General features: G+C 71.3%; 44 protein-coding genes and 7 pseudogenes (1 of these 51 cut by a window edge). 14 read left to right on the forward strand and 37 right to left on the reverse strand.

Annotated features, from left to right (window positions below):
- Nucleotides 1-94: 94 nt before the first annotated feature.
- The 7 genes from ORI94_RS35330 to ORI94_RS16335 all read right to left on the reverse strand — a co-directional run bounded on the left by ORI94_RS35330 (nucleotide 95) and on the right by ORI94_RS16335 (nucleotide 6933).
- Nucleotides 95-1033, reverse strand: a complete 939-nt coding sequence (locus ORI94_RS35330; protein WP_323056064.1) for an ester cyclase — start codon at nucleotides 1031-1033, stop codon at nucleotides 95-97.
- On the reverse strand, nucleotides 930-1853 hold the full coding sequence (locus tag ORI94_RS16310; RefSeq protein ID WP_266075923.1) for a hypothetical protein: 924 nt from the start codon (nucleotides 1851-1853) through the stop codon (nucleotides 930-932). The genes ORI94_RS35330 and ORI94_RS16310 overlap by 104 nt, the downstream gene beginning before the upstream one ends.
- Nucleotides 1854-2125: 272 nt before the next feature.
- Nucleotides 2126-2911, reverse strand: a complete 786-nt coding sequence (locus tag ORI94_RS16315; RefSeq protein WP_266075925.1) for an HpcH/HpaI aldolase family protein — start codon at nucleotides 2909-2911, stop codon at nucleotides 2126-2128.
- Complete coding sequence (locus tag ORI94_RS16320) at nucleotides 2908-3681, reverse strand: SDR family NAD(P)-dependent oxidoreductase (RefSeq protein WP_266075928.1); 774 nt, start codon at nucleotides 3679-3681, stop codon at nucleotides 2908-2910. Before ORI94_RS16320 ends, ORI94_RS16315 begins: the two co-directional genes overlap by 4 nt.
- On the reverse strand, nucleotides 3678-4988 hold the full coding sequence (gene hisD / locus ORI94_RS16325) for a histidinol dehydrogenase (RefSeq protein ID WP_266075930.1): 1311 nt from the start codon (nucleotides 4986-4988) through the stop codon (nucleotides 3678-3680). Before hisD (ORI94_RS16325) ends, ORI94_RS16320 begins: the two co-directional genes overlap by 4 nt.
- Before the next feature lie 53 nt (nucleotides 4989-5041).
- Complete coding sequence (locus ORI94_RS16330; protein ID WP_266075933.1) at nucleotides 5042-5788, reverse strand: alpha/beta fold hydrolase; 747 nt, start codon at nucleotides 5786-5788, stop codon at nucleotides 5042-5044.
- 5 nt (nucleotides 5789-5793) lie between these two features.
- The gene (locus ORI94_RS16335) at nucleotides 5794-6933 is read right to left on the reverse strand and encodes a cupin domain-containing protein (protein ID WP_266075935.1); all 1140 of its coding nucleotides are present in this window, start codon (nucleotides 6931-6933) and stop codon (nucleotides 5794-5796) included.
- A gap of 211 nt (nucleotides 6934-7144) precedes the next feature.
- On the opposite strand from ORI94_RS16335, the gene ORI94_RS16340 reads away from it, so the two are divergent.
- Nucleotides 7145-8143 (forward strand): LacI family DNA-binding transcriptional regulator, encoded by a 999-nt coding sequence (locus tag ORI94_RS16340; protein ID WP_266075937.1) that lies wholly within the window; start codon nucleotides 7145-7147, stop codon nucleotides 8141-8143.
- Nucleotides 8144-8377: 234 nt separating this feature from the next.
- Here the strand turns inward: ORI94_RS16340 and hisD (ORI94_RS16345) are convergent, their stop codons facing one another.
- Nucleotides 8378-9739, reverse strand: coding sequence for a histidinol dehydrogenase (hisD, locus tag ORI94_RS16345; protein WP_266075939.1), 1362 nt, complete (start codon nucleotides 9737-9739; stop codon nucleotides 8378-8380).
- 118 nt (nucleotides 9740-9857) lie between these two features.
- Complete coding sequence (locus ORI94_RS16350) at nucleotides 9858-10769, reverse strand: LysR family transcriptional regulator (RefSeq protein ID WP_266075941.1); 912 nt, start codon at nucleotides 10767-10769, stop codon at nucleotides 9858-9860.
- A 223-nt stretch (nucleotides 10770-10992) separates the two neighbouring features.
- Here ORI94_RS16350 and ORI94_RS16355 point away from each other — a divergent pair, with 223 nt between their 5' ends.
- Nucleotides 10993-11868, forward strand: coding sequence for a carbon-nitrogen hydrolase family protein (locus ORI94_RS16355; protein WP_266075943.1), 876 nt, complete (start codon nucleotides 10993-10995; stop codon nucleotides 11866-11868).
- Between the two features lie 121 nt (nucleotides 11869-11989).
- On the opposite strand, the gene ORI94_RS16360 is transcribed toward ORI94_RS16355, so the two are convergent.
- The 4 genes from ORI94_RS16360 to ORI94_RS16375 all read right to left on the reverse strand — a co-directional run bounded on the left by ORI94_RS16360 (nucleotide 11990) and on the right by ORI94_RS16375 (nucleotide 16955).
- Entirely contained in the window at nucleotides 11990-13681 is a 1692-nt protein-coding gene (locus tag ORI94_RS16360; RefSeq protein WP_266075945.1) for an alpha-amylase family glycosyl hydrolase, read from the reverse strand.
- Between the two features lie 108 nt (nucleotides 13682-13789).
- On the reverse strand, nucleotides 13790-14638 hold the full coding sequence (locus ORI94_RS16365) for a carbohydrate ABC transporter permease (RefSeq protein WP_266075947.1): 849 nt from the start codon (nucleotides 14636-14638) through the stop codon (nucleotides 13790-13792).
- Entirely contained in the window at nucleotides 14635-15630 is a 996-nt protein-coding gene (locus ORI94_RS16370; RefSeq protein ID WP_266075949.1) for a carbohydrate ABC transporter permease, read from the reverse strand. Before ORI94_RS16370 ends, ORI94_RS16365 begins: the two co-directional genes overlap by 4 nt.
- Nucleotides 15627-16955 (reverse strand): extracellular solute-binding protein, encoded by a 1329-nt coding sequence (locus ORI94_RS16375; protein WP_266075951.1) that lies wholly within the window; start codon nucleotides 16953-16955, stop codon nucleotides 15627-15629. The genes ORI94_RS16370 and ORI94_RS16375 overlap by 4 nt, the downstream gene beginning before the upstream one ends.
- Before the next feature lie 167 nt (nucleotides 16956-17122).
- Between ORI94_RS16375 and ORI94_RS16380 the strand changes: the two genes are divergently transcribed.
- Entirely contained in the window at nucleotides 17123-18208 is a 1086-nt protein-coding gene (locus ORI94_RS16380) for a LacI family DNA-binding transcriptional regulator (protein ID WP_323056058.1), read from the forward strand.
- A 263-nt stretch (nucleotides 18209-18471) separates the two neighbouring features.
- Here the strand turns inward: ORI94_RS16380 and ORI94_RS16385 are convergent.
- From ORI94_RS16385 to ORI94_RS16400, 3 genes and pseudogenes are all read right to left on the reverse strand, one after another.
- Nucleotides 18472-18801, reverse strand: a pseudogene (locus ORI94_RS16385) (ABC transporter permease subunit); the annotation flags it as partial.
- A gap of 558 nt (nucleotides 18802-19359) precedes the next feature.
- Complete coding sequence (locus ORI94_RS16395; RefSeq protein ID WP_266075953.1) at nucleotides 19360-19671, reverse strand: hypothetical protein; 312 nt, start codon at nucleotides 19669-19671, stop codon at nucleotides 19360-19362.
- Between the two features lie 343 nt (nucleotides 19672-20014).
- Nucleotides 20015-20596 carry a sigma-70 family RNA polymerase sigma factor gene (locus tag ORI94_RS16400; RefSeq protein ID WP_266075955.1) on the reverse strand — a complete coding sequence of 194 codons (582 nt, stop codon included), beginning with the start codon at nucleotides 20594-20596 and terminating at the stop codon, nucleotides 20015-20017.
- A gap of 686 nt (nucleotides 20597-21282) precedes the next feature.
- On the opposite strand from ORI94_RS16400, the gene ORI94_RS16405 reads away from it, so the two are divergent.
- Entirely contained in the window at nucleotides 21283-21600 is a 318-nt protein-coding gene (locus tag ORI94_RS16405) for a hypothetical protein (RefSeq protein ID WP_266075958.1), read from the forward strand.
- 593 nt (nucleotides 21601-22193) lie between these two features.
- Complete coding sequence (locus tag ORI94_RS16410; protein ID WP_266075960.1) at nucleotides 22194-22523, forward strand: beta/gamma crystallin domain-containing protein; 330 nt, start codon at nucleotides 22194-22196, stop codon at nucleotides 22521-22523.
- A 540-nt stretch (nucleotides 22524-23063) separates the two neighbouring features.
- Here ORI94_RS16410 and ORI94_RS16415 read toward each other — a convergent pair.
- Both ORI94_RS16415 and ORI94_RS16420 read right to left on the reverse strand, forming a co-directional pair.
- The gene (locus ORI94_RS16415) at nucleotides 23064-26291 is read right to left on the reverse strand and encodes an AfsR/SARP family transcriptional regulator (RefSeq protein ID WP_266075962.1); all 3228 of its coding nucleotides are present in this window, start codon (nucleotides 26289-26291) and stop codon (nucleotides 23064-23066) included.
- Between the two features lie 996 nt (nucleotides 26292-27287).
- Nucleotides 27288-27737, reverse strand: coding sequence for a DUF5707 domain-containing protein (locus ORI94_RS16420; protein WP_266075964.1), 450 nt, complete (start codon nucleotides 27735-27737; stop codon nucleotides 27288-27290).
- Between the two features lie 498 nt (nucleotides 27738-28235).
- Between ORI94_RS16420 and ORI94_RS16425 the strand changes: the two genes are divergently transcribed.
- The 4 genes from ORI94_RS16425 (at nucleotide 28236) to ORI94_RS16440 (ending at nucleotide 30996) form a co-directional block, all read left to right on the forward strand.
- A complete protein-coding gene (locus ORI94_RS16425) occupies nucleotides 28236-28556 on the forward strand; it encodes an SCO4225 family membrane protein (protein ID WP_266075966.1) in 321 nt (106 codons plus the stop codon).
- Between the two features lie 265 nt (nucleotides 28557-28821).
- Nucleotides 28822-29970, forward strand: coding sequence for a serine hydrolase domain-containing protein (locus tag ORI94_RS16430; RefSeq protein WP_266075968.1), 1149 nt, complete (start codon nucleotides 28822-28824; stop codon nucleotides 29968-29970).
- A 427-nt stretch (nucleotides 29971-30397) separates the two neighbouring features.
- Nucleotides 30398-30595, forward strand: coding sequence for a hypothetical protein (locus ORI94_RS16435; protein WP_266075970.1), 198 nt, complete (start codon nucleotides 30398-30400; stop codon nucleotides 30593-30595).
- 158 nt (nucleotides 30596-30753) lie between these two features.
- On the forward strand, nucleotides 30754-30996 hold the full coding sequence (locus ORI94_RS16440) for a DUF5302 domain-containing protein (protein WP_266075972.1): 243 nt from the start codon (nucleotides 30754-30756) through the stop codon (nucleotides 30994-30996).
- 309 nt (nucleotides 30997-31305) lie between these two features.
- On the opposite strand, the pseudogene ORI94_RS16445 reads toward ORI94_RS16440, so the two are convergent.
- The 6 genes and pseudogenes from ORI94_RS16445 to ORI94_RS16470 form a co-directional block, all read right to left on the reverse strand.
- Nucleotides 31306-31512, reverse strand: a pseudogene (locus tag ORI94_RS16445) (IS6 family transposase); the annotation flags it as partial.
- Between the two features lie 258 nt (nucleotides 31513-31770).
- Nucleotides 31771-32496 carry a dienelactone hydrolase family protein gene (locus tag ORI94_RS16450; RefSeq protein ID WP_266075974.1) on the reverse strand — a complete coding sequence of 242 codons (726 nt, stop codon included), beginning with the start codon at nucleotides 32494-32496 and terminating at the stop codon, nucleotides 31771-31773.
- 272 nt (nucleotides 32497-32768) lie between these two features.
- Nucleotides 32769-33305 (reverse strand): annotated as a pseudogene (locus ORI94_RS16455) (DDE-type integrase/transposase/recombinase); the annotation flags it as partial.
- A gap of 21 nt (nucleotides 33306-33326) precedes the next feature.
- Complete coding sequence (locus ORI94_RS16460; RefSeq protein ID WP_266075976.1) at nucleotides 33327-34820, reverse strand: carboxylesterase/lipase family protein; 1494 nt, start codon at nucleotides 34818-34820, stop codon at nucleotides 33327-33329.
- Between the two features lie 22 nt (nucleotides 34821-34842).
- Complete coding sequence (locus tag ORI94_RS16465; RefSeq protein WP_266075978.1) at nucleotides 34843-35757, reverse strand: MBL fold metallo-hydrolase; 915 nt, start codon at nucleotides 35755-35757, stop codon at nucleotides 34843-34845.
- A gap of 100 nt (nucleotides 35758-35857) precedes the next feature.
- The gene (locus ORI94_RS16470) at nucleotides 35858-36361 is read right to left on the reverse strand and encodes an SRPBCC family protein (RefSeq protein ID WP_266075980.1); all 504 of its coding nucleotides are present in this window, start codon (nucleotides 36359-36361) and stop codon (nucleotides 35858-35860) included.
- Between the two features lie 140 nt (nucleotides 36362-36501).
- On the opposite strand from ORI94_RS16470, the gene ORI94_RS16475 reads away from it, so the two are divergent.
- Nucleotides 36502-37413 carry a helix-turn-helix domain-containing protein gene (locus tag ORI94_RS16475; RefSeq protein WP_266075982.1) on the forward strand — a complete coding sequence of 304 codons (912 nt, stop codon included), beginning with the start codon at nucleotides 36502-36504 and terminating at the stop codon, nucleotides 37411-37413.
- A 21-nt stretch (nucleotides 37414-37434) separates the two neighbouring features.
- Nucleotides 37435-37626 (forward strand): hypothetical protein, encoded by a 192-nt coding sequence (locus ORI94_RS16480; RefSeq protein ID WP_266075984.1) that lies wholly within the window; start codon nucleotides 37435-37437, stop codon nucleotides 37624-37626.
- Between the two features lie 417 nt (nucleotides 37627-38043).
- Here the strand turns inward: ORI94_RS16480 and ORI94_RS16485 are convergent, their stop codons facing one another.
- The 9 genes and pseudogenes from ORI94_RS16485 to ORI94_RS16525 all read right to left on the reverse strand — a co-directional run bounded on the left by ORI94_RS16485 (nucleotide 38044) and on the right by ORI94_RS16525 (nucleotide 46686).
- Entirely contained in the window at nucleotides 38044-38442 is a 399-nt protein-coding gene (locus ORI94_RS16485) for a helix-turn-helix domain-containing protein (RefSeq protein ID WP_323056059.1), read from the reverse strand.
- 251 nt (nucleotides 38443-38693) lie between these two features.
- The gene (locus ORI94_RS16490) at nucleotides 38694-39965 is read right to left on the reverse strand and encodes a hypothetical protein (protein WP_323056060.1); all 1272 of its coding nucleotides are present in this window, start codon (nucleotides 39963-39965) and stop codon (nucleotides 38694-38696) included.
- 111 nt (nucleotides 39966-40076) lie between these two features.
- A pseudogene (locus tag ORI94_RS16495) lies at nucleotides 40077-40982 on the reverse strand (IS256 family transposase); the annotation flags it as partial.
- A 114-nt stretch (nucleotides 40983-41096) separates the two neighbouring features.
- A complete protein-coding gene (locus ORI94_RS16500; protein WP_266075986.1) occupies nucleotides 41097-41678 on the reverse strand; it encodes a class I SAM-dependent methyltransferase in 582 nt (193 codons plus the stop codon).
- A 47-nt stretch (nucleotides 41679-41725) separates the two neighbouring features.
- Nucleotides 41726-42049: pseudogene (locus tag ORI94_RS16505) on the reverse strand (ABC transporter); the annotation flags it as partial.
- Nucleotides 42050-42052: 3 nt separating this feature from the next.
- Nucleotides 42053-42250 (reverse strand): annotated as a pseudogene (locus tag ORI94_RS16510) (hypothetical protein); the annotation flags it as partial.
- Between the two features lie 47 nt (nucleotides 42251-42297).
- A complete protein-coding gene (locus ORI94_RS16515) occupies nucleotides 42298-43236 on the reverse strand; it encodes a VOC family protein (RefSeq protein ID WP_266075988.1) in 939 nt (312 codons plus the stop codon).
- Between the two features lie 379 nt (nucleotides 43237-43615).
- A complete protein-coding gene (locus ORI94_RS16520) occupies nucleotides 43616-43840 on the reverse strand; it encodes a hypothetical protein (RefSeq protein ID WP_266075990.1) in 225 nt (74 codons plus the stop codon).
- Nucleotides 43841-44043: 203 nt separating this feature from the next.
- The gene (locus tag ORI94_RS16525) at nucleotides 44044-46686 is read right to left on the reverse strand and encodes a helix-turn-helix transcriptional regulator (protein WP_323056061.1); all 2643 of its coding nucleotides are present in this window, start codon (nucleotides 46684-46686) and stop codon (nucleotides 44044-44046) included.
- Nucleotides 46687-46992: 306 nt separating this feature from the next.
- Here ORI94_RS16525 and ORI94_RS16530 point away from each other — a divergent pair, with 306 nt between their 5' ends.
- A complete protein-coding gene (locus tag ORI94_RS16530) occupies nucleotides 46993-47451 on the forward strand; it encodes a hypothetical protein (protein WP_266075992.1) in 459 nt (152 codons plus the stop codon).
- A gap of 96 nt (nucleotides 47452-47547) precedes the next feature.
- On the opposite strand, the gene ORI94_RS16535 is transcribed toward ORI94_RS16530, so the two are convergent.
- Both ORI94_RS16535 and ORI94_RS16540 read right to left on the reverse strand, forming a co-directional pair.
- The gene (locus ORI94_RS16535; protein WP_323056062.1) at nucleotides 47548-47871 is read right to left on the reverse strand and encodes a hypothetical protein; all 324 of its coding nucleotides are present in this window, start codon (nucleotides 47869-47871) and stop codon (nucleotides 47548-47550) included.
- A gap of 248 nt (nucleotides 47872-48119) precedes the next feature.
- Nucleotides 48120-48314: a transposase gene (locus ORI94_RS16540; RefSeq protein ID WP_266075993.1), complete on the reverse strand. Its 195-nt coding sequence runs from the start codon at nucleotides 48312-48314 to the stop codon at nucleotides 48120-48122.
- A gap of 31 nt (nucleotides 48315-48345) precedes the next feature.
- Between ORI94_RS16540 and ORI94_RS35540 the strand changes: the two are divergent.
- A pseudogene (locus ORI94_RS35540) lies at nucleotides 48346-48558 on the forward strand (transposase); the annotation flags it as partial.
- An 87-nt stretch (nucleotides 48559-48645) separates the two neighbouring features.
- On the opposite strand, the gene ORI94_RS16545 reads toward ORI94_RS35540, so the two are convergent.
- Nucleotides 48646-48954 carry a transposase gene (locus ORI94_RS16545; RefSeq protein WP_266075995.1) on the reverse strand — a complete coding sequence of 103 codons (309 nt, stop codon included), beginning with the start codon at nucleotides 48952-48954 and terminating at the stop codon, nucleotides 48646-48648.
- Between the two features lie 239 nt (nucleotides 48955-49193).
- The gene (locus tag ORI94_RS16550) at nucleotides 49194-50723 is read right to left on the reverse strand and encodes an MFS transporter (protein WP_416237831.1); all 1530 of its coding nucleotides are present in this window, start codon (nucleotides 50721-50723) and stop codon (nucleotides 49194-49196) included.
- A 447-nt stretch (nucleotides 50724-51170) separates the two neighbouring features.
- On the opposite strand from ORI94_RS16550, the gene ORI94_RS16555 reads away from it, so the two are divergent.
- On the forward strand, nucleotides 51171-57671 hold part of the coding region annotated (locus ORI94_RS16555; protein ID WP_266075999.1) for a non-ribosomal peptide synthetase (this coding region is incomplete at its 3' end). Its footprint extends 11633 nt past the window's final position; 6501 of 18134 annotated nt are visible.

Raw genomic sequence — 57671 nt, forward strand, 5'->3', positions numbered from 1 at the left:
GGCGGCGCCCCCCCCCCCCCCGGCGCGGGCCCCCCCCGCCCCCCCCGCCCCCCCCCCCCCCCCCCCCACGACCGGGTGCCGGGCGTCGGGAAGCTCAGTAGATGTTGGCCGCGACCTCGGGGCCGTCCCCGCGCCCCGCGTTGATCTGCGCGTGCAGCGAGATCTCGTCGTAGACGCGGACCTCCTTCACGATGCGGCCCTCCTGGATCAGGAACTGCGAGACGCCGAGCACCGTGACCGGCCGCCCGGTGAGGGGGCCGAAGGCCGGGATGCCGCGGTAGGTGCCGTGCATGGTCCACAGGACGGCCACGCGCAGGCCCGCGTACCGCGGGGAGTGGTTCGCCTGGATGTCGCGGACGGCGAACCGTGCGTCGGGGAAGGGTCCGACCATGGTGAGGAGGTCACTCTGGTAGCGCTCGGGGCGGATGACGGTGTGGTCGCCGATCGTGTGCAGGAACAGGTCGCGATCCATGAAGTCCTTGACCTTGTTCAGTTGGCGCTGCGTCCACACCTCCTCGATGAACTCGAGCACCATCTCGCACTCGGGGCGGAACTCGTCCGGACGTGTACCGCTGGCCCCGGCCAGCAGCACGTCGTTCGGCGGCTCCTCGAGCATGGAGCCGCTGTACCCCTGGAAGGTCAGCTCGCGGGCCGCCTCGGCCGGGTCCAGGCCGCTCTGCAGGCAGTCGGCCAGATCATCGCGCACCACCCACTCCTCGACCATCCGGCCGCGTCGGTACAGACAGTTGGCCACGGTGCGCTTGCGGATGCGGACGAGGCGACCGTCCACGAGGTGCTCGTCGGCGGAGAAGACCAGGTGGGAGCTGAGGAAGGCGTCCTCGCCGCGCGCCTCCCACACCACGTCCTCCGCCTGGCCGATGTGGCCCGGCGTGCTGCCCATGCGGATGGTGCTGCCTTCGATGACACCGTCACGGCCGACGACGGTGCCGAGGCTGGTGTGCACGATCGAGTCGTGCTCGTAGTTGTCGACGATGTAGGCGATGTCGCGGTCGACCCAGATGCGGTCGGTCACCTCGCGGATGAAGTCGTCCGGGTCCTTGTAGGGGAGGTAGGCGACGGGGTCGAGAGGCATGGTACTTCCGTTCCGGTAGTGTGGTGAATACGTATGTAACTGGATGGCCGGGAGGGTAGCGGGGAAGGCCGTCTGGCGGGTCGCCGGGATCGGGTTTCCCGCCGCGTCGGCGGGCGAACTCGTCCGCGCCCAGGTGGCTCCGGTACGTCTCCGTCATGAAGGCGCTCACGACGACCAGGGCCGGGAGGGCGTCCACCGCCAGGTAGGCCCGGACGGTGTGGATGGTGTCGAAAGTGTCGACCAGCAGTGTCGCGGCGAACGGCGCGAGGCCCATGAGGATGGAGAACGAGCTGTTGTACGCGAGGGCGATGGCGCTGAACCGGGCGCGGGTGGAGAGGAGTTCGGCCGCACGGACGGTGACGATGCCCGCGAGGGAGAACTCCGGCACGATGTGGATGAGCCGGCTGGCCGCGGCCGCCCCGAAGGCGGCGTGCTCGTCGGCCCGGAAGGCGACCGGGACCAGTACGATGCACGCGATGGAGCCGGTGTCCGGCATCGGCCTGCGCCCGTGCCCACGATGGGTCCACGGCAGTGTCCTCCTGCGGCCGACCCGGCCGCCCCGGCGGCCCACGAGGGTGCCGCCGGGCGGGCGGGACAGGCAGGCGACGGCGGTGATCGCGTACGTGCCCAGCACCGCCACGGCCTTGTCGCGCTCGGGGAGGAACGCCGGGGCCGTGATCGGTGCCATGCAGCCGTACAGGCCGTAGTCGAACTGCTCGGCGAGATCGCCGATGCTGCCGGCGCCGACGGCTCGGCGCATCGCCTTCCGCTGGTGCGGGTCGGCCCGGGGAGGGCCGGGGGTACTGCGGTGGACATGGCTCCTCCGGTCGCGCGGGATGGGAGCGAGAGTGCATACGTATGAATTGATCGTGCGTGCTAAGGGTCTGTTTGCGGGGGTGGCAAGGGACTGCGCGGGAAGATGTGACAGCCGCGGAAGGCGGCAGCCGAGCACTCGGCTGCCGCGTCGCGCAGGAGGGCTCGGCGCCCCCGCCATCGGGCGGGGCGCAGGGGGAGGCGGCCCGCCCCGGCCGGTCAGACGGGGTCTTCGGTCACGCTCGCCCTCCCGGGCGCGGCCAGGGAGCGCAGGGTGTACACGAGCACGTGGGCCATGTTGTAGACGATCAGCTGAGCTCCCTGGCGCTCGGCGGCCCTGGCGGCGTCGAGGCTCGGCACGATCGTCATCACCGCGCGTTTGTTGGCCCGCGCCGCGTCGTGTGCCCGGGCGATCAGCCCGTCGAGGACGCCGGGCTCCGGGAAACCGCAGTCCGCGGCCAGGTCGGAGGGCCCCACCAGGACCGCGTCCACTCCGTCGGTACCGGCGATGGCGTCGGCGTCGTCGCAGGCGCGCCGCGTCTCGATCATCGTCACGACCAGGGTTCCACGGGAGGCGGCCACATGGTCGGTCGCCGTGACCGTGCCGAACAGGCCCGCTCTGCTGTAGGTGGCGAAACCCCGTTCCCCCCACGGCGGGTAGTGGCTGGCGGCCACCGCCCGCCGGGCGTCCTCGCGGCTGTCAACGTGCGGGTGGATCAGCCCGGCGGCGCCCAGATCGAGGCAGCGCAGCGCGAGCGCCGGCTCGGCCGAACCCACGCGCACCAGAACGTCGATCCCGTGCGCCGCCGCGGCCGTGAGGTGGTGCTGGAGCAGCACCGTGTCGGCCGGCCCGTGCTCGCAGTCGATGACGACATAGTCCAGTCCCGCGACCCCCGCCATCTCCACCAGCGTCTCCGAGGGGAGCCGCAGCAGGGCACCCCGCAGCTGCTCGCCGTCCGCCAGACGCTGTTTGAGGCTGCGGTGCGGTGTGCTCCGCCCCGTCACCGTGCCACCATCCCCGCGGAGAGGTCGATGTCGGCCCCGCACAGTCCACGCATGCGCAGCATCGCGCTGACGGCCTCGCCCACCTCGTCCTCGGTGACCATCCGTCCCAGGGCGGAGCGTGCGACGAACGTCTGCTCGGCCTGTGCGTAGGTGCTGCCGGTGCGCTCTGCCTCCAGACGGAAGTTGCGCTCCATGCGTGGCCCCGCAACGGGTCCGGGGGACAGGGAGTTGACCGTGACACCCAGTGGTCCGGCCTCGCCGGCCAGGGTGGCCGTGAGGCCGATGACCGCCATTTTCGACGCGCAGTACGGGGTGCGTCGCAGCAGCGGGCGCTTGCCCGACACCGAGGCGATGTTGACGATGTCGCCCGCGCCGCGCCCGGTCATGGCGGGCAGGAAGGCCCGGCACATCAGGAACACCCCGCGCACGTTCACGTCGAAGACCTCGTCCCAGTCCCGTGGGGTGATCTCGGTCAACGGGGCCACCGGGCCGGCGATCCCGGCGTTGTTGACCAGGATCGATATCTCCTCACCGGCCAGGCTCCGGGCGAGCCCGTCCACGTCGTCGGGACGAGAGACGTCGCAGACGCGGTGCGATACCTGTGGGCCGAGCCGCGACGCGGTCTGTTTCAGCGTGGTCCCGTCGCGGCCCGTGATCACGATCCGGGCCCCGTCGGCGAGCAGGGAGCGTGTGATGGCCCGGCCGAGCCCACTGCCTCCCCCGGTGACGAGCGCGGTGCGGCCGGCCAGCGGTGCGGTGCGGCCGCTCATGCCACGCCCTCCTCGTTCCACGGCAAGGTGCCCTTGCCGTACTTGGCGGCGCGGACGTCACCGGAGCGGGCGTGGCCCTCGAAGAGCTCGACACGCGCGGCCCTGCCGCACACCCCGCCGAGCAGCGCGGAGGACGCGGTGTCGGTGACCTCCTGGTACGTCACCGTCTTGAGGTACTTGCCGACCCACAGTCCACCGGTGTGGCGGGCGGCGCCACGGGTGGGCAGGACGTGGTTGGTGCCGATGACCTTGTCGCCGTAGGAGACGCAGGTGCCTTCGCCGAGGAAGAGCGCACCGTAGTCCCGCATCTTCGCGAGCGCCTGGCGCGGGTTCTCGGTCAGCACCTCCACGTGCTCGCTGGCGTAGGAGTCGGCGAGCACGAAGGCCTCGTCGAGGGTGTCGGTCACCACGATCTCGCCGTGGTCGCGCCAGGCCGGTGCGGCGAAGTCCCGGGTGGGCATGCCTGGCAGCAGGCGCTCGACGTGCCGCTCGACCTCGCGGCCCAGCTCTTCGGACGTGGTGACCAGTACGGCGGGGGAGTCCGGTCCGTGCTCCGCCTGCGACAGCAGGTCGACGGCCACCACGAACGGGTCCGCGTGCTCGTCGGCGATCACCAGGATCTCGGTCGGCCCGGCGAACAGGTCGATGCCGACCTCGCCGAACAACTGCCGCTTGGCCTCAGCCACGTACGCGTTGCCCGGGCCCGCGAGCATGGGGACGCGCCCGATGGTCTCGGTCCCCACGGCCAGTGCCGCGACGGCCTGGACGCCGCCCAGCAGGTAGATCTCGTCGGCGCCCGCGAGGTGCATCGCCGCGACCGTCGCGGTGGGGATCTCGCCCCGGATGGGCGGGGTGCAGGCGGCGACGCGGGGGACGCCCGCCACCTTGGCGGTCACGATCGTCATGTGGGCGGACGCGGTCAGCGGGTAGCGGCCGCCGGGCACGTACGCGCCGACGCCGGACACGGGAATGTGCCGGTGGCCGAGGTGGACGCCGGGCAGCGTCTCGATCTCGACGTCACCCAGCGCGTCACGCTGGGCCTGGGCGAAGGTGCGGACCTGCTGCTGCACGAAGCGGATGTCGTCCAGGACCGTCCCGGGCACCTGGGAGACGATCCGCTGGATCTCGTCGGGAGTCAGGCGGAACGATCCGGGGCTCCAGTTGTCGAACTTCTCGGAGTACTGGCGGACCGCCTCGTCGCCGCGTCGGCGGATGTCGTCGAGAATGACGTGGACGCGCTCGGCGACATCGGCCCGGGCCGCGGTCACGTGCGCGGCGGGCACGGGGGACTTGAGGTGTCGGGGCATGACGGCTCTCTTCCACTGCGGGTGAAGGGGCAGGGGGCACGTGCGGGAGGCGTTCAGGGGGTGGCGTCCGCGGCGCTCGCGGGTGCCGTGCGGGCGGCGGCTGTGACCAGTTCGCGCAGCGCGGCCGTCACCGCCTCGGGCCGTTGCCACGGCAGCAGGTGTCCCGCGTCGGGCAGCAGCGTCAGGAGGGCTCCGGGGACCGAGTCAGCGATCGCCCGGTGGAAGGCGGGCGGGCACAGTGTGTCGCGCGCTCCGGCCAGGACGACGGTGGGGCAGCGGGCTGTCCGCAGTACGTCGGCCGCGTCCGTGCGGGTCGCCTGCGCGGCAAGCTGGGCGCGGGCGGCGGTGGCGCCCACGGCGTGTGCCATGGCGCGGTAACGCCGTGCGACCTCGGGCGTCGGGCTCCGGCCGGGGAACATGTCGGGCAGCGTGCGCTCGACGACGTCCGTGAACCGGCCCGCCGCGATCAGCTCGTCCATCTCCCGCCAGGCCGCGTACTGCTCGGGGCGCGGCGCACCCGCGTTGGTCGCCATCACGCACAGGCCCGCGACACGCTGGGGCGCGCGGCGCAGCACCTCGAAGCCGACGATGGCCCCCAGGCTGAGCCCGACGAACACGAGCGGGCCCAAAACCGTGGCGAGCACGTCCTCGGCGAGCGCGCCGATGTCCGCTCGCCGCAGCGGAACGTGGTGGACGTCGTGGCCTTCGGGAAAGCCGACGTCACGCCACAGGCTCGCGTCGCAGAGCATCCCGGGCACGACGACGAGCGGCAGCGGACCGGCCATGTCCTCGTTCGGCACGCCGGTCACCAGGAGCGTGCGGAGCGGGGCAGCAACGCGTACGGGGCGACGTACCCGTTGTGGTCGATGCCCAGGCCCGCCTCCGCCGCGCTCTTGAGGACCTCGTCGTCCCACTCCAGACGGACCCGTCCGTCACCGGAGTTGACCACGAGGAGGTCTCCCCGCTCGTCGCCGACGTTGCGTACGGTGCGCCAGGCGTCCTGCGGGACGGAGAGCATGTCACGGGGACCGAGACGCACCGACACGGGGTCGGTGCGGTTGAGGGTGATCTCCCACAGGCCGTCCTTCACGATCAGGGTCTGGGTCTCGTGCTGGCGGTGCGGTGAGATGCCCTGCCCGGGGTCGGCGCGGAGCCAGGCGACGTTGTGCCCGTGCGGATTGAAGACGCGGGGCTCCTGGTGCGGGTCCTCGGTCATGCCGTAACCGATGACGCAGCTCAGACGGGCGCCGCCGCCGGGCAGGGTGCTGTCGAGGAAGGGGTGCTCGGAGAACACCAGCTCGTCCGCGGCGGCGATGCGGCGCCTCATCTCCTCGGGGGTGTAGCGCCGCAGACGGTCGATGTGCTCCTGGGCCAGGGGGCCGACGAGTTCGGTCTCCGGCGGCAGGGCGTCGCCGGAGACGGTGTCGATGAGCTCGTTGGCGGCGGTGAGGTACAGGCCGTGCTCTTGCGCCTCCCGCAGGACCGACGGGCCCCAGACGATGCCGCCGGTGTCGTCCATGCCCAGCACGGTGAACAGCCAGCCGTCGTCCGGGCCCGTGTTGGTGAATCCGCGGAAGATCCAGGTCGGGACGGAGGCGGTGTCACCGGCTCTGAGCGTGAGTTCGCCCTCGGTGCCGTCGACACCCCAGCGCAGCAGGTACTCGCCCTCGGTGCAGATGAACACCTCGGCCGTGTAGTGGAGGTGCAGGTTGTTGGTGATGCCGTGCGGCATGGCGGCGGCGCCGATGTTGTAGCCGTGCGGCAGACGGAGGTTGACGTGCTGTTCGGCGGCCTGCGAGACGCCCGGCCCGATCATCGCGTAGTTCTCCTTGCGATCCGAACCGGGCGTGCGGCAGTCGATGAAGGCCTGGTTGCAGGAGACGAAGTCGCTGCGGCGCACCGTACGGCGGGCCAGCTCGCTGGGGGTTACGACGGCATCGGGCATGTCCGCTCCTCGCCTGTGAATACGTATGTACTCCATGACAGGCTCCGGATGGGGGGATGTCAAGAGGAATGACCGAGGTCGTGGTGGGCGAATCGGATGTCATAAGACGGAGCAGACGGCATGCGGGCGACCCGGCGACCCGTATGTCGGCATACGTATACTGGCTGGGGTGCGCCATCGGGTGGCGCCGCCGGGGACGAGGAGAGAGCCGATGGGGATCACCAGTCACGACGTGGCCAGACTGGCCGGTGTCTCGCAGCCCACGGTCTCCCGCGCGCTGCGCGACGACCCCCGCGTGTCCCAGGCCACCCGCGAGAAGGTCAAGCGCGCCGCCCGGGCGCTGAACTACGTGCCGAGCGAGGCCGGACGCACCCTCTCGACGCGTGCCACACGGCGGGTCGGCGTCATCGTCACCGACCTGACGAACCCGTTCTACCCGCATGTCATCGCCCCGCTCCACGACGAACTGAGCAGTCTCGGCTACCGCATGATGCTGATCACGGAGCGGTCCGACGAGGCGGTCGCCGAGGAGAGGCTGCTGGATCAGTCGATGGACGGCGTCGTCCTCGCGACCGCCACCACCGACTCCCGCCTGCCCGCCCGGCTCGAGCGCCGCGGCACGCCCTACGTCTTCCTCAACCGCGACACCGGCCGGGCCGGCGACTTCGCCTCCGTCGTCGACAACGAGGGCGGCGGGCGGCTCGTCGCCCGGGAACTCGTGGCCCTCGGGCACCGGCGCATCGCCGGCGTCTTCGGCGCGGCCAACACCACCACGGGGCGCGAGCGCGAAATGGGCTTCCGGCTGGCTCTCGCCGAAGCGGGCGTGGGGCTGCCGGAGGACCGGGTGGTGCGCGGAGCGTTCGAGTACGACACCGGCTACCGGGCGCTGCCCGCCCTGCTCGAGACGGACGAGGCACCCACGGCGGTGTTCTGCGGCAACGACGTCGTCGCCATCGGTGTCCTGAACGCGGCCCTCGCGGCCGGTGTCAAGGTCCCTGACGACCTCACCGTCATCGGCTTCGACGACCTTCCGATGGCCGCCTGGGAGGTCTTCCGGCTCACCACCGTCCGGCACGACCTGCGGGAGCTGTCGCGCCAGGCGGCGCGCCTGCTGGTCCGGCGGATCGCCAAGGACGTCGATCCGGCCGGAGAGCGCCTGGTCCTGCCGACCGAGTTCGTCCCCCGCGCCACCCACGCCCACGCCCGCTGACCCGTCACGGCCTGGGCGCCGTCGGCTCCGGCGTCCGCTACGTGTCCCGGGGCGGCCCCGTCGCCGCGGTCTGCCTGCCGCCGCTGCGTGATCAGGGCGTCGGACGGTTTGCGCCGTCCGGAGGCGCGGGCGGCGCGGACCGTCGGCGGGCCGGGGCACCCGGAACGAGCCGACAGGGGAAGTGGTGTGTCAGGCGCACCGGCGGACACGTGCCGCCGCCCGCGACGCGAGGGATCAGAGCTGGTCGCGCAGGGCGGCCGGGATGTCGTCGAACGCGCCGGACGTCCGTCCGATCCGGTCGATGCGGAGTGTCGCGGTGGCGCCGTGGGCCGCCAGCCCCTCGAATGCCGAGACGCGCTCGACGGCGGGTGCCAGGAACGCGGTCCCCTCCTTCGACGCGCGCTGGTACGTCAGCGGCTTCAGGAACCGGGAGACGGAGAGCCCCGCGTTGTAGCGGGCGGTCCTGCCCGTGGGCAGCACGTGGTTGGTGCCGGCGATGCCCTTGTCGGAGTAGGCGACCGTCGACCACGGCCCGATGAACAGCGAGCCGTAGCTGGAGAGGTTCTCGAGGTAGTAGTCGTCGTCCTCGCTCTGGACCTCCAGGTGCTCGGGAGCGATCACGTCGGCCACGGCGACGGCGTCGGCCCGGTCGGCCACCACGATGACGGAACCGAAGTCGCGCCACGCCGGGCCCGCGATGTCCCGGGTGGCCAGGGACTGCAGTTGGCGCTCCATCTCCGCGATCACGGCGCGCCCCTGCCTCTCGGACGTGGTGATCAGGGCCGCGGGGGAGTTGGGGCCGTGCTCGGCCTGGCCCAGCAGGTCCGCCGCGACCCACACCGGGTCGGAACTGTCGTCGGCGATGACGGCGACCTCGGAGGGACCGGCCAGCAGGTCGATGCCGACTCGGCCGAACAGCTGCCGCTTCGCCTCGGTGACGAACGCGTTGCCCGCGCCGACCAGCATGTCGACCGGAGCCTCGCCGAGCAGACCGAAGGCCATCGCTCCGAGCGCCTGGACGCCGCCGAGCGCGAACACCCGATCGGCGCGCGACAGGTGGGCGCCGTACAGCACGGCGGGATGCGCGCCGTGCTCGCCCGACGGGGGAGTGCACGCCAGCACGGTCGGGACCCCGGCCGCCTTCGCCACGTTCACCGTCATGAAGGCACTGGCGAGGAGGGGAAACCGTCCGGCGGGCAGGTACGCGCCGACGCGGGACACGGGAACGTAGCGCTGGCCGGCGGTGACCCCGGGAGCGACCTCGGTCTCGAAGTCCGTCAGGTGCTCGCGCTGCGCGGCGGCGAACCGGTGGGTGCGCTCGTAGCCCATCTCCAGTGCGGTGCGGACGTCCGGGGGCAGGGCGTCCCCCGACTTCTCCAGCTCGGCGGCCGCGACCTCCAGGGCGCCGGACCAGCCGTCCAGCTCCTGAGCGTAGGCGCGCACCGCGTCCATGCCCTTGCGCTCGATCTCCCGCAGCATCTGCGAGACCCGCTCGACCACCGCGGGGTCGCGCTGGGCGGGGGGACCGTCCACGGACGGCTTCTTGAGCCACTGGAACGGGGGAAGGGCCTGTGCTTCGTCGGGCGTGATCTGCATGGTGAGGACGCTAGACGCCGCACTGCCACAGGACCAGAGGGGCCGTTCCTGCCCGAACCACAGGGTTTCCCTGTCGTTCGGTCGGCGGCCCGACCGTGCGCATGTGCCGCCAGACCGATCAGGGGCTGAGGTCGGTACGGAGTTCGCGCAAGGTGTCCTCGGCGATCCTGGCGAGCTCCCGCGTGGCCCGCGACAGCGGGTACCCCCGCCGTTCGACCAGGGCGATCGTGTCGTAGAGGGGTTCGGCGAACGGGGTGGTGTGCAGCCCCGCGGGAAACGCCGGGCCGGTGACCACCGCCCGGCTGGCGATCGTGTCGCCCACCCCGGCGGCCACGAGGCCCAGCACGGCCTCGACATGTTCCAGCTCGATCAGCGGATCGATGCCGACCCCGGCGAACTGAGCCCGCTCCGCAAGCTGCCGCCGGGTGGGGTCCTGCCACCCGTAATGGGCGTCGTAGAGGACCAGGGGTGCCCGGGCGAACTCCTCGATCGTCATCGGCGTGCGGGTTCGTTCCTCGCTCGCGCTGACGAAGAACACCTCGTCACGCAGCAGCGGGGTCACCACCAGCCCTTCGTCGTCGATCGGCAGGACGACCAGGCCCGCCTCGATCCGTCCCGCAGCCACGGCCGCCGCGGTCTCGGCCGAGTTCTGCCCCACGAGCCGGACCCGGACGGAGGGGTACCGGGCGTGGAACATCTGCACGAGGTTGGACAGCAGGTAGTAGTCCGCGTTGCGGAGCACACCGAACGTGGCGGTCCCTCCGCCCAGCGAGCCCAGGGAGCGCACCGCCCGGGTCCCGCTCTCGGCGGCCTCCACCGCCTGCCGGGCGTACGGCAGCAGCTCCTGGCCGGCCGAGGTCAGGGTCAGGGTGCGGCTGCCGCGCGCGAACAACTCGGCATCCAGCTCCGCCTCGAGACGGCGCACCAGTTCGGAGGCCGACGCCTGGGCGATGTCCATGGCCCGCGCCGCCGCGGTGAACGACCCGAGCCGCTCCGCCTCGACGAAGGCCCTCAGCTGGTTGAGGGTCATACGTTGCCTGTGTCCTGTCGAGTCGGTGCATCCGTCTCGCGGACGCGATGATTTTCGTTCTACCACGGTGGTTCGGGGCAGGGGGGCCGGGTGGGCATCGGAGCGGCCCCCCTGGGTTTTCCTGTGGTTGCTGCTGGAGGAGGGGATCTTGTCCCGTGAACGGCACGATGATTGGCTCGGCCGTACCCCCGGACGCCACCGAGTGCGGAAGGCCACCCCCGCGATGACGACCCCCCTGTCGATCGGCCTCGTCCAGACGGCCGCACGCCACCACGCCGCCGACGACCCTGACGCGTTCGCCGCGGACGTACGCCGCGTCACCGGGGCGCATCCCGGCATCCGGCTGCTCGCGTATCCGGAACTGCACCTGTGCGGCCATGAGCCCGGCGAGGATCCCGGGACGGTCATGACCGCGGCGGCCCAGCCGCTGGACGGACCCCGCGGCGCCCGACTGGCGGTCCTCGCTCGCGAACTGGGCATCTGGCTCGTGCCCGGCAGCGTCTACGAACAGGGCGCGGACGGCCGGATCTACAACACGGCCCCCGTCTACTCGCCCGCGGGCGAACGGGTCACGGAGTACCGCAAGATCTTCCCGTGGCGGCCCCACGAGACCACGGCGTCCGGCAGCAGCTTCGTGGTCTTCGACATGGAAGACCACGGACGCGTGGGGTTGACGATCTGCTACGACGCCTGGTTCCCCGAAACCACCCGCCACCTGGCGTGGCAGGGCGCCGACCTCGTACTGAACCTGGTGCGCACGCCCACTGTCGACCGCGCCCAGGAAGTCGTGCTCGCGCAGGCCAACGCGATCGTGAACCAGGTGTTCATGGCCAGCCTCAACGCGGCGGAGCCGGACGGGGTCGGGCGCAGCGTCGTCGTGGACCCCGAGGGGCACGTGCGCGCCGAGGCCGGGCCCGGCCCGGAAGAGGTCCTGACGGACGTGCTCGACCTCGCCGAGGCCCGCCGGGTGCGCACGCGGGGAACCGCGGGCCTCACCCGGGTGTGGGACCCGTTCGCGGACGACCAGCCGCCGCTCGAACTCCCCTTGTACGCGGGCCGGATCGACCCCGGGCGCTGGCGCCGCGGGGCCCGCCCGTGAGTCGGCGGACGTTGCGCCGGCCGCCCGGGCGACCGCTGCCGTCCGGCCGTACGTCCTCCGGCGTCCGGCCGAACGGCGCCGCCGGCCTGCCTCACGACGCGAGGGGCCGGACACCGTGGCCTCAACGGTCAAACGCGGAACCGGTCCGCAGCCAGGCGGTGGTCCACGGGGGGAGCCCGCCACCGGTCAGTGGCCCCGAGGCGAGAAGGACCTTGCCCCGCGGCAGCGGGACGGGCTCACCGGAGAGGTTGCTGACGGTGTGCCAGCCGCCTGCGCGGGCGAAGTGCAGCAGCCCCTGACGGGTTCGCTCCCGCGAGCCGACCCACTCCAGTCCCTCGTCCGCGACCAGCGTGCGGCGCAGCCGCAGGGCCTCGCGGTACAGCTCCAGGAAGGACTCCTTGTCACCGCTTTGCGCGTCCGCCGCGTACTGGCCCCAGTCGGCGGGCTGCGGCAGCCACGATCCACCGGGGCCGAACCCGAAGCTCGTGCCCTCGCCGGTCCACGGCAGCGGTACCCGGCAGCCGTCGCGGCCCTTGACGCGTCCACCGCTGCGGACCCACATGGGGTCCCGCAGGTCCGCGCGGTCCAGGTCGGCGACCTCGGGGAGCCCCAACTCCTCGCCCTGATAGATGTACGCGGCCCCGGGCAGTGCCAGCATCAGCAGCGCCGCGGCGCGCGCCTTGCGCACACCCGTCGGCCGGTCCGGGACCGGTTCCCGGCCGTCGGTGAGCAGCCACGCCTCGATGTCGTGCTTGGTGGAGTCGCCGGGCAGGGCGTAGCGCGAGACATGACGCACCACGTCGTGGTTGGAGAGCACCCAGGTGCTGGTCGCCCCCGCGCGGCGGGCGTCGGCGAGCGCGCTGTCGATGGTGGCGTGCATCTCGGCGGCCTCGAGCCGTGCGCCGAGGAAATCGAAGTTGAACGCCTGCCCCAGTCCGGTCGCGGAGGCGTAGGCCGTACGCCGCGAGGCACGCACCCAGGCTTCGGCCACGGCGAAACGCGGCGGGTCGTACGCGTCGAAGACCTGCCGCCAGCCGCGGTAGATCTCGTGCACCGCGTCGCGGTCCCACAGCGGATGGCTGCCGTCGACCGGCAGGGCGTCGGGCTGGTAACTCAGCTGTTCGCCGAGGTCGCGCAGCGGCGCGCGCAGGTCCTTGGCGAGGCCGTGGGCGACGTCGACGCGGAAACCGGCGACGCCCCGGTCCGACCAGAACCGCAGGGTGTCGTGGAAGTCCTCGCGGACCTCGGGGTTGTCCCAGTTGAAGTCGGGCTGCTGGGGGGCGTAGAGGTGCAGGTACCACTGTCCGTCCGGCACGCGGGTCCAGGCGGGACCGCCGAAGCTGGAGGGCCAGTCGGTGGGCGGCAGTTCACCGTCCTCCCCCCGGCCGTCGCGGAAGACATAGCGCTCGCGGGCGGCTGAGCCGGGCGCGGCCGCGAGCGCCTCCTGGAACCAGACGTGCTGGTCGGAGGAGTGGTTGGGGACGATGTCAACCATGATCTTCAGGCCGAGCCGGTCGGCCGCGGCGACCATCGCGTCGAAGTCGTCGAGGGTGCCGAGCCGGGGGTCGACGTCGCGGTGGTCGGCGACGTCGTAGCCGCCGTCGGCGAGCTGTGAGGGATAGAACGGGCTCAGCCAGACGGCGTCCACACCGAGGTCCGCGAGATGGGGCAGACGGGAGGTGACGCCGGGGATGTCACCGATTCCGTCGCCGTCGGAGTCGGCGAAACTGCGAGGGTAGACCTGGTAGACGACGGCCTGCCGCCACCAGTCCGCGTCGTGAGGGGAGAGGGCGGGGGAGTCGTGGTGGGGCATCTGTGAACCTCTCGGGCGCGTGCCCAGGGTGGGTGCGGGTGTACGGACAGGCGGAGGTGACGGCCGGAGCCGGCCGTCACCCGGGAACAGGGCTTCGTGCGGGGCCGCTCAGCCCTTCACGGCACCGGTGGTCATGCCGGAGACGACCGACCGGCGGAAGATCAGCACCAGGACCGCGATCGGCACGGTGGCCACCATCGCGCCGGCGAAGATCACGCCGTACGGGACCTGGTACTGGCTGGTGAACAGCGCGATGCCGACGGAGACGGTGCGGCGGTCGTCGGAACCGTTGAACGTGAGCGCGAGCAGGAACTCCGACCAGGTCGCGGTGAAGGAGAACACACCGGCCGTGAACAGCCCCGGCCGGGCCAGCGGCAGGATCACCGTCAGGGCGGTACGCAGGGGGCCGGCGCCGTCGACGACGGCGGCCTCCTCCAGCTCGCCCGGAATGCCGCTGAGGTAGTTGCGCATGATCCAGATCGCGAACGGCAGATTCAGCGCCACGTACGGGATGACCAGACCCGGATAGCTGTTGAGCAGCCCGGCCTGGCGCTCCATCAGGAACAGCGGTACGAGCAGGGCGATCGGCGGGAAGACCGACAGCATCAGCAGCGCCGTCATGACGGCCCCGCGCCCGCGCAGCGGCAGCCGGGCGAGGGCGTATCCGGCGAAGAACGCCAGGGACAGGATCAGCGCGGTGGACAGACAGGCCACGACGACGCTGTTGAGGAAGTAGTGGCCGATCCCGTTACGGGTGAACGCGGTCTCGTAGTTGCCGAGGGTGGGATCCTTCGGCAGCAGGGAGGGCGGCGTCGCGCTGATCTCGCCGGGCCCCTTCAGGGAAGCGGACGCCATCCAGAACAGGGGCAGCGTGGCGCACACGGCGATCAGCAGCCCGCCGAGGTTGACGGCATTGACGTAACGGCGCACGCCCGTGCGCGCGACGCGGCGGCTCATGCCCGGCCTCCTTCGTCGACGTGAGCGCGGAAGACGCGCAGGAACAACAGGCAGCAGCCCAGGACCATGGCAGCGGTGGTGACCGCGACGGCGGCGCCGCCTCCGAAGTCGAGATTCTGGAAGAGGATCCGGTACCCGAGGATCGCCACCGACTGGGTGGCCGTGCCCGGGCCGCCCTGGGTCAGCACGAACGGCAGGTCGAAGATCCCGAATGCCTGGAGGATGCGGAAGAGGACCGCGATGGCGACGATGGGCCGCAGTTGCGGCAGCGTGACCTTCCAGAAGGTGGCCCACGCTGTGGCGCCGTCGATCTCGGCGGCTTCGTAGACGTCGCCCGGGATGAGCATCAGGCCGGCGAGAACGACGATGGCGACAAACGGCGTCGTCTTCCACACGTCGACGGTGACCATCGCCGCCATCGCGGGCACCGGCTGCCCGAGAATATCGGGCTGGGTGCCGAACAACTGCTCACACAGCCAGCTCACCGCGCCATAGGTCCCGTTGAACAGGTACGACCACAGCTGTGCGGCAATCACGTTGATCAGCGCCCAGGGCAGCAGAAGCAGGGCGAGGATCCAGCCGCGGGCGGCGCCGAGCCGCTCCAGGACGAGCGCCGTGAGCGTTCCGAGAACCAGCTCGATGGAGACCGAGACGATGGTGAAGCCCAGCGTGAACGCCAGGGCCCGGTACCACTCGGGGTGCGTCAGGAGCGCCTCGTAGTGAGCGAGGGTGGGCGAGCCGAACCGCAGGCCACCGTACTCGAGCCGGACCTCGCAGAACGACAGCGCCACCGAGAAGACGACGGGAAACACCGTCACCGCGGCGACGACCAGAAGTGCGGGGGAGGCGAACAGCCACCCGGCACGGGCGCGACGGCGGGCGGCGGAGCCAGGGGGCGTGCTCGGCGACTTCCGCGAAGCCCCGGCGCGCGCACCGCCGCCCTCGCCTTTCGACGGCGTCCCCGACGTCTTCGTGTGCGGTACGGAACTCACAGCGCTTTTCCTTCCAGGGCCGTACGCAGCCCCTCGCGTGCGGCGCGGACGCCGTCCGCGGGGGAGAGGCTGCCGCGCACGACCGCGTTCGCCGGGGTGTACAGCGCCTTGCTGACCTGCGGGTAGTACGGCGTCTGCACGGGCCGGGCGACGAGTCGCAGGTCGGCGGCGCGCAAGACGGTCGGGTCGCCGGCGGCGCGCGCCTCCGGACCGTCGAGCACGGAGGTCATCGCGGGGATGACACCGGCTTCCCGGGCGAGCAGGCGCTGCACCTCGCCCCCGGCGCAGAACCGGGCGAACTCCACGGCGGCGCCCAGCTCCTGGGAGCTGGGGTTGACGAAATTGCTCCAGCCGCCGGCGCAGGAGACGCCGGAGCGGCCGGTGCCCTCGAAGCCCGGGCGCGGCGCTGCTCCGATCTTCCCGGCGACGCGGGAGACCTCGGGGGTGCTCGCGTTGACCCAGGCGTACGACCAGTTGCGCAGGAACAGTCCGCGCCCGTTGACGAAGGCGTCCTGCGAGTCCGATTCCTGATACGTGACCACGGTGGAGGGCGTGACCTCGCGGGCAGTGAACTCGGCCATCAGCGAGAACGCCCGCTCCGCCTCCGCGCCGCCCAGTACGGCCCTGCCCCGCCCGTCCAGGACGGCGGCGCCCGCGTCGGCGAGGAATTCGGTGACGTTGGCCGTCAGCGACTCGGTCACCGCCGCCTGCCACAGGAACCCGGCCTCCGTGTCACCGGCCCGCTGCACCGTGCGGGAGGTGTTCAGCAGCTCCTCCCAGCTGCGGGGAACGCGCAGCCCGTGCTTGGCGAGAAGATCCTTGCGGTAGAAGAGGTAGGTGCTGTCGGTGAAGAACGGCACCGCGTAGACCTTGCCCTGATACGCGGAGCCGTTACGCAGGGCCGCCGGGTAGGCGTCCCAGAAGTCGCGCGGGAGGAGCGTCTCCACCGGCAGCGCGAGCGAGGAGTGACCGAACTGCGCGGGCCACGTCGTGTCGCCCAGGTACACGTCGGGCTGGGGAGATCCGCCGGCGAGCTGGGTGGCGATGGCGCTGCGGTTGCCGTCCGAAGTGGACAGCGCGTTGATCTTCGAGACGCGGATACGAGGATGCCGTCGCTCGAAGGCCCGGATGATCAGGTCCGCGACGACGGCACCCCGCCGTGAGGGGATCTCGGAGACCCACCAGGTCAGCCGGGCCGGCTTCCGGGGAACGGTCGCGGCCTGCGCGAGCAGGTCGTCGAGGTCCTTTCCTCCGCAGCCGGCCAGCAGACCCGCCGCGGCGGCGCTCAGGGCGCCCGTCAGCAGTGTTCTGCGGTGCAGGGACATGGCGTGCTCCTCCCCTCTCGAACTGTCTGATGACAGCGCTGTCACCGTAGGGAGTGGCTGAATTGTGTGTCAACGGTCACAACAATGTCATTGCTGGAGGAGCTCTCGTGGCAGCGCTGTCATTCCGTCTGGCCCGGTGAGGCGACCGTTGTGTTAGCGTCCCGCACATGGTGGGTGAAGCCGTTGAGAAGGGGGCCACGCTGGCCGATGTCGCCCAGCGGGCCGGAGTGTCTCCCTCGACCGTCTCGCGCACCCTGCGCGGTCTGTCAACGGTGTCCCCCGCCACCCGGGCGCGCGTGGAAGAGGCGGCGCGCGAGTTGTCGTTCGCGATCTCGCGCAGCGCGTCCAGCCTGGTCACGGGGCGCACGGGCCGGGTCGCCGTGCTCGTACCCAACCTCGACTCCTGGTTCCTGGGCGCGGCGCTCGCCGGTATGGCTCCCGCGCTCAACGCGGTCGGCCTGGACATGCTGGTCTACAGCGTCACCACCGCCGAGCAACGCGCCCAGTTCTTCGACCGCCTGCCGGCCCGCCGCAACGCCGACGCCCTGCTCGTCGTCAGCTTCGCGCTCTCTCCCGAGGAGCGAGCGCGCCTGGACGACCTGGGCATGCCCCTGGTCTTCGTCAGTCAGCACGAACAGGGCAGGGCCGGCGTCTACGTGGACGACGTGGAGGCCGCCCAGCGCGGCACCCGTTACCTGCTCAACCTCGGTCACCGGCGCATCGCCTACCTGGAGCCCGCGGACGCCTCGGGTTTCCGCTGGAGCAGCAGAGCCCGCCTCGACGGGTACCGCACGGCCCTGGCCGAGGCAGGCATCGACCGGGACGAGGACCTCGTCTGCCAGGTCGCCCACTGGCAGGGGCCGAGCCTGGATGCGGCGATGGGGCGGCTGCTCAGTCTCGCGGAGCCCCCCACGGCGATCTTCGCCGAGACGGACGACATCGCCTTCAGGCTTCTCACGGTGCTGCGCGGCGTCAACGTCCCGGTCCCGCAGCGGATGTCGATCCTCGGCTTCGACGGCCACGCGATGGCCGAGCCGTGGGACCTGTCCACGATGGCCCAGCCGGCCCGCCGACTGGGCGAGGCGGCAGCGGAGCTGGCCCACCGCGTGATCCAGGACCCCGAGGCACACCGGGGGCGCCACGTGGTCCTGCCGGTGGAACTCGTCCCGCGGGGCAGCACGGGCCCGGCGCCGCGCCCGCGACCCGGGGACGGGGACGGGGACGGGGACGGGGCTGAGAGTATCTGCCCGTGAAGCGGCGCTCGGCGCGGTGGGACGACATTCGTCACTGGTCGCGTCGAGGCCGCATCGTCGTTCCCGCGGTCACCGACGACCACCTGAGGTCGCCCAGCCCGTGTGCGCCGGGTACCGCGCCACCGACGCCGTGCTCGCTCTCGATCGCCGAGACTTCCGCGCCGTGCTGCCACCGGGCGGTCCGGGTACTGCCCGACGACCTGCCGGTCCGAGGAGCGCGCGGTGGGACGGGGCGCGCGTCCCGCGTCGTTCGGACCGTTCGTTCAGCGGGTGACCAGCAGGCCCCGGCTGCGCAGTACCCGCCGCTCCAGCGGACTGAGGATCAGCAGATCGACGGCGCTTCCGACCAGCAGGATCAGGAGGATGGCCGGGAACATCTGCGACATGCCGGTGTTGTTCCGTCCGTTCTCCAGTAACTGGCCCGGGCCGGCGCCCAGATCGGGCGAGGAGGCGATGCTCTCGGCGGACGTCAGCGATCGCCAGGAGAAGGCCCGGCCCTGCTTCGGTCCCGAGAGGTGGCCGGGGAGTGCCCCCGGCATCACGCTGTGCCAGGCCCCGCGCAGTCCGGTCGCGCCGAGCGTCCGACCGGCGCGCGGGCGGTTCGCCGCCCTGGCGCTCCGCCCGGCGGGCAAGCAGTCCCTGACTGCCGCCCAAACAGCAGGCGGCGGACGCAACCAGTGGGACGGTGCGCTGCCGACCTCCACCGTGTTCGTGGAACGGCCTGCTGATCAGGACGCACCGACGGACCACTGGATATCGAACCTGCCGCCCGACACCCCCGTCACCGATCTGGTGCGGTGGGCGAAGGTGCCCCGGCGCATCGAACACGACTACCGCGAGCTCAAACACGGTCTGGGACCGGACCCCTTCGAGGGCCGCGCCCGGCGCGGCCGACACCATCACGTCCCTCTCGTCACCGCCGCCCATGCATTCCTCACCCTCGGGCGGCTCGACCCAAGAGTCCACCCGCCGGCCCGGCCCTCTACCAGGTCCTGGACCTTTTCCAGGACCTGCTGCAGTGCTGGACCGGCACCTGCAAGACCTGCAGCCGCCCCCTGCCCCATAACCGAACCGGACGCAGACCTAACGAAGCACTACCAGCGGCAGTCCGTGGCCCTCGGTCCCCGGCCGGCCGTGCTGTGCCGGGTGCGTCACGTCCGCGGGCACGTGCAGTGCCGGGTATCGAGGGCCGCCTCGGGGAGTTCCGGTGTTCTCCGTGGCGCGGTCGGGGCGTCGGCCGGCCGAAGCCCTTCAAGCGCGGGTAGACCGATGTTCGAGAGCACTCGGGTCACATCGGCGAGCCGCCGCCGTTCGGCCGAGCACTCCGCGCAGCGGCCGAGGTGCGCGCAGTGCTCGGTGTCCAGCCCGCCGTGCCGGTCCCCGGTCAGGGCCTGGACAGCCAGCTCTTCCCTGGTCTGCTCGCAGTTCACGATGTCTCCTTCGATCTCGGTTCCGGCTGTCATGACTGGAACGCACCCATCTCTGAAGCGGTTCACCCCGTCACGCCCCGGAGAGGAACACCTCTCCCGGGCCGGGAAGGACAACGCGGTGGGGAGCCCCGGGCACGCGAAACGCGGCAGGCGGGCGGGACGAGCCTGCGAGTCGACGGGCGGCGGGCGCCGGAAGGCAGGGACCGCCGACGGAGCCCGGCCCGGACCCGGGTGGGCACCGGGCGGCGACACGGCCCGCCCGGTGAGGGCTGCGGAACTGCCCCACACGACCCGGCGAACGTCACGAGTCGGCTGGTGGCGTGGGTGGCGGGGGTTCGGGTCGGCCCCCACCGTCTGTGTTCTGGTCGTGCTGTGGCTATTCGCCGAGTACGCCTCGTGCTTCCAGTGCTTTGCGCAGGGCCCGCATGGCGTAGAAGGCGCGGCTTTTGACGGTGCCGGGTGGGATGCCGAGGTGTTCGGCGGCCTGGGCCACGCTGCATTCCAGGTAGTACATGAGTTGGATGACGGTCCGTTGCTGCTCGTTCAGTTCCCGTAGCGCTTCGAGCACTATGTGGGAGGTGAGGGTGGAGTCCGTGCCGTCCCAGGCGGTGTCCGGTTCCTCGACCGGCACCAGCTCCAAAGGCCGGATCTGGGGGGCCCGGTGGTGGTCGATGACCAGGTTCCTGACCACGGTGAACAGCCATGGTCGGATGTGTTCGCCGCGGGGGCCCAGGAACCGGGCGTGTTTCCATGCGCGGGCCATTGCCTCCTGGAGGATGTCCTCCGCCTTGTGCCAGTCGCTGTCCAGCAGCCGTGCGGCGTACCGGACGAGCAAGAGCCCGTACTGCTCGTAGATGTCTTCGATGAAGGCGTCGCAGTCGGCGTCTGACGCGACGCGCCGGGCATGCACCCGGGCTGGAGCGGGGGTGGCGGTCCTCGCGTCCAAGGTTCCGTTCATAGGTGGCGCTCGATCCTGTTCAAGTGTTCCGTGGCGTGTCTCCCACACGGGCGGGAGAGTTGGGCCAACACTCTTCGGATTGCCTTGGCCAAACCTTGTCGTCTTCTTGTCGCGCGGGGCCGGCGCTTCTTGTCGCCGTCTTTGCCGCATCGTCGTGGTGCTCGTGGTGTCGTCGCGTCCGGTGTTTCGAGCCGCCTCCGGGGCGGATCCGGAAGGGACCGGCCGGTCGTGGGCGGTAACGCGTCGGAGGTGTGAACGGTTCACCGCGGACCCGCTCCGGAGAACTTCCGTGAGCTGTGAACCGGTCGCCGCCCGGCGCCGTTCTTGGCAGTGAGTGCTCCGCTTCGTACACGGGGCGCCTTGTCGCGGCCGGCCCGAAACCCCCTGACGGCCGGGCGCACACCCCGTGCCGCCGCCCACCCGGCGGCGGCACGGGTTTTCCGCATGTCCGAAAAGCCGGTGGGGTGCGCCTTGGGAATGGCTGTGCACCGACTGTGCGGAAAAAATTTGTTCCTGACAGTGGGCGTTCGGTTCATGACTGGCCGTCACGTCGGGGTCTCTTTGCCGGGGGAAATGCGCCGGCACGTTCGGCGGGTGCTCGGACGAGCAAGGAAAAGGCATTTGCGGCGCACGCCGAGAAGTACGCGGAAGAGGCGCGCAAGCAGAGCGAGCTGGACCGGGCCGAGGTGGAGAAGTACCAGGAGCAGCTGCGGGCGGCGAACGACGGGGACCTCGCGGCGGCCCGTGCCCTCGTCGACGGTTTTGACCTGACTGCCCCGAGCGACACCGGCCTCCAGGCCGATCACCAGCGCGAGACCCTTCGGGTGCAGCTCGCCCGCGATGCCGCCGGGCACGACATCGTCCAGCAGGCGCAGGACGCCAAGGCGGACTACGAGCAGGCCGGGGCCGACGCCCGGGACGGCTGCGAGCAGGCCGAGCAGGAGGCCGAGCGGGCACGGGTCGACGCCAAGGCCGAGGACGACAACGCCATCGCACAGGGTTGAGGATCCGGAGAAGGGCGAGGCGGAGTACCACAAGGCCGTCCCAGCGCCGGATCAGCAGCAGGCCGCCGGGGCAGAGGCAGAACCGGGACCTCGCCGAGGCCCGCGGACCGGACGACTGCATCGGTCACCGCAGCCGGAAACCGCTGTCCCGACGGCCGTACCCAGCCGCCCTTGCCGCCGAGCTCATGTGCCACGGCCGCCACCGTTCCCCTGGCATCCCGCTCGGCGGTGTCACCGACGCCGCTGACCGGAGGGGTGAGGACACCATCGTCCACCTCCCGCGTACCAAGTGCCCCCGGGGGGAAGGCGGGCGGCGCCCGCGGCGGGGAAAAAGTTGGTTGCACGGTGAACCGGAGACCGTTGCGCCACGTTGAACCGACCGGATGCACATGCGTCCGGTCGACGGGCGAGAGGGCCACTCTTCGTCCCGCCGCCTCCGTGCCTCGGCGCGCGACGGTCGGCCATGGACCGGGTCACCCATCCGCTCACCTCATGCATCATCCGGCTGTCCTCCGTGCGAAGAGCGAGGGGACGCCGGTCGTCAACCGTGCTGCTCCGCAGTACCGCACCACCACGGAAGGAAAGTTCCACCAATGAAGCGTTCCATCTCGCGTATCGCGCTCGTCGTGGCGGCGGGAGCCATGACGGCTCTTGTGCCCGCCTTCCCGGCTGCCGCGATCAATCAGACCGGCTGCGGCGACCGGACGGACTTCGTCAAGGTCTGGTACAACGGCGGCCAGACCGCGTGCTTCGCCAACGCGGGCGTCATGGCCCCCCAGCTTCCCAACGTCTCGAGGATCACCTCCGGCAACAACAACGTCGAGGTGATGCTGGGCGACAAGGTGAAGACCATGTCCAAGTGGTCGAGCATCGTGGACGTCGAGGGGCTCAACGCGACGCTGTACATCCTGCAGATCCGCTGACCCGTCGGGTCCGGGACGACGTCGTGCGCCGGGGCCGCCGAGCCCCGGTGCGTGGGCGGATCCCCGCTCCCGCCCGCGGCGCAGGCGCCGCGGGCGGGAGCGGGTGACGCCGTCATCCGCGCGCTCGGCGGCAGCCCGCCCTGCGAGGTCACGGTTCCTCGACCGTGACCTCATTCGGTACCCGGGGACAGGAGGCCCCGGCGCACCGACCACGGGTCCTGGACGAAGCGAGACGGCCGACCCGCTCTGCCCGAAAGCCCGGCGGTAGCCCGCCGCACGAGACGCAGGGCCGCGGGGTGAACCACTGCGTTGTCCCGGGCGTTCATGGAAAGCGGACGCCCATCCGGAGAGCACGGCGCGTGGGTTCCGCGACGGACGCCCCGCCTCCTTCCGGAGAGGTGCTTTCTTCACCCGTACTGCCCGGCGCTCCCGCCGGTGACGGATGCGACGGGCCCGGCATGCGCATCGAGGACGGGGAAAGGCGGAGACGGTCACCGGCGGGAACGCCCGGCCGGTGACTCGGCGCGGCCCGAGGACGCGCTAACCCCGCCCCGGGGTAAGGAGCTTGCACGCGGGATCACCGCTCGTCGGAGTGGGGAGCCGATGGTTGCCGATGGCCCGCTCCGGCACGATGGGGGCGGGGTCCGCTTCGGCGTCCAGGGCAGCAAGCCGGTCCCGGGCATCCTGGGCACTGCGGGACAGCGCCCGTTGTTCGGCGTCGGCGAGCGCGCGGACCCAGTCGGCTCGGGCGGCCTCCCGGTCGCCCATGGCCAGACGGGTGTCGCCCAGCCGCATCAGCGCGCCGGCGGCGTTCCTGTGGTCCCCCAGTTCCTCGAACGCATGCATCACCCGCTGGTAGGTGGCCACCGATTCCTCGTACCGGCCGAGCATACGGAGGTTGTAGCCCAGGACGTCCCGGCCCTGAGCCTGCTGCCATGGGGCGTCCAGGCGCTGGAACAGGGCGAGGGCCTCCTCGCTGTACACGAGGCTCTTCTCCAGCTGTCCCAGGTTGGAATGGAACCAGGCGAGCTCGACGAGGCACTCGGCCGTCCACAGCTCGTCTCCTGTCGCCCGGGACAGTGCGAGTCCTCGCTCGGAGGATGCCATGGCCTCCTGGATCCGGCCGAACAGATACAGCGCACACGCCGTGCCGTAGTGGGCGCGGGCCTGTTCGCCCACTGCGTCGAGTTCCTCGAAGAGCGTGGCGGCGCGTTCCAGGTGGTCCAGAGCCTGTTCCTGGTGGCCGAGGTAGCCGTAGACGCTGCCGATGTGGCGCAGGCAGCGGCCTTCCTCCAGGCGGTCGCCCCGGCGTCGGGCCACTTCCAGGGCGGGGGTCAGTGCGGTGATCGCCTCCGGCCAGTACTCCCGGCGGTTCAGGTGCTCCTTCAAGGCCCAGGCCAGTCCGGTGATCCGGCGGTCCAGTTTTTGGCTGACGGCGGTGTGCAGCAGGCCGCTCAGCACCCGGTGCTCGGCGGTGAGCCACCGGTCCGCCTGTTCCACGGTGGCGAGGTCTTCCGGGGTGACGCCCGCACTCGGGGAGCCGAAGTCGAGTTCGGGCTCTGAGTCCTGTTTGAGCAGCCGGTTGGCTTCGTAGGCCGTGAACATGTAGTGGTCCAGGACCCGCAGGGTGGCGCGGTGGCGTTCGTCGGTGTCGTCGTGGGTGTGGGTGAGTTCGGTGGCGTAGAGGCGCAGCAGGTCGTGAAGGGTGAACCGGCCGGGCAGAGGCTGCTCGACGAGGCATGAGCGGGTCAGTCCGGCGAGCAAACGGCGGGTTTGGGGGAGGGGGAGTCCGGCGAGTCCGGCGGCGGCCGGGGCGGTGATGTCGGGTCCGGGGTGGAGGGCGAGGAGCCGGAAGAGGCGGGCGGCGGGCTCGTCCAGGGAGTTGTAGGACCAGGAGAACACGGTCCGGACATCGGTGGTGGTGTCGAAGCCGGTGAACGCGTCCAGGCCGCCGTGGGCATGCCGCAGGTCGTCGGCGATGGCGTGGAGGGGGAAGGCGGGTTCGAGTTCGGCGCGGGCGGCGACCACTGCCAGTGCCAGGGGCAGCCGGTCGCACAGTCGGATGATGTCGGCCGCGGCGGCGGGCTCGGCCGTCAGACGCTCCCGTCCCAGCCGCCGCGCCAACGTCTCGTGAGCTTCGGCCTGTGAGGGCAGCGGGAGTGCGAGCGGCCTGGCCCCGTCCGCCGCGATCAGGCCCGGCAGCTGGTTTCGGCTGGTGACCAGAGTGAGGCAGCCGCTGCCCGCGGGCAGCAGGGGACGGACCTGTGGTTCGTCGCGGGCGTTGTCCAGGACGAGGAGCACGCGTCGGTCGGCCAGGAGGCTGCGGAACAGGGTGCTGCGGGCGGTGGTGTCCTCGGGGATGTGCTGGGCGGGGACGCCGAGAGAGGTGAGGAAGCCGTGCAGGGCGTCGCCGGGTTCCACGGCGGGCGCGTGCGGGTGGTATCCGCACAGGTTGACGAAGAGCTGTCCGTCGGGGAAGGAGGTCGCGATGCGGTGGGCGTGGTGGATGGCGAAGGTGGTCTTGCCGACACCGGGAGCGCCGCCGATGACGACGACGGGAGCCCCGGCCGGCCCCGGCCGGCCCGGCGCACCGCTCGCGGCGGACAGCCACGCACCTTCGGCCGCCCGCCCTGCGAACACCGGCAGATCGCGCGGCAGTTGTGCTGGGCGCGCTATCCGTGGCCACCCGCTTTTGCCACCACCCACAGCAGGGTCGTCGCTCACACCTGACGGGTCCGCCGAGCCGGTGAACACCCCGGCGGTCGTGCCGGCCGGCGTCGCGCCGGTGGCCGGCTCGCAGGACGCGGCGCCGGGGGCCGCGGTGACGGGACGCACGCCGTCGGGCGCGGTTTCGTCTCGATCCTCCAGGACCTCGGATCGGTCTTTTGACTCGGACCCTGCCGGTCGGCCCGGATCACGGCTGTCCGCGGTGCCGGCCGCCGAGCCCGCAGCCGCGGGTGTGCCCGGCAGGGACAGTGGCGGCAGGTCGTGGCGGAGGATGCCTTCGTGCAGGGCACGCAGTGGGGGGCCGGGTTCGAGGCCGAGTTCGTCGGCGAGGTGCCGGCGCAGGTCCGCGTAGCGCTGCAGTGCCTCGGGGTGCCGACCGGCCAGATACAGGGCGCGCAGCAGCAGGGCCCAACCGGTCTCCCGCAGCGGGTGCTCCACCGTCAGTTCCTGCGCCGACGCCACGGCTTCCGCAACCCGTCCGCTCAGGAGCAGGGCGGTGATGCGGATCTCCCGTGTGGTCTGCCGCAGTTCCTCCAGGCGCGCGGCTTCGTGGGCGGAGAACAGGTGGCGTGCGGCGTCGGCGAGCGCGTCACCGCGCCACATGCCCAGGGCCCGCTCGGCCTCCTGCAGAACGTGTCCGGGCAGCCCCTGGTCAAGCAGTCGGTGCGCCTGGGCGACGGCCCGCTCGAAGCGCACGGTGTCCCGGCTCTCGGACGGGACACGCAGGGAGTAGCCGGCGGGCTCGGTGACCAGTACCTCGAACGTGCCCCGCGCGCGCAGGTGCTGGGGTTCCAGGACCGCGCGGACCTTGCTGACGTGGGCGTGCAGGGAGGCCACAGCCCCGCCCGGTGTCCGTCCCGACTGCTCGGACCACAGCTCCTCGCACAGCGTCTCGGCAGCGACCGCCCGACCGTCGGCGAGCAGCAGCCGGATCAACAGCAAACGCTGCTTGCGCGGCCCCGGATCCAGCACCGCGCCCGCCCGCCGCACCACCAGCGGGCCCAACAACTCGAAGTCGAACTCATGCCCCACAGTCGTCACCGTTTCCACCCGGCACCCCACTCAACGGTGTCACCACCCGCACACACAGCCCATCGCATGTGAGCGACCTGCTCCGGCCGTAGGCCGCCGGCCTGCCGGGGCGCGGACGGTCGCGCCCCGGGGGTGACGACGAACACCGGGCGCCGCCCCGCCCGGACATCCGCGCGGCCCCTGTCACGATGACGTGTTGGCCCAGGACGGGGAGCGGCGCAGGTGGATCGGAGCGGTGAGGACCTCGTCGTCCGCTTCCCGCACACCAGGGGGAACATTAGCAGGGCGTCACCCAGCGTAAGGGTTCCACGGGCGGCACGATCCGCCGCCGCGGCAGGGACACCTCCTCGGCCGGCCGCAGCGCCTACAGCCCCACCGGGCCCCGCTCGTCCCGGGAGGAGTGCGCTTGCCGGCGGCCGGGTACGAGGCGGTCTCCCCGTCCGGTTCGGCGGCTCGGACCCAGGAGCGCTCGTGGCGTTCCCGCGGCAGCCGGGGCGGATCATCTGCGCCCCACTTCCCCGCTGCTGCCCGCTCCGCCCGGTGCGGGCCCCCTCGAGGTCGGTGAGCAGGGCATGCCTCGGGTGGCCAGGGGCGAGCCCGCCCTGGGCGACCGCTGAGGTCGCGGCCATGCTGACCCGCACTCCCGTCTTCGGCATGTCCTGGACCGAGTGCTCGCAGACGGGAAGGCGGTCGCCTCGCACATCGGCGTCGAAGCCGATCCGGCAACCGGGCGTCCGGGCGGTGTTCTCGCCGCGCGCCCGTACCGGCCCGGCGCATCCGATCCAAGCGGCTTCTTCGTGCGCCCAGCCGGGGCGTACGCCGTCGTGACCGGGCTCGCACCCTGCCCTCCCTGAACGGGCCTGGGTGGTCGGCTGCATCATGGGACCCTCGATCCGGGACTCGTGGAGCGCTGCTCGGTCGGTTACGCCTGGAGGGCTCCTGGGGTTTCGTCGTCGCTGCGCTACCGCTCGGGCACCTTGCAGGTGCCCGACCGGCAGCGGCGGGTCAGTCCCTGACGTCGAAGGTGGCGGCGCGGGGAACGAACACCGTGTCCCCGTCCTTGGCCACCGCCAGTGCCGAGACGTACCAGGTGCCCTGGGCCGGCTCGCCCGCCTCCCTCTTCGTGACCTTCAGCGTGTGGGTGCAGCGGGAGGTGTCGTTCGAGGTGCTGCGGCACGTGGCGTCGTCCGTGTGCCGCAGCTCCGCCTCGGTCGGCTCGAGCTTCGAACTCGCGGGCCACGTGACGACCTTGAGGCCCCGGACGCCCGAGTCGTCCCGTACGTCCGCGGTGAGGATGAGGGAACCGGTGCTGCCATCGGACGGCGCGACGTAGCGGGCCGAGCCGTTCTCCAGGGTCGGCTCCGTGGCGGTCGAGGCCATGGCGAGACCACCGGCGGCCACTCCGCCGAGGACGGCGACACCGGTGAGCGACGAAACGAGAACGCGCTTGGCCATGGGAGGTACCCCGGATTCTTGTGGAAGCAGGCGTGGTACGCCTGGGGACTGGAGCGGGAGGGCGAAGCACGGACCGGAGTGGAGGAACCGCAGGTGGAATCGTTGACCGGTCGCTTCCCGATGTGTTCGAGACTATGACCGGGGCACGGCGCGGTCCTCGGGCGACCGGATGATTGCCACGTCCAACCAGAGGTGGAGAACGCCTCGGGGCGTCCACCGGCCGGGCACCGCCGCCTGCGCAACCCGGCTGAGGGAACGGAATCCGCCCCCGGCCGGAGCAGGCCGCTCACCTGCGGCCATGGCCTTGGCTCGGCATGAAACGAACCGACGACCGGCCGCCCCCGGTCCTGCCGATCCACGCGAGCGCGAACCATGTGCTCGGGAACGGGAGACGAACCTCGCGTACGACCTGGAGGCCTCTCCCGCCCGGGACCACCCGACCTCCTCCTTCTTCCCTTGCGTCACGACCACCACCCCGACCCAGGAGCCCACCCCGCCGTGACCGATTCCAGCCGAGCCCTTTCCCGCCGTCTGCGCCGTACCTTCGGCAACGTCTTCGCCCTCATCTACCTCGCGCTCTGTGCCGCCCTGTTCGTGTGGGCGATCGTGGTGAGCGCCGGTGACGACTCGGGGGAGTCCATGGCGATCATCTTCCCGCTGCTCGCCACCGCCCCGACCAGCCTCGTGCTGCTCGTACTGCCGGGTGGCTTCTCGATGGTCGCCGTCGTCGTCGTCCTCGCGGCACTGGTCAACGCCGCGATCATCGGCTGGTGCGCCCGCGCACTGCGTCGCGGCGGCCGTCCGGACCCGGCGTCCTGAGCCCCGGCCAGACCGGACGACCGGTCACTCGGCGACCTCCGCGAGCGGCCCGTGCCGGGCGGCCCGGGGAGAAGGCGTCCCGCACGCGTCCCTTCCGGTCGGAGCGTGACACAGGCGGTCCGGGCCGCGCAAATGATCACTGTGGGCGACCCGGCGCAGGGAGGATCCTCCCTGGAGCAGCCCTCTGAGCTGCCACGCACGTGAACCGAGGCGGCGGTCGTCTCGTTGAGTGATCGAGTGAATGCCATCCACAGTGAGGAAAGACATGGTCACCGTCGAAGGAACGAGTACCGCCCGGTTCGAACCGGTCCGTGCAGCACTGGCAGCGCACCTCGAATGCGATCAGGAGTTGGGGGCGTCGATCGCCGTCGATGTCGACGGCGTCATGGAAGTCGACATATGGGGTGGGCACGCCGACGAGGCACGTACCGTTCCGTGGCACCAGGACACGTTGGTCAACTTGTGGTCGACCACCAAGACCCTCAGCAGTCTGGCGGCCCTCGTCCTCGTCGACCGGGGAGCGCTGGATCTCCACCGCCCGGTCGCGCAGTACTGGCCCGAATTCGCCGCCCGGGGCAAGCAGGACATCGAGGTGCGGCACCTCCTGGCACACACCTCGGGGCTCTCCGGCTGGCAGCAACCCTTCACCATGGACGACCTGTACGACTGGCCGACAGCGAGCGCCCGACTGGCCGGACAGGCGCCCTGGTGGGAGCCGGGGAGCGCCTCGGGCTACCACATGCAGACCCAGGGACAGCTTGTGGGCGAGCTTGTCCGGCGGGTCAGCGGCCGAACCCTGACCGAGTTCGTCGACACCGAGATCGCCAAGCCGTTGGAAGCCGACATCCAGATCGGCGCGCGGGAAGCCGACTGGCCGCGTATCGCACCGTTGGTGCCGCCGTCGCAGATCTCCGCAGTACCGGCCGGTCTCGAGCCCGAGGCGGTCTTCACCAAGACGCTGCTCGGGAGCCCCGCCCGGGACGAGCACGTCGACACCCCGCAATGGCGTCGCGCCGAACTCGGAGCCGTCAACGGACACGGCAACGCACGAGGCATGGTCCGTGCCCTCTCCGTGATCTCACGACGCGGAGAGGTGAACGGTCTCCGGCTGCTCTCCTTGGACACGGTCGACAAGATCTTCGACGTGCAGGCCGACGGAGTCGACCTGTTCCTGGGCGTTCCCGTGCGCTGGGGCATCGGCTACGCACTCGCCGACCCGAGGACGATGCCGCACATGCCCACCGGAACGATCTGCTTCTGGGTCGGCCGGGGCGGCTCGATCGTCATGATGGACCTCGACCGGCGCATCACGTTCGCGTACACGATGAACCGGCTGGGCGACGGGATCCTCGGCTCGGAGCGCACGCACAGCTACATCAGGCACGTCTACGAAGCTCTCGACGCCGCGAATTGAAACCCCTCCCCGAAGGCCCCGTCCGTCTCGCGGGACGACGGGCAGTGAGGACCCGCGCAGACCTCAGCCTCCGGGGACGGACCGTCCCTCGCCCCGAGGGGCCCTGGGCCGGACCGGGAGGATGCCGCGGGTCTGTCCCGGAGCACCACCGGCGCTTCCTTCCCCTCCCCGCATCGGGCTTCGGCAGCGCCTGCGGGCGCACACGGCGCGTCGGCCCGGCGCCAAGCCCTGGCCGAGGCGCTCGACCGGGGTGCCTCGTCGCCCGGCGGGATGAACCACGCAGTGCCGGATCCCGTTCACGGAGTAGCGAACACCCTGGAACGGAGGCTGAGACGGCATGCGCGTCATCGTGGAAAGCGGAGTGCGGGTGGCCCTGTCACGAGAGGGGGAAATGACGCTGCTGTCCCCCCGGAGCAGGGAGCGGCGCGTGTACACCCCCGCGGCCACCGCGATATGGATGGTCCTGCGCGAGTACGACGGGGACCTCAAGGCCGCCGCCGAGCGGCTGGCTCACGAGTGGTCATCCGACGTGGCGGCGGTTCGTGCCGCGATGGAGGCACGGGTGGCAGACTGGCAGAACGTCGGACTGGTGACCACGCAACACGCGGACGGACCTCCCGCGTGAGGGCGGACAGGCGCTCGTGCGTCACGCGGCGAGCCCGACCGCATGGTGCGGGCGTTCGTGTGCGGGGAGGCCGTTGCCGGCGCCGCCGGATGCGGGCGGCCCGCGCGGTGCCCGGCATGACAAGCTGTGCTTCCACTGCCCGACCTCAGGAGGTCACCATGACTGCAGAGTCTCCATCACAAGAAAACTCGGAGACGGCTGACATCGAGAGCCGCGCCCTGGTGCCTGACGATGACGGCCAGTACGACCTGAAGGGCAAGTTCCGGGAGGCCTTGGCGCGCAAGCGAGACAAGCAGGCGCAGGCCGCAGCCCTCGCTGCGAACACCGACGCGTCGAAGGTCCGCGGCGCGCACGGCCCGGCTGCGAGCCAGCGGTCGTTCCGACGAAAGAGCGGCGGCTGAGTTCAAGCCGCCACCGACAGGGACCCGGCGAGACACCGCCCGGCCGTCTTGCCGATGATGGTGAGCCGGGTCCCGCCGGGCGACAGAGGTGACCGTTTCCTTCGGTTCCTCTGGTGAAGGTCAGGAAGACCAGACAGGTCGGCTTATAGACCCAGCGTCCCGGTCACACAGGACCGAAAGGGCCGACGGTCGAGGACACTCCGCCCCGTTGGGTGTCGTCCATCGGGGCGGAGGGCGCTGTCACGTTGTTGAGTGTGTGAATGCCTGACGGTGTGTCGGGTGTGGTGGGGCCGGGTTCCGGCTCCGTGCTCAGACCGCGGCAGGCAGAATGGAGATGCCGGTGGCCTGGTCCCAGATCGCGAAGCACGTGGTCATCTCGGCGCGGTAGTGGGCGGCGGTCGTCAGATGACGGCGCGGTCGGAAACGGGGTGAGATGCCGCTGAACGCGGACAGGAACTGCTGGACTCCGCCGACAGAGCTGAAGCCTTTCATGGCGTATTCGCGCTGCCGGGTCGGCAGGGTCGTACTTGGTGACGCGGTAAACGTAGGCCGGCACGGCCCCACCCTTCTGCACGGGCCTGACGTCACGCCAAGGAAATGCCAGAGGGCTTGAGGCACCGGGGCAGGGACACGTTCTGGGACACGTCAGGAACTCACTGGTCAGCGCGATGCCTTGTGCCATGAGCCGCGAGACTCTACATGTTGTGGGTTCTCAGGCTCCGTGACTTTTCCTCCGCTGTCGTGTCATGACGATGGCACTCCTGGTGCTCTGGCTCACTTTGTTACGGACAGGCATTCGGCGAGCAGGTCGACGATGTCGCGCCAGGCCCGCTGCGCGTGCTGCGGGTGGTAGCCGACGCCGGGGAGCACGGTCTGGTCGACCGGCGGGTGGTGGAAGGCGTGCAGGGCTCCGCCGTAGACCATGAGGCGCCAATCGACGCCCGCGGTCTGCATCTCGGCGGTGAACGCGTCCCGTTGCGCGGGCGGCATGATCGGGTCTTCCGACCCGACCCCGGCCCACACCGGGCAGCGAATGCGCGCCGCCTCGCCCGGTCGGCCCGTGGTCAGTGCGTTGACCGTCCCGATCGCCCGCAGGTTGACGCCGTCGCGCCCGAGCTCCAACACGATTGCGCCCCCGGTGCCGTAGCCGATAGCGGCGATCCGGTCGGGGTCGGTCCGCGGTTCGGCACGCAGCACATCAAGTGCCGCATGGCCGATGTCCCGCATCCGGTCGGGGTCGGCGAGCAGCGGTGTCACGCGCGCCAGCATCTCCTGTGGGTCGGTGAACCAGCGTCCGCCGTGGAGGTCGAAGGCCAGCGCCACGTACCCCAGTTCGGCGAGGGCGTCGGCCCGGCGACGCTGGAAGTCGTTCAGACCCGGCCCCTCGGGCCCGATCAGGACTGCGGGCCGGCGGCCGGTACCGGCGGGGAGCGCGAGGTGTCCGATCATCGTCAGGCCGTCAGCCGTGTATTCGACCGTGCGTGTGGTGACCGTCGTCATGAGACTGGACTGTAGTGATTGTCGAGCCCGGTCGGCCGGGCTTCGCCGTCGGCAGAACAGTGGGGCTGTGGGCCCGTGGGCGGACACCGTGGAAGGCTCTGGTTCCGGCGGGACACATCGACACCGATGCGACCCAGGCCGTTGGCCGTCGTCAGGTCATGGAGGAATCCTTGCCTGAGCTTGATCTTCAACCCTTCGATCGGCTGTGCTCGGTGAGGGATTCGACTCGTGTGGTGGCCTTGCCGACGTCGTCCCTGGTGGCGGGGCTGGGTGTATTGCCCTGTGAGGTTGGGGACGCGGCTGGCGGGTGGTTGGCCCTTCAGCGCGGTGTGTCCGCGGTGGTGATTGCAGGTGTGCAGCCACTGCGGGAACGCTTCGCGGCGCTCGGCTTCCGACCGGTAGGGGCGGGCGTAGGCCCACTCGTCCAGCAGGGTGCGGTTGAAGCGTTCGACCTTGCCGTTGGTCTGCGGGCGGTGGGGCCGGGTGCGCTTGTGGACGATCCCGGCCGCGGTGAGCACGTCGCGCCAGTCGCGGGAGCGGTAGCAGGAACCGTTGTCGGTCAGCACGCGCTCGACCGTGATCCCGCACTCGGTGAAGAAGGCGTGGGCCCGGGTCCAGAAGCCGGTGGCGGTCTCCTTCTTCTCGTCCGTGTGGATCTCGCTGTAGGCGAGGCGGGAATGGTCGTCGACGGCGGTGTGCAGGTAGCTGTAACCGGTGTTCTTGCGGTTCTTGCGGCCTGCTTGCCGGCCCGGGACCTTGTGGCCGCCGCCGTCGGGGATGCTGCCGGGTTTCTTGATGTCGACGTGCACCGGTTCGCTCCGGTACGGGCGTCAGCTCCAGGCCTGTCGTTCCCGGCTGCGGGGGTCGTCGATCTGGGTCCACTCGGTGTCGATGCGCATCGTGGTCCTGCGTTCGGTGTCGTACGGGTCCCAGCCAGGGTTGCCGGTGGTGGCGAACCGGACCCAGGTCTTGTGTATGCGGTCCGCGAGATCCGCCGGGGGCTTGTCGGGGCCGAGCAGGGCGGCGGGGCCGAGCAACTGCGGTAGGTGCGTGAGATCGAAGACAAAGGGCAGCTCGACCGCGTGCGTGGCGCCGAGTTCTCCGTTCAGGGCGTGCGAGCGCCAGGCGAACTCGTAGGCAAAGGTCGCGGATCCGGGGTGGGCGGCGTGGGCGGCAGTCAGGGCGCGGGTGCCCGCGCCGAACAGCGCGTCGCTCATGATGGCGGAGCGCAGCGCGCCGTAGGACGCCCCGGGACGTGTCCTGCGGTACGTCTCGATGAGCTGCGCCGGGTTCGGGTGCGAGCGCGCCGCCGTCTCGTCCACGTCCTTGGCGGTCGAGGTGGCGTACTTGTCCACGGGGACCAGGTAGAGGAGGCTCTCTTCGGTGTTGGTGCCGATGAGCAGGTCGACGTCGGAGCTGTATCCGGCGGCGACGGCTTCGGCGGGCTGGGTGTCCAGGACCAGGCTGAAGGGGCTGAGGCCGATCAGCGGGTCGTGGTGGGTGGCGGTCTGCAGGTCGATGCCCGTGAGCTTGGAGGCGGCCTCCACCAGACGTTCGTCGGAGATGTCCGCGAAGGCGTTCACGTGCGGCTTGGCGCCCAGGACCTCGGCGGCCGCGGAGGTGACGCGGGCAGCCTGCTCGGTGGTGAACGCGCCCAGGCCGCTGCCGCTCTGCACGATCGCCCTGCGGAACAGGCCGGCGGCCTCAGGGGTGGCGAGGACGCCTCCGACGATGGTGGCACCGGCTGACTGGCCGAAGAGCGTGACGTTGTCCGGGGCACCGCCGAAGCCGGTGATGTTCTCCCGGACCCAGCGCAGCGCGCCGACGACATCGAGCAGGCCGCGGTTGGCGGGGGCCCCGGGCAGATCGAGGAAACCGGCGATGCCGAGCCGGTAGTTGAGCGTGACGAGGACGACGCCGTCACGGGCGAAGGCGGACCCGTCGTACATTGCGGAGCGCGTCGAACCGGCGACGAATCCGCCGCCGTGCACGAACACCATGACCGGCAGATCGCTCTGCGTGACGGCGGGCGTCCGGATGTTGACGGTGAGATAGTCCTCGCCACGGCTCCAGCCGGTGCCGAAGTAGGGGGTCATGTCGATGCTGCCGAGCTTGCGCTCGGACTGCGGTGCGTTGGGTCCGGGGACTGCGGCGTCCCGTACGCCGTCCCAGGGCTCGTGCGGCTGGGGCGGGGCGAACCGGTCGGCTCCGCGGGGCGGGGCGGCGTAGGGGATGTTCAGGAAGGCGACGGTGCCGTCCTCCTGGCTCAGGCCGCGGACGGCTCCCTGCGCGGTGGTCACGACGGGTCCGGGGTGGTGGTTCATTTCTCGTGCCTTTCCGCGGGCTTCAGCGCTGCTCGGTGTACGGGGTGAAGGGCGCCCAGCCTTTGATGGCGAAGGTGCTTCCGTCCCGTACGACTTCGGTGGCGCCGTGGCCGCCCAGATGGGCCGGGATCACGAGGGCGCTGTTGTCGGCGGCCCAGCCCAGCACCTTGCGGCGGGTGGCACGGGCTTCGGCGGGGTTCTCGCAGAAGCAGCTGTTGGCGGCCGGCTCCAGGATCTGCACCGGGCTGTGCAACATGTCGCCGACGAACACCGCGCGGTCCGTGCCGGAGGTGAGGGTCAGCACGGAGGAGCCGGGGGTGTGCCCGGGAGCCGTGTCCAGGCGCAGGTTCGCGTCGATCTGGTGGCTGTTCTCCCACAGTTGGGTCAGGCCGGCCTGGTGGACGGGGGCCACGCTGTCCTCGAAGACGTTCTGGTTGCCGCGGCTGAGGAGCGGCTGGTGGCCGTTCTCGGGGTTCCAGAAGTCGAAGTCGTCCTTGGGCATCAGGTAGGTGGCGTTGGGGAAGGTGGGAACCCACTGCCGGCCGTCCAGGTAGGTGTTCCAGCCGACGTGGTCGATGTGGAGATGCGTGTTGATCACGATGTCCACGTCCTCGGGCTGGACGCCGGCCCGGGCGAGGTTGGCCATGAAGTCCGTTTCGAGGTGGCTCCAGACCGGGGCGTAGGGACGCTCCTTGTGGTTGCCCACGCCGGTGTCGACGAGGATCGTCTTGCCCTCGCTGCGCAGCAGCCAGGTCTGGATCGCGGAATTTACGATGTTGGTCTCGGAATCCAGGAAATGTGGGGTCAGCCATCCGTCACCGGCTTCCCAGATTTCCTTCGAGCTTTCCGGGAAGAAAGTTTCGGGCGTCATTTCGACGGGTCCGAAATATTCCCGCACCCGGGTGATGGAAACAATGCCGAGGGTGATCTGTTCCATGGGATGTCCTTAGAATTCGGAGGATTTACGCAACCGTACGAGCGACCCGGTGGCGTACGGTGTCTCGCCCTGGCCGACGCGGCCGAAGCCTTTGTCGTCCTCAGCGTTCTTCGTCGAGCCACTGGGCGCGGGAGGTGAGGGCGGTCCCGACGCTTTCGGCCAGGTGGCGACGGAACGCGTCCAGGTCGGCGTGGGTGGCGCCCAGCACCAGGTCGAGGCGGAGCAGTCGCCAGGACTGCTGGACGACGGTTCCGCGGCCCGGGGGAGTGAAGGTCCACTTCCAGTGCGCGATGCCGTTTTCCGCGCCGCCGACGAGGAAGCCGAAAGTCGTCCCGGGGGCGGCTCGCACGATCTGGGAGCGGCTGGTCCACACCCTGTCGTCTCTGCGGGTGCGGCCGCTGAACCACGCGCCGGCCCAGGGGCCGGCCTCCGGATCGAAAGCGACGTCGTCGGCGACGGGGCTCCAGCGGCTGATCGCGGAGACATCATTGACCAGTTCGTGGACGGGGGCGGGCGCGGCGTCGACCCAAGCGCGCCTGGTGAAGGCGAAATCGGCCGCATCCGGGGCCTCGATGGGATCGTTTCCGACGGTGGTAGTGGCCAAGGCGGCCTCCTGGGTGAGCGCGGGGTGCCGGATTCGGTACCTCCGACTCCACCGAGGACGCGGGCGCGGAACCAGACCCGCTCTTGCCTATCCACGGCTGGGTCAGGCTCGGTGCCGCGAGGCAGCCCATACTCGGAGCCATGGACGGAAAGACGCAGCTCGGAGACTTCCTGCAGACGCGGCGCTCCCAACTGCGCCCGGAGGACATCGGGGTACCCACCTACGGGGAACGCCGGCGTGTGCCGGGGCTCCGGCGCGAGGAGCTGGCACTGCTGGCGGGGGTGAGCACCTCCTACTACACGCGGCTGGAGCAGGGACAGTCGCTGAGCGCGTCGCCCGGGGTTCTGGACGCGATCGCCGGGGCTCTGCGGCTGGACGAGTCCGAGCGGCGGTACCTGCACGACCTGGCCCGGGTGGACAGGCGGCGCACCCGGAGCCGGCGTCCGGCGCCGGAACGGGTGCCGGAGGCGACACGTCAGTTCCTGGACGTGCTCGGCGACGTTCCCTCGATCGTGCTCGGCCGACGCAGCGACGTGCTGGCGTGGAACCGGCTGGGCCATGCGCTGTTCGCCGGGCATCTGGACTTCGGTGCCCCTGACCTGCCGGCGCAGCGCCCCAACATGGCCCGGCTGGTGTTCCTCGACGGCCATGTCCGTGACCTGTACGCGGACTGGCCGAGCAAGGCCAGGGCCGTGGTCGGCAATCTGCGCCTGGTGGCGGCCCAGCACCCGGAGGACGCGGCACTGCATGCGCTCCTGGGAGAACTGTCCGCGAAAAGTGCTGAGTTCGCCTTGATGTGGGCCGACCACCGGGTCAAGGCCTGCACCGTCGCCGACTACGAGATGCGCCATCCTCTGGTCGGGCCGCTGACCGTCATTCAGCAGAGCATGAGCAGTGGGCGAGGTCCCGTTGTCGTGGTCGCCACTACGGAGGCGGGCTCGCCGTCGCGGGCCGCTCTCGCCCTGCTCGCCCAGACCGCCGGCGAGGGCGCCGCGCGGGCCGATCTGTCCTCTGACGCGGCGCGGCCACGGTCCCGCGCCGACAGGGACTGACACCCACACCATCACCGGGCGTTGTCTCGGCGAGCTGACGCCCGTCCTCTGCCCGCCCCCGCCGATGGCGGCGTCCACACCCCCACTCTCGGCTTCCCGCCGACCGTCGGCATCATCCGAGCCCACGACAGGAGCCCGTACTTCCTGTACGCCATCGGCACTGTCGACTTGATCAGGGTCTCGGACCGTACGTCGGTCAGCCAGATGCCGTGACGGGTCACCGCGAGGTAGTCCGGAGTGTGATGGCGGCGCTTCCCACCGGCATCGAAGGACGGCTCCAGCGGCTGCGAGACCACGTCAATGACGTCACCGGCGAAGTCCAGGGCCAGCAGGGCCCGGCCCTCCTCCAGGCTCCCGTTCCATTGAGTATTTGTGACAAGCCGCCTGCCTCGCTGGTGACAACCGGGCTGCTTCGACCGCGCTCATTCACCAGCTCAACCAGCTCAACCAGCTTGGCCGGTGACCACTACTGAGCTTCGGCTCAATATTTCACGGGCCGCCGTACAGCCGCCTGCCGGTGATCGTGTCGACGTGGAGGAAGTCCGCCGCGATGATCCTCGGCCTGGCTGGTGGGCAATTCGCGCCGGCCCGGGCCGGCGCGGCGGGGCCGATGTTGGCCGCGTGCAGGATTTACCAGACCGTGGACGGTGCGATCGGATGCCCCAGCCGGGCCGGCTCACCCTGGATCCGCCGGTGGCCCCACCGCGGGTTCTCCTTTGCCAGACGCAGCACCAGCTCCTTGAGCGTGGCGGCCGTGGGAGGGCGGCCGGTGCGGCGTCGGTCGGCGTAGTCCCACTTCTTGGCGATCAGCCTGCGATGCCAGGCCAACAGCGTCCCCGGCGTGCCCGGGAAGACATAGCTCCAGCGCCGACGCGGTGACAGCGACGACGGCGCGGCCGGCCAGAACCGGTCCGCGGGCTTGCAGCGGACCGGACCGGCGAGTTGCCGTCGCAGCACCGCGTTCTCGTGCCACAGCACCGGCAGTTCGGTGCCCCTGACCGTGTCCCGGCGCAGCGGGACCGCAGGCAAGGACAGCAACGCCCGGGGGCCCGGTACAGCAGCGAGGTGATCACTGGTGCAGCATCCCAGCCGCCGCCGAGGGGTCTTGCACGCGAGCTTCCACCTGCAGCGATGACTTCACGAGCCCCACAGGTCTCAGAGTGGGGCGCATGCGCGTGCCGCAAGGGCACGCAGCCTGGGAGCCACGGGCGGACAGAAGTCACCTGTGCGGTCACTCACCGTACGAGTGCGGCGTCCGGCCCCGTCAGCGCTCGGTGCGATCAGAACTCGTCCTCTGGGAAGCCCGGGTCGGCGTAGTCACTTTCGTCCCACTCGGCGTCGTTCATCGCCGGGACGGCGAAGAAGCCCCCCATGAGTTCTTGCAGATCCAGCTCGGTGGCACCGGCCGGAGCGGTGGGCTCGGTGCCGTCGCTCATCCGCACAGTCAGGCCGAGCTTTTTGACCTTGGCGTCCTCGGCCAGCGCGGCGAGGCCCACATTCACCTCGGCCAGCTCGTCGTTCTTCAGTGTGAAGTCCGCCGTCACCTTGGTGTCGGGCGCGTCCTTGAGGTCCTTGTCCGTCGGCAGCTCCATGCCCATCGGCATGTCCTTCGCCAGAGGGCGGACACCGTCGAGCAGTTCGGTGATCAACGTGCGGAAGGAAGCCGTGGCAGTGATGTGCTCGGTGCCGTTCTCGCCGTCGGCCGTCTTGAAACTCACCTCACGGGCGACGACCGTCCGGAGGGCTTCCACGAGCTTCTTCTGCGTCTTGGCGTCGAGGGACGGGGCGGGCGCGGGGCCGCCCTGGTCCTCGGCGGCGGCCTCCTCCATCTTCTTGGCGTTGAACTTCACCCACTTGCCCTCAAGGACGCTCTTGAAGGACTGAGCCTTCGGAGGCAGGTCTTCAACGGCCGGTACAGGGCTGCCCATCATCTTGCCGATCGTGTCGACGTCGGCACGGACGTAGATGTAGTCGCCGATCACCCGGTACTCGGCGAGGTCGCCCTCCGGATTGCTGATCTTCATGGCCATGCCGACGAGATCCTTCTCGCCGGACTCGTAGAGCGGCTTCTTCGACTGCATGGTAACCGTGATCGTCGCGTCGCTCATCAACTCGGCGGCCTCATCCGGGATCTCGTCGCCGGGCGCGGGGTCGGACTTGGCGTCCAGCGCCTTCAGGGACGTGACATCGGTGTCCAGGTCGAGCTGGAAGGAGAGTGTCTTCTTCTTGCCGAGCTGCTCGAAGGCATGGTCGAGCTTCTGGCCGGCGGAAAGCTGCTCCGCCGTTCCACAGGCAGCGGAGCCCGTGAGTACGGCACCGACGACGGCGGTAGCGGTGAGGGTCTTGCGTATGGCGCTGATGATGGTCTCCTCATGGGTCCGATCACGAAAGTGATCGATCAGAAGACCCACAACCCGCTCACAAGGTTGCGCTGCCCAATCGGGCAACCGAAGAGAGCCGCAGGAGAGGCCGTTTGGCGCAGCGTTGAGGGAGTGGCCGATCACGCTGGACCTGCCGGACGCGCACTCGACTCCCAAGGCTTGCACCTCCACTGCGCGGCTGCTTCCTGTGCCCTGCGGCAGCCTGCGGCGCGGACTGCGCAGCGGGACGACTGCGCGGGCGGGGGGTCCGTGTAGCGAACGGTGGAACTCGGTCGGTTTCGTTCAGCGGCCTCCGGCGGTGAGCCGGCCGTCGAAGGTGATGTCGAAGGCCTGGAGTGCGGCCTTCCGGCGCATGGTCCAGCGTTTGCGTCCGGTGCCGGTCGGGTCCAGGCTCATGACGGCGAGGTGGACGCGTTTGAGGGCGGCTTGGTCGGTGGGGAAGTGCCCCCGGGCCCGGACGGCCTTGCGGATCCGCGCGTTGATGCTCTCGATCGCGTTGGTGGTGCAGACGATCTTGCGGATCTCCACGTCGAACCGGAGGAAGGGCACGAACTCCGTCCAGGCCGCCTCCCAGAGCCGGACGATCGCCGGATACTTCCCGCCCCAGGCGTCGGTGAACTCCACGAACCGCTCCGGCGCGGCCTCCTCGGTCGGCGCGGTGCAGACGGGCCCGAGCGCCTTCGCGATCCTCTCCCAGTCCTGCCGGGCCGCGCGACAAAAGCTGTTCCGCAGCAGGTGAACGACACAGGTCTGGACGATCGTCGCAGGCCAGAGCGTGTTTACGGCGTTCGGGAGGCCGGTCGGGCCGTCGCAGAGCAGCATCAGGACATCGGCCGCGCCGCGGTTCTTGATCTCGGCCAGGACCTGGAGCCAGTACTTCGCGCCCTCCCCGCCGTCTCCGATCCACAGGCCCAGGATGTCCCGGTGCCCCTCGGCGGTGACCGTGACCGCCATGTGGACGGGCCGGTCGGCGACCTGCCCGTCCCTGACCTTCACGTTCACGCAGTCGATGAAGACGACCGGGTAGACGCTGTGCAGCGGACGGTTCTGCCATTGCGTCATGCCGGCCGTCACGCTGTCAGCGATCGTGGAGATCGTGGACTTGGAGATCTCCGCGCCGTACACCTCGGCGAGATGCGCGGAGATCTCCCCGTGCGTCAGCCCTTTCGCCGACAAGGACAGGGCCATCGCTCGGGCAGCTCCAGCCTTCTGGCCAGTTGGTGGGCGCCGTAGACGTTCCAGGTCTCGACGGTGTCCGATTCGGTGGTCACCAAGTTCTCCATCCGGTAGCCGGGGCGGGGATCAGGGGCGCAGGGCGTAACAGCGCAGGACGTCGAGGTCGGCGGTCCGGACGGCGGACCAGCCCGCGGTGAGGATCTCCGCCTGGGCAGGAGTGATGCCGAGGCCCTGCAAAGGGTCGGTAGCGGGGCGGCGCCCGGCGATCTCGGTGACCACCCAGAAGGTCCCGCCCGGGGCAAGGAGGCGGCGGACGCGGTCGAGGAAGGCGGCCCTGTCGTCGATCCACCGGTAGACCAGGCGGCAGGTGATGACCGCGTACGCCGGCTCGGGCAGGGCACGGAGGTCGCCGGTGGTGATGTCCATGCACCGCCAGACCGGTTCGTGGCCGGGCCCTGCGTTCTGGGCGGCGGCGAGCGCGATGGCGCTGGGGGAGCAGTCGATGCCGGTGGCGCGGTAGCCAAGTTCGGCGAGGCGCCGGGCGAGCGAGCCGTCGCCGCAGCCGATGTCGAGGGCGGGGCGGTCACGACCGGGGCCGAGGCGATCTCCCAGCAACCGGTTCTCGGTGTCGTCGAGCTGCCGGTAGCGGCGGCCCTGGGACCAGAGCGGCTCCCAGTAGGTCGCGGCCGCGGTGGACGTGGTGGTCATGAAGGAACTCCTTTGCGGGCGGGCGGCACGGCCGCGCGGACTGGAAATCACGCGGTGTCGCCCGCTTCGCCACCGCCGGTGCGCTGCTGAAGTTCCCACAGGGACCGGAACAGGCACGGCTCCCGGGTGAGCTGCGCGTAGGTTCCTTCTTGCACCAGGCGTCCCTGGTGGAGGACGACGATCCGGTCGGCCACGGCCACGCTGGTGAGCCGGTGCGTGATCAGGAGGATGGCCCGGTCCTTGGCCAGCTCCCGCAGCCCGGTGAAAACGTGGTGCTCAGCGCGGGCGTCGGGGGCGGCCGTGGGCTCGTCCATCACCAGCAGGGCCGCGTCGCGGTGGAAGGCCCGGGTGCGCACGACGCGCTGCCACTGCCTTCAAGACCGCGTTGTCACGTTGTTGGGTGTGCGGGTGCCTGACGGCGTGTCGAGGTGTGGTGGGGCCGGGTCGGTCATCAGGTGGCGGCGGGGCCGGAAGTGGGGTGAGACGCCGCTGAACGCGGCCAGGAACCGCTGCGCGACGCCCACGCTGCGGAAGCCTTTCATCGCCTGTCCTCGTTGCCGGGTGGGCTGGTGAACCGTTACGGGTTCGGTAGGGACTCTGATGTGCCCCCCGGGCCGGGTCAAAGCGGAGGGGCAATGAAACAGCCGCGATCCGGATCGTTGAACGACTCCTTGGCCACCAGCTCGTTCCAGGAGTTGGCCGTGCCCCACTGGTCGGTCACCTGTGCCTGTGAGGCGTCGTAGACATGGGGGTGCCAGGTGTCCTCCTCCACCTGTTCCATCTCGGTGGTGTACTCCAGAGTGTTGCCATGCGGGTCCAGGAAATACATGAAGGCGTTGTCGCCCGCGAGGTGCCGACCGGGACCCCATAGTTTGGTGGCGCCCGACCGGACGGCCCGGCCGGAGGCACGCAGATACTCGTCCAGGCCACGCAGCTCGAAGGATATGTGGTGCAGGGACGTGTGGGGTCCTCTGGAGAACGCTACTGAGTGGTGGTGGGAATTGATCCGCAGGAAATACATGAGGTCACCGTCCTGCGGTGAGCGTATCGTGTCGGTGAGCCGGAAGCCGAGATGCCGCTCGTACCAGGCTCGGGTGCGCCCGATGTCCGGCGCGTTGAGAACCACGTGCGACAGGCGCACCGGTACGGGTTCCCGGGCCTCGATCCGCCGGTGCCGGCGCGGTGCCACGTTGGAGGACACCTCGACGGTACGGCCGTCCACGTCGAAGAAGCGGAAGCCGTAGCCGCCGCCCGGGGTCGGCAAGGCGCCCGGTTCGCAGATTAGTCGTACACCAGCGCCCGCCAGCCGCTCGGCCAGCACGTCGGCGTCCCTCGGAGTCGCGATACCGAAGGCGAGCAAATCCAGGCGCTTTTCATCGGCTTTGCGCAGCCGGACCACGTACTGCTCGGGTGACCCTTCCGCCGCCAGGAAGGAGAGGCCCGTGTCGTCGGCGGTCCGGGTCAGGCCCCAGAGGTCGGTGTAGAAGGCGAGCTGTCGATCGTGGTCGGAAACCGCCAGGTCGACATGGCGCAGATGCGTGAGCTGGACCGAGGACAACGTTCCTCCAGGTGACAGACGCGGGCACCGGGCAAGGACCGACCGGTCTTCCCACCACTACCACTGCCGCTGTTGCCGGAGTCAGGACGTAACAGGCCATGTGCGGCCCGGCCCATGACACGCCAGCGAGGCTTGTCTTGTCCTGCGCCTCTGCGATCATGGAGCTCGGGAGGCGGTTCGACCGCCTGCGCGGGCGAGCGCCCCGTCAGCAGCCGAGGCGTGGAGCTGCGGATCAAGAACCGCCGCCTGCGGCAGGCCAAGCTGGCCGCGGAGGATGGCTGCACTCGGGCCCGTGCGCTCGGCGAACGACCGGAACATGTCGTCTGTGACCGCCGGTGCCACGCGTGGGACAAACAGGCCCGGACGGTTTGTTGCGCCGTCACTGGACGGTGTACGTGCCCACGGCTCGGACACCTAGGGCCCGTCCGGCCCGCGCCCGCTTCGGATTCGAAGCCGCCGGCGGCACGACCGACAACGCCCGGATCCGCGACATCACCTCATTGCAGCGGAACCCCAGCAAGGTGGGGCGGACCAGCCGCATGGCGAAGGAGTAACCGGTCGCCCGGTTCAGCCGGTTGCGCAGGAGTTTGTCGTCACCGGCCACGTCCCCGACCGGATTTCCCTGGTCGTGTCCGGAGGCCCTCGGACCAGTCGTCCACGCTGGGGCGCGGGGCGGGGCAGGAGAGTGTCCTGGAGTTTGCGGATCTCTGCCACCGTGAAGCGGATGGTGCTGGTGGAGTCGTTTCTGCGGCCTCCCTTTCGGTGGCCTGGGCTGCGACGGTGCGGCAGCTTCACGAGTGCAGGACCTCAAAGCGCCCATACCTGCCTCAGGCCTCCCCTGTCGTGGATGCCGAGCTTGCGGTAAACCCGGCCGAGCGCGTTGTCGACCGTCCGTACGGACAGACCACACTCGCCGGCGATCTCCCTGCTGGTGTGCCCATAGGCCGCCAGTTGCGCGATCTCCCGTTCGCGCGGACTGAGTTCCGCCGCCATCGAGAGGTCCGCCAGCGCAGGGGTTGCCGCGTCCTCGCACTGCCGTCGCAACGAGTGGGCGCGGGCCGCGGCCCGCCGGGCTGCCCCCTCCCGCGCCGCGCCGCCCGATGTGCGCCACAGCCCGGCCGCTCCGGCGAGGCTCTCGGCGGCGAGGAGCAGCGCGCCCATCGCCGTCCATGCGTCGGCCACGGCCACCAGCGCGTCCGGGCCACGGTCGGCCACCGCACGCGCCTGGGCGGCACGAGCCGCCGCGTACGGCCCCTGGGCGTCCTCGGCCAGTTCGCGTACGCGAGGAGCCGCGTCCCGGACGCCCCAGCGGAGCAGATCGTGTTCAAGCGTCAAAGCGCCGGCGAGCTCCCCTTCCGTCCGTGCCGCTTCGGCCCCGGCACGCAAGACGGCTTCTGCCTCGTGGTGGCGCCCCCGGCACCGCAACGACCAGGCCCGGGCGCGCAGCGTGTCGGTTTGAGCGAGCGGGGAGTGCGGATCGGTGGAGCAGGAGGCGAGTCCGGCCGTCTCCGGGGCGCTACGACCGGCGTACGCCTCGGCCAGCACCAGCCCGGCCAGCGCACGCTGCTCGGCGAATCCGTGTCCGCACAGATGAGCCTGTGCCCGGGCCTCACGGAAGTGGGCGGCCGCCTCCGCGCACCGTCCCCGGTCGAGCGCGATCCGTCCCCGCACCCAACCGAACCAGACGACCAATGCCGGCACCGGTGAGTGCAGCAGCCCTTCGAGCCCTTCGGACGCTTCCCGCTCCGCCTCGTCGAACCGTCCCGCCTCCAGCAGGGACGCCGCGACGAGGTAGAGGCTGCGTGCCGGATAGAAGACCGCCGACCGGTCGGCCAGCATGCGGTGCGCGGCATGGGCCGCGCGGCCGCTGCGGACAGCGTCCTCGGGCCGCCCCGAGGACAGTTCCACCCTCAGCCGGGCTTGGAGCAGCAGAACACCGGAGTCGGACGGCTCGGCCCCGCCCGGCGGCGGCAGCCACGGGGCGAGCACGGTGCGAGCCCGCGCGGTCCGCCCCGCCGAGGTCAGCAGGGTGGCCTCCCAGGCGGCCATCTCGGCGCACGGCCCGCCCCGGCGTCCGGCCTCGTCGAGTACGGCCAGCGCGCGGGTCATGTTGCCGGGCCCGTAGAAGTGGTGGACGGCCAGGGTCAGGGCGGCGGTGTGCAGGTACGGCTCCCGGGCCGCGGCGAAGGCATCTTCCAGGACGGCGATCCCCTCGTCGAACTCGCCCCGCTGTCCCAGGGCCTCGCCGAGCATCAGCCCGGCCCGGGTGTTGGGACCGTGCACCAGCGCGGCGCGTGCCAGCCGGCACATGGTGTCCACGTCGTCCGCGTGCAGGGCCTGTGCCGCGGCCCGCACCAGCAGGGCGGGGTCGGCGGTGCCGGTGGCCTCCAGTTCCCAGCCCGCCAGCGCGGGAGGGTCGCCGGCCCGCCGGGCTCCGTGCCCGCGTACCCGGCCGACCTGGTCCAGCAGCAGGGTCCGGGCCCGAAGCCGGGTGATGCCGGCGCGCAGCAGCCGTGCGTGCATCGGGTGGGCGAGGGCGAGCTGTTCGCGGCGCCCGTCGAGGCGTGATTCGACGAGTTGCTGCCGCTCCAGTCCGGCCAGGGTGTCCGCATCGACGTATGCCAGACCGTCCCGCAGCCCGATCGGCCCGCACACCGCGAGGAGTTCCATCAGGGTCCGCTGCGGGCCGGCCAGTTCCCGCAGTCGTACGTCGAGCAGGGCGCCCGCCAGCACCGCGGCGAGCGGCCGCGTGAGGCACCACACCCCGTGCACAGGGCTCAGCCGCCCGTCGGCGAGGGCGCTTCGCAGCAACTCCCTCAGACACAGCACGTTGCCACCGCTGGCCTCCCACAGGGCCCGCAGGGCGGGTGCGGCGACCGGTCCACCCATCGTGGCGGTCAGCAGCCGGGCGCTCTCTTCCTCGCCCAGCGCCGGCAGCGCGATGTGGCGCAGTGCGTCCTCCCGCCACAGGGACTGCAGCACGTCGGGCCAGTCGGCGCCGTCGGGGAGGGTCACGGCCAGGAAGAGCGAGGAGTCCGCCAGCAGCAGCGCGATCAGCGCCAGTGACGTGGGATCGAGCAGCTGGACGTCATCGACGACCAGGACGGTGCGGGTGGTGGCGGACGCGCGGTGCGCGGCCATCTGCTGCCGTACCCGGCGGAAGAACTCCGCCGGCTCCTCCGCGTACATGTCCGAGGGCAGCAGTGGCGCCAGTGCCGACAGCGGCAGCGCCCGGGCGCTGTGCGTCGCCTGGACACGTACGACACGGTGGCCGCCGCGGCCGCCCGCCCCGGTCGAGAACTCCTCGGCGAGGCGGCTCTTGCCCACCCCGTGTGCTCCTGTGATCACCACTGCTCTGCAGTCCGGTCGGCGCAGCGCGCCGCGGAGCGCTGCCAGCTCTGTGTCCCGGCCGGCGAAATGCAGGCGGCCGCCCCCCACACCCGTGTCCACCGTAGGTCCCCCTCGGCGCCCGGGCGATCCGGCCCCCAGCCGGATGGTTCACCCATGGCGTGCGGCCCGCAGCGTGGCACGTCGGTCGTCGAAGCTGCCGGGGCGCCACGCGGGTGGCCGAAAGAAAGCCGAGTTCGTCCGGAAGGCGGGCCGGTACGGAGTAGCGGCCCTTCCTCGATGGAGTAGTCGACTGCTCTGTACCGCGGTGTGCGGACGGGTGAAGGTGTTGCCACGCCGGGGCAGCGGACCAAGTGGCCGTGCGGCCCACGGCGTGACCACCGATTCACCACGGGGAAGGAAAACCAGATGCGATCGACAACACTTCGCCGCCTCGCCACCGGGGCCGCGGGTCTCACGGCTGCGTTCACTCTGACCGTCCCGGCGGCCGCCGCCGCCCAGCCGCCCGTGCCCGGGGAGCTGTACAAGGTCCAGCTGTTGACCCTGCGCTGCGCCAACATCTCGGAGAGCGGCGAGGACGAGGTGTACATCAAGTTCGACGGCGGTGTCGCGATCCCCACTTCGGTCTGCCGTGAACGGGGCACGGTCGACTACAGCGGAGTGGATCCCGAGCGGTTCATCTTCGAGGGCGGCACGGTCCTTCCCCTCGAACTGTGGGAGCAGGACACCGACGTCATCGACCCGGACGACAAGCTGGGCGTATTCGAGCTCAATGACAGCAGGGTCGGCACGACCAACCTCGCCAAGATCACCAACGGGTCCGACTATTCCTTCAGCCTGACCTACCGGGTCCTGCCGCTGGACTAGGGTCTGTGGTGAAAGTGCTGGTCACAGCCACTCGTTGAGGACTGCGACCAGCACGGTCGCCTCGTAGCGGACCGCGAGCTTGTCATACCTCGTGGGCTACAGCCCGGTGGCGCCTGAGGCGGTTGATCCCGCACTCGACCGCGTGCCGCTGCTTGTAGTCGTCCTTGTCGAACTTGGGCGGCCATCCGCCTCGCGATCCGCGCTTGAGGCAATTGCGGACGCGGTCCGTCGGGACCGGGATTCCTTGATGCCGCGTCTGCGCGGGTAGGCGCGATTGCTGCGGGAGTCATACGCCTTGTCGGCCCGGACCCGGTCCGGCCGTTTGCGCGGCCTGCCGAGCCCCAGCCGGGGGACCCGGATGGCTTCCAGGACTGGCTCGAACTGAGGCGCATCACCCCGCTGTCCGGCAGTGATCACCACCGACAGCGGCTTCTGCCCCTGCTCGACGGCGAGGTGGATCTTGCTGGTCAGGCCGCCCCGGGAGCCTCCGAGCCCGTGGTCGGCCGGCTCGACGGTGATCCCGCCGGGCGGTTCCTTCTGGAGGTCCCCCTTTTCGCCGCCCCGGCCGCGTGCTGGTGGGCCCGACAGACCGTGGAGTCGACGTTCACGTCCCAGACAATCAGGCCCTCGGCATCCGCTTCGACCTGCAGCTGAGTGACAATCCGGGCTCAGGCGCCATCGCGCTGCCAGCGCCGGAACAGGTCATAGGCCCGGTCCCACGGCCCATAGCGTTCCGGCATGTCACGCCAGGGAGCACCCGTCCGGGTCCGCCACCGTATGCCGTCTATCAGCTGCCGCCGCGTCCATACCGGCGGGCGGCCCGACTTGAGGGCCCTCCGCCTTGATCGTGGACACCTCGACACTGGATCTTGAGTCCAGGGAGAGGAGTCCCAGGTGGGGACCTACAAGTACTCGGCGGAGTTCCGAGCCGATGCGGTGGCACTGGCCCGTTCGTCGGGCCGGCCCGTCTCACGCATCGCCGCCGAGCTCGGCGTGAACCACGAGACGCTGCGGCAGTGGATCAAGACCGCGGAGAACGCCGAGCGGCCCGAGTCGCTCGCGCAGTCCACGAAGGACGCGGAGATCGCGGCCTTGCGCAAGCAGGTCCGCGAGCTGGAGATGGAACGTGACATCCTGCGCCGGGCGGCCAAGTATTCTGCGGGCGAGAGTGCGGGTGCGCATCGAGGAGCGCGGTCACCTGGGCCGGGTCGGGTCGAGCTGGGCCGCGAAAAAAGCCGAGGCCGTTCGCAGGACCTCGTTCGCCCGCTTGAGCTGGACGTTTTCCTTGCGCAGGGCGGCCAGCTCCTCACGCTCGGCGGTGGTGAGCATGTCGCCTCGCTCGCCGGCGCCGGCCTCGGCCTGGCGAATCCAGTTGCGCAGGGCCTCGTGGTGCACGCCGAGCTCCTCGGCCATGCGGCGGATCACGGGCTTCGGTTCGGAAGTGCGGTACATCCGCACCGCACGCTCACGCGACTCCAGCGGGTACTTCCTCGGGGCAGGCATCGTCAGAGCTCCTCTCGTGAAACCCATCTGACCTGCTGTCACTTCTCCCCGCATCTCGGGGGAACCTCAGGACGCCCGGCGGACCGGGCCTCAGTCGTGCTCTTCTCTACGGACGTTGACATCACACGAGTGGTCTTATCTGGCAATGGCGTGGAATGGGGGGCATAGCGACGCGATGCCGGTTCCCGGCTGGCTGGAAGGCCGCGGCGGGCAGCCGGAGGGCTATCGGCGCCCCACGCTCAGTGCTCGTCGAGCGTCGAGCGCAGAGGCGCCTCCCGCAGCAGCAGGACGGCGGCCAGTGCGAGCAGGGCGAAGGGTACGGCGGCGGTGAACACGTCGCCGAAGGCCTGGCCGTACACCGTTCGGACGCTGCCCACAGCCGAGGGACCCAACGCGCGCAGGTCCGGCAGGCCGCCGTCGAGTCCGGTCCCAGCCGGGGCGTGTGCGGAGGTAAGGGCGTCCACGCGGGCGGTCAGCAGGGAGCCGAGGGTGGCGAGACCGAGCACACCGCCGAGGCTGCGGGAGAGGATCACGAAGGAGGTGACGGCGCCGAGGTCGTCGGGGGGCGCCGCGTTCTGGGCGATCGGCACGAGGTTCTGCGAGACGACGCCGACGCCGACGCCTCCCGCGAACAGGGCGGCGCCCACCAGGAGCAGCGGCGTACGGGCCCCCACGGTGCCCATGACGGAGAAGCCGAGGACGAGCAGCAGGCCCCCCACGGCCAGGGGGAGTTTCCAGCGGCCCCGCGCGCTGATGAGCCGGCCGGAGACGACGGACCCGGACAGCAGACCGGCGATCATCGGCAGGGTCAGCAGTCCCGACACGGCCGGCGACTGTGCCCGGGCGACCTGGAAGTACTGGGCCAGCAGGGCGGGAGCAGCGAACAGCGCCGGACCGACCGCGAAGCCGGCCAGCGCCGGCAGCGCGACGGTGCGGTCCCGCAGCAGGTGTAGCGGCAGCAGCGGGTCGACGGCCCGTGACTGCCGCCGGACGAACAGCGCGGCGAGGACGGGCACGGCACAGGTCGCTCCCGCCACCGGCCAGGACACCCATGGCACGCCGTTCCCGGCCCAGGTGACAGCGAGGAGGAGAGCCCCGACCGTCGCGGTGAGCAGGGCCGCACCCCACAGGTCGGGACGTGGACCGCGCGACATGCGCCCGGAGTCGGGCAGCCGCAGCGTGCGGTGGAGGGTGAGGGCGGCGCCGGCCGCGAGGAGCACGCCCAGATGGAAGCAGGCGCGCCAGCCCATCCCCGGAGTGTCGGCCAGCACGCCGCCGAGCGGGGGACCGGCGACCGTTCCGGCCGTCATGACCAGCGTGATGCGGCCGTTGTACCGGCCGCGCTCCCGTGGCGGGACCAGCGCGGCCACGATCACCTGGGCCAGCGCGTTCACCCCGCCGGCCCCCAGCCCCTGCACTGCCCGCCCCGCGATCAGCTGCCCGACGTCGCCCGCGAGCGCGCACCATGCCGATCCCAGGGCGAACAGGCCCAGTGAGATCTGGACCAGCGTCTTGCGGTCGGCGCGGTCGGCGAGCTTCCCCCACAGCGGCAGACTGAGCGTCGAGGCCACCATCGTGGCCGCGACGACCCACGTGAAGGCGGCCTGACCGCCGTCCAGGTCGGCGACGACGCGCGGCAGCGCGGTGACGACCACCGTGCTGGACAGCAGGCCGGCGAAGAGGCCGAGCAGCAGGGCGCGGAACGCTCGGCGTGTCCGTACGGCGCTCTTGTCTACCGCGCTCTCGAGCGGGGCGGCGGGCTGTGCCATGGGGATCCTCGGGGTCTGCGGGGCCACGCAGAGGCGCCGTGACGGCTGGATGATGGCATTCGGCCGTGAGGGCACGGGACGCCGCACGTGCCGTACGGGCCAACGCAGTTGGGGAAGAGTTCAGCTGGGTGAACAGGCGGCTCGTACGGGTGATGCCGGCGTGAATGCCGTGGACGTGCCGTGGGCGGAACCCCCGGTTCCTCCACCCGGTGGCGGGCTCCGTGCCCACCCACCCCCAGCGGGACAGTTCACCCAAAGATCATTTCGGGTCGGCGGACTTACCTGCCGGTCAACTCGCCGTGCTAGACACCGGATCGGCAGTCGATCATTCCGGATCGCGGTCGGCCGGCGCGGCGAACGCCGTGGTCACCAGGCCCTTCCCGGACCGGTACCGCCGTCGCACCACGCTCGCCGCTCACCCCCCCGTATGCGCCTGGGAGTACGTACGTGCAAGACGACCACCTTCGTGGCCTGCCGCTGACCCCGGGACAGTCGGGCATGTGGTTCGGCCAGCAACTGGCCCCGGACAGCCGCGCCTACAACCTCGGCATCTACGTCGACATCGTCGGCCCGCTCGACATCGCGCTGCTGGCCGAGGCCACGCGCCGCTTCCTGGACGAGGCCGAGGGGTTCCGCGTCCGGATCCGGGAGCACGAGGGCGAACTGCGCCAGCGGGCCGAGCCGGACGACGCGTGGGAGCAGCTCTTCGTCGACGTGTCCGCCGAGGCCGACCCCGAGGCCGCCGCGCACCGCTGGATGACGGCCGACATGGCGCGCCCGCGCCGTGTGGGCCACCCCCCGAACCTCACCAGCGTGGTGATCCGCGTCACCGAGCAGCGCCACTGGTGGTACTCCGGCGTCCACCATGTGATCAGCGACGGGGCCGGCGCCGGTATCGCCATGCGGCGCGCCGCGGCCATCTACACCGCTCTCCTGGAAGGGCGCGATCTCGCGGAGGGGGCGTTGCGCCCGTTCCGTGAACTGCTGGACGAGCAGACGGCCTACCGGGCCTCGGACGACTTCCGCGCCGACCGGGCGTACTGGCGGGAGCGGATGGCCGACCGGCCCGCACCGGCCGCTCTCGTGGAACGTTCGGCGCCGCCCTGCGCCCCGGCGCACCGGCGGACCGCGTACCTGAGCAGGGAGGCCGAGTCGGGGATGCGGGCGGTCGCGCGGACCGCCCGGTCGAGCTGGCCGGCCGCCTTCGTCGCGGGCGCCGCCGCCTACCTGCACCGGATGACCGGGGCGGACGACCTGGTGCTGGGCTTCCCGGTTACCGCGCGCACCGGGTCCGCCTCGGACGCCGTCCCCGGCATGGTGTCCAACGTGGTCCCGCTGCGCCTGAGGGTGGACCCCGGCCTGACCTACGGCGAGCTGACCGCCCGGGTCGCGGCCGAGATGAAGGACGCGGTACGGCATCAGCGCTACCCGGAGGCGGACCTCGCCCGCGACCTCGGCCTCTCCGCGGGCGGCCGGCTCTACGGGCCGGTCGTCAACGTCATGCCGTTCGGCCAGGACTTCTCCTTCGGCGGCCTGCCCGGATCCCTGCACAGCTTGGCCGTCGGACCGGTGGCCGACCTGTCGATCGCCAGCTACGGCGGACGCCCGGGACAGCGCGGCGCCATCAAGGTCGTCGTCGACGGCAACCCCGCCCTGTACTCGGACGGTGAACTGGCCGGACACCACGAGCGGTTCCTGCGGCTGCTGGAACGGCTCACCATGGGGGACGACGCCGCCACGCGGCCCATCGGCCACGGTGACCTGCTCGACGAGGACGAGCGGCGGCGGGTGCTGGGCGACTGGTCCGGTCCCGGGAACGCCGACGACCGCGCCGTTCCCGCTCCCGTCCCGGTGAGCGACCCGGCGGGCGACCCGTGGCAGCTGGTCGCGGCCCAGGCGGCCCGGACGCCGGACGCCGTCGCGGTCACCGCCGGCACAGAAACCCTGACGTACCGCGAACTGGTCGCCCGGGCGACCCGTCTGGCCGGCGTCCTGGCCGGTCACGGGGTGGGCCCGGAGGACCGCGTGGCGCTGGCGCTGCCGCGTTCGGCGGACCTGGTGGCCGGTGTGCTGGCCGTCCTGCGATCCGGCGCCGCCTATCTGCCGCTGGACCTGTCACATCCGGTCGAACGGCTGGAGTTCATGGTGGCCGAGGCGCGCCCGGCCGTCGTCCTGACGACGGCCGCACTGGCCGAGCGGGTGCCGAGCGGCCCGCGACGCGTACTGACCGACGGGCAGCAACGGCCCCAGGAGCCGCAGGACGTGTTCCTCACCGCGGTGCACGGGTCGGCCGCCGCGTACGTCATCTTCACCTCGGGGTCCACGGGGCGGCCCAAGGGCGTGGTCGTCCCCCGGTCGGGCCTCGGCAACCTGCTGCTGGACATGGCCGGGCGGACCGGACTGGGCCCGGGTGACCGCCTGCTCGCCGTGACCACCCTGGGCTTCGACATCGCCAACCTGGAACTGCTCGCGCCCCTGGTGGCCGGTGCCGCCGTGGTGATGGCCGGGGCCGACGAGGTACGCGACCCCGCACGGCTGCGGCAACTGCTGGCGGCCGAGCGGGTGTCGGTGATGCAGGCGACGCCGAGCCTCTGGCAGGGGGTGGCCGCCGAGGTCGCACCCGTCCTCGGCGGTGTCCGCGTCCTGGTCGGCGGTGAGGCGCTGCCGGCCGCACTGGCCCGTGAACTCCTCGCATCTGCCGCGTCGGTGACCAACGTGTACGGCCCTACGGAGACGACGGTCTGGTCGACCGCGGCGGAGCTGTCGCCCGAGGACTCGGAAGCCGCGGCATCGGCGCCGGCCACCATCGGACGGCCGATCACCGGCACGGCGGTGTACGTCCTCGACCGAGCCATGCAGCCCGTACCGCTCGGCGTGGTGGGCGAGTTGTACATCACCGGCGCCGGACTGGCACGCGGGTACGCGGAACGGCCCGGCCTGACCGCCGAACGCTTCGTGGCCGACCCCTTCGGCGCGCCCGGCACCCGGATGTACCGCACCGGCGACCTCGCACACTGGACGCCGAACGGCCGGCTGGCCTGCACGGGCCGGGCGGACCAGCAGGTCAAGGTGCGCGGGTTCCGCATCGAGCCGGGCGAGATCGAGGCCGTGCTGGCGGAACAGCCAGGCGTGGCCCGCGCCGCGGTCGTGCTCCGCGAGGACACGCCGGGCCGACGGCAGCTGACCGCGTACGTCGTCCCGGGTGAGCAGCCCGTGGCAGGCGACCGAGAGCTGGCCGAGGCGCTGGCCCGGCGCCTGCCCCCGTACATGGTGCCCACGACCTTCGTGTCCCTCCCGCAGCTGCCCCTGACGGCGAACGGCAAGCTCGACCGGGCCGCGCTGCCCGCCCCGGCGGCGACCGCCGCCAACGCAGGCCGGGCACCCCGCAACGCGGTCGAGGAGACCCTCTGCCGGCTCTGCGCCGACCTGCTCGACACGCCGTCCGGCGTGAGCATCGACGACGACTTCTTCGCCCTCGGCGGCGACAGCGTCTCGGTGATGCGCCTGGTCGCCGCCGCACGCCGCGAAGGGCTGGCCTTCACCCTGCGCGACGTGTTCGAGCACCCGACCGTGGCGGACCTGTCCGTCGTCGCGGTTCCGCAGGGCAGCGGCACGGGCCACGCGGCCCCCGCGCAGGACGCCGCTCCGTCCGCTTTCGACGAGGACGACCTCCGGCGCCTGCGGGCCCGCTATCCGTGCTTCTCGGACGTCCTGCCCCTCTCCCCCGTACAACAGGGCCTGCTGTTCCAATCCCTGCACGATGCGCAGAACGCCGGGGACGACGACTACACCGTGCAGCTCGGCTTCACGGTCGAGGGTCCGCTGGACGGGACCCGGCTGCGCGGCGCCTGGCAGGCCCTGCTGCGTCGGCACCCCGTGCTGCGCTCGGCGTTCGTCGCCGACACCACCGACGTACCGGCGCAGGTGGTGCTCGACGACGTCGGACTCCCCTGGCGCGACGTCGACCTCACCGGGCCGCCGACGGCCGCCGGCCCCCGGGAACAGGACCGGCGGCTGCGGCAGGTGGCCGCCGGGGAACGGGCCGGACGCTTCGACCTGGCGCGTCCCCCGCTGCTGCGCGTCGCCCTCGTACGGCTCGCCCCCGAACGGCACGCCGTGCTCTTCACCCACCACCACATGCTGCTCGACGGCTGGTCGCTGCCCCTGCTGGGCCGTGAGTTGTTCGCCCTCTACCATGGCGAGCCCCTGCCGCCGGTGACCCCGCCGCGCATGTACCTGTCCTGGCTCGGGCGGCAGGACCGTGACGCGGCCCGCGCCGCGTGGCGCGCCGAGCTCGACGGACTGGACTCGCCGACGCTCCTCGTGCCGGACGCCACGGCGGAGGCGGAGCCGCCTCAGCGCCGCCACACCGTCGACCTGCCCACCGGCACCACCGACGCCCTGCGGGCCCTGGCCGCCGCGCACGGGCTCACCCTCAACACCGTCGTCCAGGGCGCGTGGGCACTCCTCCTCTCCGGGCTGACCGGGCGCGACGACGTCGTGTTCGGCACCACGGTCGCCAGCCGTCCGGCCGAGGTCGACGGGGCCGAGTCGATGGTCGGCCTGTTCGTCGACACCGTCCCCGTGCGCGTACGGCTGCGTCCGGCGGACGACCTGCGGGAGACGCTGCGCGGGATGCAGCGCCGGCAGTCGCGCCGCACGGCCGCCGCCCACCTGGGCCTGCCGGACATCACCCGCCTCACCGGCCTGGACCGGCTCTTCGACACCGTACTGACCTTCGAGAACTTCCCCGCCGATCCGGCCACCTTCCGGCCGGGTCCCGGCCTCGCCGTCACTGACCCGCACGTCCACGCGGGCACCCACTATCCGCTGACGCTGCTGGTGGTGCCGGAGGACGCCGGGCTCAGCCTGCGGTTCGGCTACCGCACCGGCGTCTTCACGCCCGATGACATCATCCGCGTCGGCGCACGGCTGGTGCGGCTGCTGGAGGCACTGGCCGCCGATCCCGCCCGCACCGTCGGCGCCGTCGACGTGCTCCTCCCGGAGGAGCGGCGGCAGGTGCTGGTCGAGTGGAACGACACCGCCGTGCCGGTGCCGCCCGTGTCGGTGCCCGAGTTGGTCGCGGCGCAGGTGGCGGCGACGCCCGACGCGACCGCCGTGGTGTACGCGGACGGCGGGGCCGGTGGCGAGGAGTTGACGTACGCCCGGTTCGACGCCCGGGTGGCGGCGCTCGCGGCACGGCTGCGCAAGCGGGGCGTGGCGCCCGAGACCCGGGTCGCCGTCGCCCTGCCGCGCTCGGCGGACCTGCTCGTCGCCGTGCACGCCGTGCTGCGCGCGGGCGGCGTGTACGTGCCGGTGGATCCGGAGCTGCCGGCGGAGCGGATCGGACTGCTGCTGGACGACGCGGCCCCCACCTGCACCCTCACGACGCGCGACCTCGCCGAGCGGTTCCGGCGCCTCAACGGCCCGGGCACCGTCCTCCTCGGCGCCGACGCCCCCGTCGGCACCGGCGCAGCCCGCATCGCTCCGGTCCCCGTGGCACCCGGCTCGGCCGCGTACATGATCTTCACCTCGGGCTCGACCGGCCGCCCGAAGGGCGTCGTCGTCTCCCACGAGGCCATCGCCAACCGGGTGCTGGGCATGCAGCGGGAGTTCGCGCTGGCCGCCGACGACCGGGTGCTGCACAAGACACCCGTCGGGTTCGACGTGTCCGTGTGGGAGCTGCTCTGGCCGCTGACCACGGGCGCCGCGGTGGTCGTGGCACGCCCCGGCGGGCACCGCGATCCGCACTACCTGGCGGGCGCCGTCGGGAACCACGGGGTGACGACGGTGCACTTCGTGCCGTCGATGCTCCGCGTGTTCCTCGACTCCATCGACGGGCCCGCCGCGGCAGGGTTTCGGCTGCGGCGCGTGATCTGCAGCGGCGAGGCACTCCCGGCCGACCTCGCCGGCACGTCCCTCGCCCTCCTCGGCGTCCCGCTGTTCAACCTGTACGGGCCCACCGAGGCGGCCATCGACGTCACACGGTGGCAGTGCCTCCCCGCGTGGACGGGCACGGTGCCCATCGGCGCCCCGGTGGACAACACCCGCGTGTACGTGCTCGACGCGGCGCTCCGGCCGGTCGCCCCGGGTGTGGCGGGCGAGTTGTACCTGGCGGGACGCCAGCTCGCCCGCGGCTACCCGGCCCGGTCCGGCACGACCGCGCTCCGTTTCGTCGCCGACCCCTTCGGCCCTGCGGGCAGCCGGATGTACCGCACCGGCGACCTGGCCCGGTGGCGCGGTGACGGCACGCTGGAGTACCTGGGCCGCACCGACCACCAGGTCAAGATCCGCGGAGTGCGGGCCGAACCCGGCGAGATCGAGGCGGTGCTCGGCACGCACCCGGCGGTGGGCCGGGCCGTGGTGACCGTGTGGGAGGAGGAGCCGGGCCGCAGGCAGCTCACCGCCTATGTCGTACCGGACGTCCGAGGGCGCTCCGCGTCCGCGCCCGGGTCCGCCACGTCCGAGCAGGTGCGGGAGTGGCAGGCCGTCTGGGAGTCCGCCTACGCGCCTGCCCAGGCACCGAGCACGCCCGGCACACCGGGAGAGGGAGAACCCACCGCCGCCTTCGGTGAGGACTTCTCCACCTGGGACAGCAGCTACGACGGCCGGCCCCTCTCACTCGGGGAGATGAGCCGCTGGCGGGACGCGACCGTCGAGCGGATCCGCGCACTGCGTCCCGTACGCCTGCTGGAGATCGGCGTCGGCGCGGGCCTGCTGCTGTCGCGGCTCGCCGGGGACACCGAGGCCTATTGGGCCACCGACTTCTCCGCCGCGGTGATCGACACCCTGCGCGACCGGATGCCGGACCACCTCGCCGGCCGGGTGACCCTGCGGCACCGGGCGGCGGACGACACCGAGGGCCTGCCCGCCGGGTACTTCGACACCGTCGTCCTCAACTCGGTGATCCAGTACTTCCCGGACGCCGACTACCTGGACCGGGTGATC

This window comes from Streptomyces sp. NEAU-W12 (assembly GCF_026242095.1).
Taxonomy (GTDB): domain Bacteria; phylum Actinomycetota; class Actinomycetes; order Streptomycetales; family Streptomycetaceae; genus Streptomyces.

Coding starts and splice junctions, on each gene's coding strand:
- ORI94_RS16310 (WP_266075923.1), bottom strand. CDS start 1,853: ATGCGCCGAGCCGTCGGCGCCGGCAGCATCGGCGATCTCGCCGAGCAG.
- ORI94_RS16320 (WP_266075928.1), bottom strand. CDS start 3,681: ATGAGCGGCCGCACCGCACCGCTGGCCGGCCGCACCGCGCTCGTCACC.
- hisD (WP_266075930.1), bottom strand. CDS start 4,988: ATGCCCCGACACCTCAAGTCCCCCGTGCCCGCCGCGCACGTGACCGCG.
- ORI94_RS16335 (WP_266075935.1), bottom strand. CDS start 6,933: ATGCCCGATGCCGTCGTAACCCCCAGCGAGCTGGCCCGCCGTACGGTG.
- ORI94_RS16340 (WP_266075937.1), top strand. CDS start 7,145: ATGGGGATCACCAGTCACGACGTGGCCAGACTGGCCGGTGTCTCGCAG.
- hisD (WP_266075939.1), bottom strand. CDS start 9,739: ATGCAGATCACGCCCGACGAAGCACAGGCCCTTCCCCCGTTCCAGTGG.
- ORI94_RS16350 (WP_266075941.1), bottom strand. CDS start 10,769: ATGACCCTCAACCAGCTGAGGGCCTTCGTCGAGGCGGAGCGGCTCGGG.
- ORI94_RS16355 (WP_266075943.1), top strand. CDS start 10,993: ATGACGACCCCCCTGTCGATCGGCCTCGTCCAGACGGCCGCACGCCAC.
- ORI94_RS16360 (WP_266075945.1), bottom strand. CDS start 13,681: ATGCCCCACCACGACTCCCCCGCCCTCTCCCCTCACGACGCGGACTGG.
- ORI94_RS16365 (WP_266075947.1), bottom strand. CDS start 14,638: ATGAGCCGCCGCGTCGCGCGCACGGGCGTGCGCCGTTACGTCAATGCC.
- ORI94_RS16375 (WP_266075951.1), bottom strand. CDS start 16,955: ATGTCCCTGCACCGCAGAACACTGCTGACGGGCGCCCTGAGCGCCGCC.
- ORI94_RS16380 (WP_323056058.1), top strand. CDS start 17,123: ATGGTGGGTGAAGCCGTTGAGAAGGGGGCCACGCTGGCCGATGTCGCC.
- ORI94_RS16395 (WP_266075953.1), bottom strand. CDS start 19,671: ATGACAGCCGGAACCGAGATCGAAGGAGACATCGTGAACTGCGAGCAG.
- ORI94_RS16400 (WP_266075955.1), bottom strand. CDS start 20,596: ATGAACGGAACCTTGGACGCGAGGACCGCCACCCCCGCTCCAGCCCGG.
- ORI94_RS16410 (WP_266075960.1), top strand. CDS start 22,194: ATGAAGCGTTCCATCTCGCGTATCGCGCTCGTCGTGGCGGCGGGAGCC.
- ORI94_RS16420 (WP_266075964.1), bottom strand. CDS start 27,737: ATGGCCAAGCGCGTTCTCGTTTCGTCGCTCACCGGTGTCGCCGTCCTC.
- ORI94_RS16430 (WP_266075968.1), top strand. CDS start 28,822: ATGGTCACCGTCGAAGGAACGAGTACCGCCCGGTTCGAACCGGTCCGT.
- ORI94_RS16440 (WP_266075972.1), top strand. CDS start 30,754: ATGACTGCAGAGTCTCCATCACAAGAAAACTCGGAGACGGCTGACATC.
- ORI94_RS16450 (WP_266075974.1), bottom strand. CDS start 32,496: ATGACGACGGTCACCACACGCACGGTCGAATACACGGCTGACGGCCTG.
- ORI94_RS16460 (WP_266075976.1), bottom strand. CDS start 34,820: ATGAACCACCACCCCGGACCCGTCGTGACCACCGCGCAGGGAGCCGTC.
- ORI94_RS16465 (WP_266075978.1), bottom strand. CDS start 35,757: ATGGAACAGATCACCCTCGGCATTGTTTCCATCACCCGGGTGCGGGAA.
- ORI94_RS16475 (WP_266075982.1), top strand. CDS start 36,502: ATGGACGGAAAGACGCAGCTCGGAGACTTCCTGCAGACGCGGCGCTCC.
- ORI94_RS16500 (WP_266075986.1), bottom strand. CDS start 41,678: ATGACCACCACGTCCACCGCGGCCGCGACCTACTGGGAGCCGCTCTGG.
- ORI94_RS16530 (WP_266075992.1), top strand. CDS start 46,993: ATGCGATCGACAACACTTCGCCGCCTCGCCACCGGGGCCGCGGGTCTC.
- ORI94_RS16545 (WP_266075995.1), bottom strand. CDS start 48,954: ATGCCTGCCCCGAGGAAGTACCCGCTGGAGTCGCGTGAGCGTGCGGTG.
- ORI94_RS16550 (WP_416237831.1), bottom strand. CDS start 50,723: ATGGCACAGCCCGCCGCCCCGCTCGAGAGCGCGGTAGACAAGAGCGCC.